Origin of the sequence: Companilactobacillus nodensis DSM 19682 = JCM 14932 = NBRC 107160 (assembly GCF_000615905.1) — a bacterium.
GTDB classification, from domain to species: domain Bacteria; phylum Bacillota; class Bacilli; order Lactobacillales; family Lactobacillaceae; genus Companilactobacillus; species Companilactobacillus nodensis.
The window spans coordinates 1-57671 of the sequence record NZ_BAMN01000003.1; the positions used below are offsets into that span (position 1 = coordinate 1).

Below are 57671 nucleotides of genomic sequence, written 5' to 3' on the forward strand. Positions count from 1 at the left end.
TTAGATACATTATCAAGCTTTTGATCACCGGTTCTTAACTACATGAAATGACGTACTTCTAAAACTGGGTCAGCTCATTTGAAGTAACATTTACCGGTTCTTAACTACATGAAATGACGTACTTCTAAAACCTTGGCTGATGTCTTGCTGTACTGTCGTGGGTTCTTAACTACATGAAATGACGTACTTCTAAAACTCAAGAGTAGACATTTGTGCTTTAATTGTTGGTTCTTAACTACATGAAATGACGTACTTCTAAAACCACCTACTTAACGTTAACTTTAAGTGTTAATAGTCAAATCGAACATGATCCTCATCAATCGAATAAATTCGGGTGTTCAAGCCGGACTTTTTCAATGTCATTGGATATGATTCGAAACTTACTATAGCTAACTTGATGGATTTTAAGTAATCATTCAATTCATTAAGTTGTTCCAAACTACATAGGCGTTCTAACCCATGAAACAGTAATAATCTCTTATCACTGAATTCTACATAAAATCTAACTACTGACTGAAGTTTATCATAATAATTCTGCCAGTTACTACTATCTATCTTAAAATCTTTGGATTTTAATAATTTTATTAATTCGGGTAATAAATCATATTCAAAAGTCTCATCATAACTACTTATTGAATCAAATATAAGTTCATTTAATTCGTGATTAAGTTTTTCGATTCGGTCGTGATTAATAATTTGGTTATCCGAGACGATTTTTTGAAGAACTAATTTCAAATTACCAGTTGAGTTAAGTTCAAAACTGGTTAAGTCTCCAATCATGACGATTTGTTTTAGGGATGTTTTTAAATTATCTTTTTCATCGACATAAAAATGAATGAACTGATCGATGTCATCTACAAAGGTTTCATGTTTCTTTAACTGATTCAACATAAACAAGAATGATGCGTACTCTTCCTTGCACTGAACATTCAAAAAAGTGATTCCGTAGTCAATATCAAATGGATCATAAGGGTATATAGTAATTGATTCTGGACTCATATCACTACCAACCTTTCGAACCTTCTATCAGGAGTATCTTTCTTTTTCCCAGTCAGGTATCTCATTGCTTCATATTGCTTTTCAGTAATAGGTAGTGCTTGAATTAATCCTTTATTGGGAGCATACAGTTCTACTTTATTAGTTAAGAACTTAGCTGCTGTTGCATCGATTAAGACGCATGTGTAAATGGATTCTTGCATCATTGTGAATCCATCCAAGCGTAACTTTTTCATGAATTGTCGATAGTTTCTTCTATCTTGCGAAGTCAATGTTGGTAAGTCAAACATGATCATTAGTCTCATAACTCTACACCTCATCCTTAAATTCCACCTTAGCTATAGATTGTTTTTTGGCATCTAAAAACTTGAAGCAGTTTTGAACGTGTTGGGTAATAGCATTTTTGAGAATGTAATTCTTATCATTATAAGTTATTTCTTTTTCTAAAACGGCGAGTATATCTAGCTTTGTATCTTCGTCAAAAACATCTTCTTGATGCTCAATGACGATTTGATCGACAAATTGTCTGAATGGTTCCATCAAGTCACTAGAAAGATTGAAGTCGTTCTGATTACTATGATGATGAATTCCAATTTGAGTTAAATATCCTTGTGCAATAACCTCCTGATTGACAGTTGATAATAAGATTGTGTAACCGTAATTGAGCATCTTATTGATATCATCTTTAGGGTTACCACGGGAAAAGTTACTTCCGAATAGAGCAGGAAAGTATTTCATAGCAATTATAGCTTCGCGATTGGTTCGATCATTATCTTTTATATTATTGAATTCATCAGTTACTTCAGTGGTATCGAGCTTCTGTTGTTTCAAAATATAAATTTGATTTTCAATTTTGTTGGTAACAATATTAGTCCAAAGAAGTTCCTTCTTTGGTATTGGCCAAGAAAATTGTTTATCAATGTTTTGATTACGATTGCTGTTTGAATAATAGCCATTTAATTCAGAGCAAGGATTATGGTCACTGTCGCAGAAAATAATTTTAATATTTGCTTCAGTTAACTTAGATATTAAGTAACCAGTTATGACCACTTGTGTTGTTGCGACTAGGATACAACTGATCTGATGAAAAGGAATCTCCGTGATCTCAGTTGTTTTCTGTACCAATAAATGATTAGACTTGTAAGACAATTTGCACTTCGAAGTTACATATACCGTTTCCCATCCCATAATTATTCTCCTTTATATTGATATTTTTATAGGGATAACTTATAATGAACTTGTTCAAACTACATGAAATGACGTACTGAGTTAAAATCAACATTTATGTTAAATAGTCTCAATTGACTGGCTCCCGCGTGGGGGCTATTTTTTTTGCCTTTTTTAGGCTAATCTATGTGAATTCTTGATTCGTATAGACCGGTTGGTGATTGGTAGATGAAGTCTGAATTGGAAAATTCAAACTCTCTGTGTTTTCTTCCATATTCTTTGTTTTTAATATTTCCGAACTCAAGACGAGCATTTGAGGAATCTGCATGTAAGAGATTTAATATTTCTATTAAGACATTAAATTGTTCTGAACTATCTATATTTAATAGATAATTTTCGTTTTCTGTGAATCGTTTTGCTTCATTTGAATAAAGGGGATAATATAATTTCATTTTAGAAATAATATTTTTGTATATTGTACTTAGATAATTAGGGGAGTAGTTATCAATAATAAACTTATAATTGTCGGTTGAAGATTTTTTAAGAATAGACAATAGTGCTGTTTCTTCATATGATAGAATAAGCTGTTTTGCATTTATTAGTTCTGTTGCAGAAGGTAATGAAACGTAGCCACGTGCAGAACTTTCAACAATCTGTCCAATAGGTACCTTATCTATTAAAATTTCAATATCTTTTTTATGTTTAGTATTATCATAGATCCAGTTAAGCTTATTAATTCGTCCAGCATCAATTTCATGTGCAATACGTACAGGAATGTTAACTAGTTTCTTTTTACCATCCAAATTTACTAATGTTGAATACGAAGGTTTGTCACTTGTATATCCACCATAAATTGTAGGATCAATTCCTTTTTTAAGCGGTATTAGTTTAGCTTTTGGATCATGTTTACGAATAAGCTCATTATACAAAGCTCCGTCATAAATATGAGTCTGTTTAGTAATGTTATATTGCTTGAACTTAAACGTCTTACTGATATTATCCTTAATCTTTTGATCCCAAATAATTTCACCATTTTGCTTATTCACTTGGGTCTTACCGTTGAACATTGAGCCAATAATAAATCCATTACGTGAATAAACGGGAACCTTACCATCTTTCTTTCTAGCTTCTTTTTTAAGATCTTCAAAGAACTTGGAATAAGCATCAAAAGCTAGTCGCATATTATCACGTGGGTATTTCTTCAACTGGTACGTTCCAACAATTGTTGAAATATATGCATCTTGAGCGTGGTGGAAGTCATTAACATTTCTATTTTTTACGAATTCAGGATGTTCGTAGTGATATGTTGTCTTGTCAAGATGACTGAAAGCATCACGGAATCCCATGCCTAATCCTGCACGTGTTTCGATAATCCGCGTATCCGGATAGATACTATCGAGAATATTGGCGACGTTCTTAACCATCTGTGAGGTTTGAACTAACTGACGATTGATGAAGCCTTTTTGTTGTTGTTCAGTAACTTGTGTTCTAGTTAGATTTGCGAACTTCTTAGGTCCCATCATTCCAGCTTTTTTTAGTTGTTGCCAACGTTGAATGTTGTTGGCAATGACATCGTTTGGTAGGAGTAAGTCATCGAGTTTTCTTTGGTTTTCACTTGCTTTGACCAAAGCCTTATTTTCAAGTGAATCGTCCTTGATATATGACTGTGGCAAGATGTGATCAACTTGATAATCTGTCGTGAATAGACGGTTGATATCAATCTCGGCTTCACTGTATAAGCTTTTACCCATTTGTAGGAAGTACAACATAGTCGCTCATTTGATAGAGCGTCTTTTTTGTCTTTCAGTTGAGCTTTAAGATATAGAGTATTCTTCAACTTGGGTGCTAGGTTACGAACCATATCACCAATATTTTTATATTTTTTATCTAATTGATTGTATCTTGATTTGGTAATACCACTATCTTGATCTTCACGAGTGAACTCAATAAAGATGTGTTCAGGAGCGTGTTTCATGAACTTAGATAGTTCCTGAACGATAACGATAGCTTGCCAGATACCACGTTTTAGAGCTGGTGAACCTGGTAGCTCGTTGACAAGATCTAGTGGCTTCTTGTCGGCTGCATCACCAACGTTATAGTCTTTGATTTGTTTTTCGAAGTTATACTTATCTTCTCTAATTATTTCCATGAAGTTACTCTTGGTCTGCCACATCAAGTCGAGAATTGAGTGGTTACTTGGCATGTGTTCACCATTGACTTTTGTTTCAACCAATAATTGTGTGAGTAGTTTATTTGAGAAGCGCCCCCAACCTTGATAACGAATTGCTGCTAGTTGTTTGATTTGATCATCGGTATAAAGTTTTGAGTTTTTCAATTTTAATTTAAGAATCTGTCGATCTTCGAAGACTGTTTGCCATTCGATAACTTCTTCTAGTTGCTTGAGGTTCTTTGAATCGTCAACGAAGTCGTTACCAAATATTTTTGCTAGCTTACGATATGATGAAAGACTAGATAGGAACTTGGTTTTATCAGCTAGTCCGTGAATCTCAGGTGCTGAATAATAACTCTCTTTTCTCAACCAATCTGTCAGACGTTTTGTTGAAATAGTAGTATGCTTCTTGAATAGTTCGTTGTAGATACGTTGTTTAACATCAACGTTTAGACGTGAACCCTTATCTGATTCTTCACCAGTACTCTTGATGCGGACATTGTTCAATTCACTGAGCACTTCGTATCTTTGATAAATTAAGCTGTACTTGGGAAGTACTGGCTCACCAATCAAGTAAGTATCAGTAGCAGTCATGCGACGGATGAAGTTGTTTGATGATTTTTCACGGTCAACCTTTTCATCAAAGTTCCAGGGACGAATTGGGCCATTAGCTTTTCTTTCCATCCAGGCGAAGTCACTTTTATCTTCACTTTGAAGTGGTCCAACGTAGTATGGAATTCTGAAGTTAATCAGTGATAGGATTTTGTCCTTATTTTCTTTTAGGAATGGATAATATTGTGATTGATTATCGATTATTTTGACTAATTCATTTTCGTTAAGTTGGAATGGAATAACTCCATTATCACTAGTTCTTTGTTTGAGGAGATATTGGTGATTCTCCATTTTTTCTAATGCACTTTGAGAATATGGGTCTTCTTTTGTAGATAGATATTTTTTGAGATCTTTATAAAAATCGTCAAGATTGTATTTACCATCATCAAGATACTTATCGTAGGCAAGGCGAGCTTTTTTAACTGCTTTACGGTCAGAATCGTTTCTCCATAAGTCTTTTAATTTCATCAGATCTTCGTGATGATTTTCGTATTTGGTTACTTGAGCAAAGCTTAAGTAAGTTTCACCATTGAGGATTTCATTGAGAACGATCGTACTATAGATTGGATTAGCCATTTCAACGATGGCGTATTGTTCATCAGTTAGTTTTTCCTGAGCATCACTTAGGTCAGCTTCAATCGTATTTGAAGAAAAACTAATAGTGATTTTTTCAGCAGAATCGATATTAAATAATTTTGTTAGGTCAGCTTTGTTACCAACTAATAAAGTAAATATTTGCTTGTATAGTTGTTTCATATCCTTTTCAGGCTTTAGTAAGGTGATGATGCTGCTGACTTTGCTGCTGGGACTCCAATCTTTTTCTAGTAGTATTTCACTGATTTTTTTGAAGTCGGCATCGTCAGGTAATTTTAATCCGAACAGGTCTAATGAGTTATTCAAGTTTGAGAGAGTATTTTCGAGTCCTTCATTCATCTTCGAAACATCGAAATTTTGATGTTCATAAGTGAAGTTACCGCGATATTTTAGGATATTATGGATGGCTAAATAAACTAATCTAATATCAGCTTTTTGTGTATCCTCAATTAGATGTTTTCTTAAATGAAAGATAGTTGGATATTTGTCAAAGTAGGTTTTGTCATTGAATTCTTTATCGATGAATAAGTTGTATTCATCGCGAGTTCTTGCTGTGTCTTTCTTTGACACCCAGGAGTGTTTCATTCGGTTCAAAAATCCAGGATCAGCTTGGAATAATTCGTCCGCAAATATTTCATCTAGCCAATTCAAACGATTGCGACGCCTGCGATAACGTCTTCTAGCAGAACGATTAAGTCGTCTATCAGCCGCTGTTTCAGCTGTATTAAATAAACGTACTCCCCAAAGGTTTTTCTTTTTTGCATGCAATAAATTGTAATTATCATCTGTAACTGCCCAGCCAACGGAGCCGGTACCAATGTCTAACCCAATGTTAAATTTGGTCGTTTTTCTATTCATAACTTGTTCCCTCCTAGTTTGTAACAAGTACTAAAACACTTTAATTCTATCAAAAATGAAAATGTTTTACGTATTTTTTATAAAAATAATGTTTTTTTTACCTAAAGTTTGACATATCCCCAATATCCATCAATAATCAAAGGTAACAAATAAGAAAGTAGGGATGAACATGGCATCACATGAAGCTTTACTTATTATTGATTACACGAACGATTTTGTAGCAGACAAGGGAGCGTTGACTTGCGGCAAACCGGGACAAGATATTGAACCTAATATCATTAAGCTAGCCGAGAACATGCGCAAGAATGATGATTGGGTCTGGCTACCAACTGACCTGCACATTCCATTTGATCAGTACCACCCAGAGTCCAAACTTTTTCCAGCTCACAACATTCAAGATACCTGGGGTAGAGAACTATACGGAGAGCTCAAGCCTTGGTATGAGAAGCACCGTGGTGAGGACAACATCAAGCAATTTCCGAAGACTCGTTACAGCGCCTTCGCTGGAACTGACTTAGACATTCGACTTCGTGAACGTGATGTTGATACATTGCATCTAGCAGGTGTCTGCACTGATATTTGTGTTTTGCATACAGCCATCGATGCCTACAATTTGAACTACAAATTAGTAATTCACAGCTCATGCGTAGCTTCGTTCAACCAAACAGGTCATGACTGGGCAATGGAACACTTTGAAAAGGTATTAGGAGCTAAAATCGTAAAATAGCGCGAAAAAATAGACTTCCATTTGGAAGTCTATTTTTTTACGTTCTTAACTTGTTTCTTGACCAAATAATGATCGACGTGACTACCTAAGAATAGAGGAACCTTTTCTTCAGTAACATCACTGAATTCTAAGCCATACCACAATGCTGGTGGCAGAGTCAGATTCTGCAATAGGATACGTCCGCCAATTAGGTATCTGTCCCAACTGTTCATGTGTTCCTGAGCACCGAGGTCTTGGAATTGTTCATTTAGAATAACGAATTTGAATGACCCGACTCGACGGTCCGGCATCATAGAATAGTCCGGTGTTTGCGAGTCAATTACGTGGTCATTCATCAAACCGTTGACGATTTGACGAATATAGATATTGACGTGTTGTGACTTCTTGAATCCGAGGTTCAACTGAACATCGACAACATTTCTCGTATTCATCATATCGACGTTATAGTTACACTCGTAAGGCTTATCAGTCTGATTAACCGTTATGAACCAATAGACTTTGGCACGCTTAGGTTCTTGATCAAGAATCGAATAAATTATAGAGCGTTTGATCGAATAATCCGATTCGATCCGGTTCAAGAAGACCAGGTTAGTTGCATATAGCGGTACGCGTTCGTCTTTACTCAACTTTTCCAATTGAGGGATGTAATCGAGTAATGAAACGGATTGGCTTTCGTCCAAATACATATCACGGCGTTTGTTTCCGAAGTACCAGACGACCATGACCATCAAGATGAGAGTCGTGATGATGACGGTAATATAGCCGCCGTGAACGAATTTGACGAGACTTGAAATAAAGAAGAGTGTCTCAAGTGTGAAGAAGAAACTGACAAATATTGCTGCAGCGACGGGATGCTTTTTCATAACGATGAATTGGTGTAAGAGGATCGTTGTCATCAACATGGTCAAGGTAATAGCGAGTCCGTAGGCGGCTTCCATATGTTCGGAAGTCCGGAAGCTCCAGACGATGCCGAGTGTTACCAAGCACAATAACCAGTTGACGGAACCGATGTAGAGCTGACTCTTACTGTCACCCGGGAATTTAACCCGTAATCTAGGTAAAATCTTGAGTCCAATGGCTTCTTCAACCAGTGTATATGAACCAGTGATCAAGGCTTGAGAAGCGATGATGGCTGCCATTGTTGCAATGAGAATGGCAAATATCTTGGTTTGTCCTGGCAGCATTTCATAGAACGGATTGACTGTATTGAGATTCATGTATTGCTTGTCTAAGTAATGTGACATCACCCAGGCACCTTGTCCCAAGTAATTGAGCATCAGCATGGAGTAAACAAATGGCCAAGTGGCGTAGATATTGTACTTACCAACTTGTCCCATATCAGAATACAAGGCTTCGGCACCGGTTGTTGCCAAAAAGACACTTCCCAGTATGAAAATACCGACATGATTGACAGGACTAGTCAGGATCTTAACAGCATAAATTGGTGATAGGGCGCGTAAAACAGTCCAGTCGTTAGTAATATTGAGCAGTCCTGTAATACCGATGAAACTAAACCAAATGAGCATAATGGGACCGAATGACTTGCCGATACGGTCGGTTCCAAATTTTTGAATGACAAAAATCGTCAAGAGAATAACGGTGACCATGACTAGAATGACGCTCTGATCATTGGACATGGTGAAGCTACCGATCGACTGTCCCTTGAGACCTTCCATTGCTGAAGTAACGGTAACGGCCGGGGTCAGTGTGCCGTCAGCAAGTAGAGCAGAGCCACCGATCAAAGCAGGATGATCAGCCATTTCTTAGTGCGCACCAGAGCGAATAAGGCGAAGATGCCACCTTCACTATGGTTATCAGCTTTCATGGCGATACAGACATATTTGATCGTCGTTATCAGCATCAAAGTCCAAAAAATCAATGAAATACTACCGATGATATATTCAGGGACCGCTTGTTTCATCTTACCGGCATCATTGATTATCGCGTTCATAACGTAGAGTGGTGAGGTACCGATATCGCCATAAACGATGCCCAAAGTTATCAGCATACCTAATTTTGAAAATGAGGATGTCGTTTTTTTCATTATCTAATCCTCCTGATCTGCAAAGGTGATACTAGTCTGAAAATATAATAATAACAATCAAAGAGCATTATAAATTTTTCCTACGATGACGCAGATGCTCAGGATTATTTTGCCGTTTTTGTTCATCTTTTAAAGATTGGATCTCATTCTCCAATTCACTCAGTACTTCGATCTGCATTTTTTGGATATCAAGTAAGTGTGGCCACTGGACCTCGTTGAGTTGGTCGATTTTTTCGTGTAGAACACTGATTTCTTTTTCAGATTTACTATTAGTACGATAATCATTCTCGGCGTCGAAACGATCACGGTCAGCTTGGCGATTTTGGCTCATCATGATGATTGGTGCCTGAATTGCGGAGATACAGCTTAAGAATAGATTGAGTAATATGAAGGGATACGGATCAAAGTTGATTCCAAATAGATGGACAACATTGATGGCCATCCAGACGATCAAAATAATTACAAAAGTAATAATGAAGCCCCAGCTACCACCGAATCTAGCGACAGCATCGGATAATTTTTGGCCACGAGTGAGCTTTCCATGAATAGTGTCATTAAGATTCCTGATCTCATAGGTTTCCTTGGATAATTCTTTTTGCAGTTCCGAATTCATACGTCGGTCGATCTCTAGATCATGATCGATGATGGTTTGCATGTGCGAGAGGCGAATAATCTGTAGGTCACGTAAGCAGATGAAGCTGGAATCTTTGGCGAAACTATTTTTACTTTTGATCTCCTGTTGGAGAGTCTCATTTAGATCCCTTAAGAATAGTCCTTCGGTAGGGGAAAAGCGTTTTTGGCAAATAATGCAGTTTTGTGTTTTCTTGACGGACATGATTATCACCTCACATTTACCAAAGATATTAATATCTTTCTATTAATAAAACAATTTAAATAGACTGAATTAGTTATGATAATACGAAATGTCAATTTGGCAAAAAAAAAGACCTCAAACGAGGTCTTTTGTAGGTTATAAATTAAATTGTACCCTTCTTGAAGGCTGTCTTGAGTCCGGCAACTTCCATCAAACTTCTGTCTCCTGATAGATGTTTGAGTAGTGAAGCTGTGTGACCCTTGAACTTGTAACCTTTACTCAAGATTTCAGCGATACCATGGTTTTGACCAAGTGAAGCAATTGTACCAAGTGAGTTATAAACGAATGGTTTGAGTTCCTTACCATTCAATGCTGCACCGATATTGTCAGCAACTGAAACACCTTCAGCTGATGCAAGTTGTCCAGTAGTTGGTAATGGACGTTCTGCTCCTTCAGGGATCATGGCTGAGTCGTCACCGATGAAGAATGCTTCAGGGTGATCTTCAAGGTTAAGGAATGATGTTGTCATAACACGGTTTCTTCTAGCTTCAAGTCCAGAATCCTTGATAACATCACTACCACTAACACCAACAGTCCAAAGAATTGTGCTTCCTTCGACCTTTTTCTCTGTGTCGCCATCCATATAGACAACGGCTTTTGGTTCGATCTTAGTGATCTTAGCACCTGTTAGAAGTTTGATACCATTCTTTTCTAGGTATGAAACAGCGTAGCTAGCAAGGCTTTCATCGAACATAGGTAGAATTCTTGTGGCCATTTCTAGACATGTGACTTTGATTTCTGGAACGCCATATTTTGCTTTGAGGATCTTAACTGTATCTACTAATTCACCAAGGATCTCAATACCAGTGAATCCGGCACCACAAACAACGATGCTCAAGTCAGCTGGGTCTTGTGATTCCTTGTAGTTAGCAATATTTTTGTTCATTGTTTTATATATATTTTTGGCTGTGTCTAAGTCTTGGAGGATGAGGGCGTTATCGCTAGCACCTTCTAGGCCAAAGTCTTCTGAGCGGAAGCCAAGAGCTACAACAATATAATCATAAGAAATATCATCGTGATCCTCGAATTCAACAGTCTTATTGTCGAGGTCTAGGTTCTTAACTGTTGCTTGAATGAAGTTGACGCTTGAAGGAAGAACAGAACGAATATCAAAGCTGACAGCATCTGCTCTTGTTGTACCTGCTGCAATCATGTGTAGTCCAGTTTTTTCAACGTGCAATGCATTTTTATCTACTAAATCGATTTGTGTTCCTGCTGGTGTCGTTTTGGCAAGGTCACGAGCGGCCGTTAACCCACCGTATCCAGCGCCTAATACTAAAATATGTGCCATAATAACCTTCTCCTTCATGTAATTGATTGAAAAATTGTTTACGCTACCATTATATATCTTTTTATCAAATAAGTGGTACTGATAAGATTATATAGGGTTTTTACTAATGGAGTGTTTCAAGAAAAATGGTGCTAAAATCGTAATCAAAATAATACTGATAATCACTGAAGAATAATATTCTTCTGATAATAGATGAACACTGAAACCGACCTGTGCGACGATCAGTGCCATTTCACCACGAGAGATCATTCCCGACCCGATAACGTAGGCATCTTTCATGTTAAATCCAGAAATTCGTGCTCCGAATCCTGCACCGATAAGTTTACCAACTATACCGGTAATAGTGAATAGTAGAATTAACCAAAAATCTTTGATCAGACTGTCAAATTGGAGATTTAATCCGATACTAATGAAAAAAATCGGGATAAATACTGAATAGCCAATGATCTCAATATTACGATTGATCTTGGTATTGTAATTCGGTGAGTTGGAGATAGCAATTCCGGCGACAAAGGCACCTAGAACGGAGTCTAACTGTACCCAATCAGCGAAGTAGGCGAATAGGAAGCAGACGACTAGGGCGGTGATGGTCGGAGCATGGGTCGCCTCCAGGTATTCAGCTAGATGCATTATCATTGGTACGATCCAACGATAGGTGACATAGGTCACGATCATAAATAGTATCCAAAGTGCCAAGAGCAGCCAGATTTTTTTCATGGAAAAGTGTCCAGTCAATGTTCCTGACATCACACTTAGGATAGAAATCGCCAAAATATCGTCGCTACCGCGGCACCCAAAATAACTGTCCCAGAAGTACTAGATAAATAATTTAAACTCTTTAATACTTCAACGGAGATAGACACCGACGTCGCAGCGAAAACAACTGAAATAAAAATACTTTCACGTAAATTGATTCCAAAGATCAAAGCGGTTAATAACGTTAAAGCAACCGGAAGAATAACCCCGAAAATAGCTACTGTGATGCTCGGTCCTAAGTGTTTGCGAAGTAACTTCAAGTCACTTTCCAGTCCAGCAATGAACATCAGCATGATGACGCCAATGTCAGCGAACAGTTCCAATTCGTGAGTCGGTTTAACAATGTTTAACAGACCACGACCCAAGAGAACCCCCAATATCAACTGCCCAATCACAGCTGGAAGATTCATCTTATTGAATATGTGACTAACGATCAACGTTAGGAAGAGCATTAGAGCTATCAGGGTTATAAATTCCATAGGTTCTCCTATTCTTTTTTGATACCATGCAGGAAGATCCTGATCATGGTATTCAAGTTAGCAATGTTTCTTTTGCGGTGAGCTTCACTGTACTCGATGTAAGGAACAAGCATCGTCAAGAAGGTTCCTACTTGAACCGGAATTGATAAGTCTGTTCGAAGTTCATCTTTGTGCGCTTGAAAAATGTTAAATAAAACTTTGTAATATCCGCCGTCCCAGTTTTTACTGATTTCTTTTTTTTCTTCATCAGTAAAAACGGTATCTAAATCGTGTCTCAACATGAAGAAGTTGAGTTTAAAATTTTCGACCATGAAAGTCGAAATAGTTGTCAGCATTTCATCGAAAGGTAGATCTTTGTTGCGGTTGTATTCAGAATATAACTTTTCACTAAAACCGCCGACTTCATGCTCGATCGCCTTAACGTATAGAACCTTTTTGTTCTTATAGTAATGATACATGTTAGGCTGAGTGATGTTTAATTCTTGTGCAATTTTTCTAGTAGATGTAGCTTGATATCCTTGAGATAAGAAGTCTTTAGCGGCTACTCGCAAGATTGCATTCTTTGTATTTTCCGCTTGTTTATCGCGTGAATTCATTTTATTATCCGTCCTCATGTTCGTTGATTCTATTATAGCCTATTGTTACGTGCTTTTGCCGCCATTTATCATATGATAAGAAATAATTTCAATAAAAAAATAAAGGCCAAAGTTGAGGCCTTTATTTTTTCTCTCTTATGATATAAATCGGACGCTTCTTAACCTCTAAGAAGATCTTCCCGATGTATTCTCCCAGAATACCAATACTTAGTAATTGAATACCGCCGATCAAGAGGATGATCGAAACCATTGACGCCCAGCCGGTGACACTGCTTAGTGGGTATATCAATTTGCGAATTATAATTCCGATAATAGCTATGACTGAGACTCCTGAGAAGAAGATCCCCATCCAAGTTGCGAACATCAGTGGACGTTCAGTGAAGTCAATAATACCTGTGATGGCATACTTGAGTAACTTCCAGAAGTTCCATGAAGTAGTTCCGGCAACACGTTCACGGTTCTTGTATGGCAAGTACTTAGTTCTGAAGCCGACCCAGCTGAAGATTCCTTTGGAGAAACGGTTGTATTCAGTCATTGATAGAATTGAATCGACCATTTGGCGTGTCATTAAGCGATAATCACGAGCTCCAGGGATGATCTTAGTTTGTGACATTTTATTGATGACGCCATAGAAGCCATTGGAGAAGAAAGAAATAATTGGATTTTCACCTTCACGATCCATACGGGCAGTTCCGACACAGTCGTATTCGTCAGTTTCCAGCAGATCAAACATTTCTTCTAACATTTCTGGTGGGTCTTGTAAGTCGACATCCATAACAGCGGTATAATCGCCAGTTACAGCATTCAGACCAGCATAGAGAGCTGACTCTTTACCGAAGTTTCTTGAAAAAGTAATGTAGTGTACTTCATCAGGGTGAGCAGCTTGTAACTCTTTTAGGACGGGATAGGTTCTATCTTTTGATCCGTCGTCCACAAACCAGTATTCAAGTTTGAATTTGTTACTGTCATTTTTTACCTTAGTCATAGCGTCATAATATAAATTGATCGTTTCTTCTTCGTTATAACAGGGCACAATTACGGATATGGTTTTCATATTCTTATTCACTTTCCTAAGCTTGATTCAAAAAAAGGCACTCAAACAGATGAGTACCCATCATAATTACTATTATATTTCTAGTGATTCAGGTAATGCAAGGTTGCTACTGTTGGAAGTTCTGATAACACTGACACTGATATCACGGTTTGTTGCACTTTCAATGGCGTGAAGGTCTTTACTGAATTGAACTAAGATATTATTTACATCTTGATTCTTATCAAGTGATTTGATCACGTTTTCGATGTTATCAGAAACGTTTTGAAGGAGTGAGATCGTTTGGTCACTGTTCAATTTGTCTTCTTTGATAATTAATTGATAAAGTTGATCGTCAGTACTTCCTACAAAGATAGCATTTTGAGTATTGAGTATCAGGTGAGATGCTCTCGAGCCACCAAGTAATAAGTTCAGCCTTGCTGTTGAAGTCGTGTTCTAGTAGACCATTCTTGTCGAATAATTGATAACTAGTTGGTTTGTTATCTTCAAAGATAATTGTTAGAACGATCGAACCATCCGTGCGATAGAAGTTTTGTTCTGTAAGAACTTTTTCTTTGTTAAAATTTTGAACTGATGATAATTGACCAGCAGCGTTATAGATATTAGCTTTAACCACTTGTTCGTTCTTGTAGTAGTTGATACGGTCGATCTTCTTATCGTCATTAGTGTTGTCATATTCAACGGTCATCAACAAGGTATTGCTTTGATCGTAAATAACGGTGTCATGTGATTTGACGTCAGTTCTAGTTACCCATCCGTCGTTTTCAGGAATCGTAACGGTCTTATCTGTTGGGTTAGGACTAGCTTGAAGTTGGTCGAATAGACTGACAACGTTAGGAATGTGTACTTTAGCAACTTTAGCGTTATGGTCGACCAGTTCGTTCAAGTGATTGTTATAAAAACTTGAAACCAATGTAACTGGTTTTTGAAGTTTGGCCTCTAAGAATTGAATCATATCGAAGACATCACGTTGCTGTGATTCTGTTTCGAATGCATCAGCTGTTACGTAGTAGTCCTTATCTTTGTCCAAGTATACGTCACGTACTAAATAAGCTGAATGGAAGACGTCCTTGATGTATTTTTCAAGGTAGTCAATGTTGCCATTAACTTCTTCCAATTCAGATTCGATTTTTTCACGTTCGTCAGCGAGACTTTGAAGATGTCTCTCAAGACCAGCCTTTGTTTCAATACGGTAGTTGCGGTCGTTTTTGATCTTGTCTTCGATTTGGTTAGCTTTTGACTTCAACATATCAATATTGGAACTGGTATCATTAATATTCTTATTAGCTTCATCTAATTCTGTTTGAAGTGAATCGATCGTAGCCTTGATGTCATCGATCGTAGCTTGGATATCTTCACGTTCTTTATACAACTTGTCGATTGACTTCTTTTGTTCTTCCATGAGGACCATCATTTTTTGAAGGTCTTTTTCTTCCTTGATGGAAGAGGACATGTTAGCTTCAGCTTGTTCGTTCTTAGTCAATTCGTCTTTGGCGTTGCTTAGTTTTGATTGGTTGTCGGAAATTTTGTCGGATAATTCTTGTTGTTGTGATTTGAAGTTATCTAATAATGCAACTTGTTCTTTTTGATCAGCGTGAACACCAGCTAGGCGTTCTGTTTCAGCATCGTCATTTTGTGCCTTAACGTCAGCAAGTTTCTCGTTTGATTCTTTTTGGTCACGTTTTAGGGTGCCCAAATAATTATCAAGTGTTTCTTTCTTAGTTTCATGTGCATCTTTTTCTGAGAAAAGATTCGTCTTTAGATCGTTACGTAATTGAGCGTAATGGTGTGAAAGTTGGTCCATTTGCTCTTCGATATTGACGCGTTTGTCATGAGTAGTTACAGGAAGTTGTTCTTTTTCTTCGTGTTTTTCTTCGACAACTTCATTTTTTTGGTCGGTATTTTGACTATTTTTGTCAACCGCCGACTTTTCTTGAGACGCATGAGAGGAAGCGTTATCAGTACTTTGAGCGCTCTTCTCTGGATCTGCATCTATTTTGCGTAACATATCTAAAAATTTCACGAATGAATTCCCCCAACAATTGACTTATAATAGTTACTAAAGAGTAGCATTTTTTTAAAGTGGTGTAAAGCTGTTGCGAAGCCTATCAAGCTACCGCTTGAGCTAAATGTTAACATCAAAAATAAGGGAGATTTATATATGAAGATAATGGCCATAAATGCGGGAAGTTCAACTTTGAAGTGGAAGTTGTTCGAAATGCCTGAAAAGAAGACAATCGCTTCAGGTATGATCGATCGTTTGGGTTCACCCAAATCGGTCTTCAAGCTTAAATATAACGGTGAAAAATTTGAACGTGAGGAAGCTATTGAATCGAATGAGATCGCCGTATTATCAGTTCTAGATGCTTTAAAAGATAGAGATATCATTCAAAGGTTCGAAGACATCGTAGCATTTGGTCATCGTGTCGTTGCTGGTGGGGAAGAATTTAAGAAGTCTGAAATCGTGACAGAAGAAAACTTAGATAAGATTCTTCAATTGTCGGAATACGCACCTTTGCATAACAAAATCGAAGCTTATTACATCGACGTTTTCAAAAAGTTAGTCCCCAAAGCTATTCAGGTAGCTGTGTTTGATTCATCATTTTTTGCCGACATACCGGAAGTTAACTACTTGTATAGTGTTGACTTAGATAACTACAAGGAATTCAAAGCACGTCGTTATGGTGCCCACGGAACTAGTCATCGTTACATTGCTCAACGACTTAATGAATTGGTTGATGGTGGAATCGAAGATAAAAATGTTATCGTTATGCATTTGGGTAGTGGTGCCTCAATCAGTGCTATTAAACATGGTAAGGCATTCGATATCTCGATGGGATTCACTCCACTATCAGGTATTACAATGAGTACTAGAAGCGGTGACATCGATGTTTCTATCTTGCCATATTTGATGAAAAAACTTGGACTAACTGATATCGACGATATGATCGAAATTTTGAATCACAAGTCAGGATTACTAGGTATCTCTGGTGTCTCAGCTGATATGCGTGATATTGAAGCTGTACAAGATACTAACGATCGTGCCAAGCTAGCTTTGGATATTTTCCGCAATCGTATTGTGAAGTATATCGGTTCATACATTGCTGAAATGGGTGGTGTGGACGTCTTAGCATTCACCGCTGGTGTTGGTGAAAATTCTCCAGAGGTTCGTGAAGATATCTTGGATTCATTCAATTATTTGGGTGTAAAAATAGACACTGAGAACAACAAGTTGCGTGGAAAAGAAGTCCGCATTACAACAGACGATTCCAAGATTGCTGCTTATACAGTGCCTACTGATGAAGAACTAATGATTGCTCAAGATACTTATGGATTCGCAGAATTACTTAATAAATAATTAGAAGTTGAGTAGTACTCCAATGAAGAAGGTAACGACTTCAGTTAGAGTGATCAAAAGTAAATTTTTAATAATAAATGGAAAAGTCTTCTTTTTGATAGGATCATTACAGAAGGCTTTTGTGTTCTTATAAACTATTGGTAAAATCAAGAAAGTCAGAAACATCATCTTGGGCAATAGGCCGATAAGAATCGAGCAAGTTAGGGCCAAATAGCCTAGAACATATAGTGATTTTAGAATAAAAATCGAATTGCTTTTGCCTAGGTAATAGACAAGGGTCTTGCGACCCAGCGTCTTGTCTTCAGCTTCGTCAGCGATATTGTTGGCGAGTAGAAGGTTGGATATTGCGAAGACGGTTAGCAATGATGATAGTAGAATATCACCGTAAAACTTGAAATCTAAAATTGCAGCCGGTGCGTCGAAGACGTTGATGTAGATGGCAATCAGATAGATAATAAAGCCCATTGTGAAACCAGAGAAAAATTCTCCGAGTGGTCCACGATTAATGGGGTGTGGTCCGCCGGCGTATAAGAATCCAACGGCAAAAGAGAATAGTCCCATAAATAATAATGGTAACCCGGTTCGATAAACGATGAAAATTCCGATCAAAGCAGCGATAGCTGTGAAGGTAAAATCGATCCAACCGATCAGATGAATATTTAGATGATGAACGCCGATAACGTTGGTGTTTCTACGAAAACTCTCAGCTCCAGTAGCGTTTTTGTAGTCCCAATAGTTGTCGTTAATATCGACTGCCATGTTAAATAAGAACATGGCGATGAAGAACAAAATTAAATCAAGAGCATTAATCGACTGCCAGTGATAGTATGAGTACAATGTTCCCATTAAGAAGGGAAAAACACTGGCAGTTTTTGCTTTTATTTCAACTAATTCAAAAAATACAGACGGTTTCACAAAATCATTCCTTTGGATTTGATAAACTATATTATAGAATTAGTTTTAGTTACACTACAAGTAATATAGGGTGAGAGGGATTTCATGGCGCATTCAATTTGGAAAGACTATCCGAGTATCGATAGTAAGTTAGATCAGACAACTGCTTTTATTCATAGCAGTGTAAAAATTAGAAATACCGAGATCAGTCAGATGATAATTGATTTGACCTCAGGCGGTAAGATGCTTCGACCAGCATTCTTTCTATTATTTAGTGCGTTCGGACCGGACAAGAAGCAGAACGAAGAGCTAATACCACTAGCTGCTTCCTTGGAATTGCTACACGTTGCGACATTGATTCATGATGATGTTATCGATGATTCACCGCTACGACGTGGCAAACCAACGATTCATACGCATTATGGCAAGCGTAACGCTATCTATGCTGGAGATTATTTATTTACATTGTATTTTGAGATGATCTCAAGGTTTTCCCCGGCTCAAAAGGATATTTTAATTAATTCACTCAGCATGAAAAAAATCTTAATTGGGGAATTGGATCAAATGCTGATCAACTATAACGTGGATGCTACAGCTAAAATGTACATTAGGGAAGTCAGTGGCAAGACGGCTGAATTATTCAGCCTTAGTACCGAGATGGGTGCGATCATAAGTGAAGCGGATGAAAAAATCATTCGTTTGAGTAAGAATATTGGTCATGATATCGGTATGTCATTTCAAATCATCGATGATATTTTGGATTTTGGTGATAGCCAAACGACAGGGAAACCAAACTTTGAAGATCTCAAGAATGGTGTCTATACATTGCCATATATCTTAGGATTGCAGGATAAAAACGAAAAGCTAGTTTCGATTTTGTCGGGGACCAACTTGAGCGATGAAATGATCCAAGAAGCTGCAGATATTGTGTCGAACGAAGGATATCTGGATAAGGCAAAAGATATTGCCAGAACCTATAATCAGCATGCTTTACGTCGAATAAACTTGTTACCAAATGGCAAAAATAAATTAGTTTTGAAAAAAGTAGTCAAGAAGTTGTTAGACAGAATCAAATAACGGCGTTACAAAAATAGCCAACTATCGTTATAACGATAGTTGGCTATTTTACTTTTTCACACGACTTTTTAGTCTGTCATAGTTCTTTTTATAGTTAGTTTTCTTATTGTATCTGATCACTAGATAAGTGGCGACGAAAAACAAGATGCCTAGTGAAAAAATATCTAGAGATGAGTTATCAGAGTATAACATTCTGAACCAGATGACTCCGGCAGCGGCAATAATAAAGACAATGATGTAGTTGATCCACTTAAACATTTTGATCACCCCAATACTTATTTTTGGTGATAGTACAACCTAATCACTTGGTATGCAAAATATAAGAATCAGTTGATGATAAAAAATAACGCCTATCTAGGCGTTATAAGATTAGAGACCTTGGTCCATTTTGTATAGTTCATTAAAATGCTTATTTGTCTGATATAACTCATGTGGTGAACCTTGCATTTCGATCTCTTCAGAATTCATGAAGATAACGTGATCGACGTGATCGATTCCTTGCAAGTGGTGAGTTACCCAGATAATTGTTTTGTCATGTAGAACGCTGAAGAAGGTCGTTAGTAGGTCATTCTCTGTGATAGGGTCCAGTCCGACGGTTGGTTCGTCTAATAGCACGACAGGAGCATCCTGCAGCAAGATACGAGCTAGGGCTAGACGTTCCTGTTCACCACCAGAGAAGTTGGAACCATTTTCGCCAACGAGTGTCTCGTACTTGTCAGGTAAGGATTCAACTAAGTTCTTTAACCCAACTTTTTCCAGAGCGGATTTTACTTCGGAATCACTCTTATTTTCGTTACCAAGACGGACATTATTCATGATGCTGGTGTTGAATAAGAATGGCTTCTGGTTCAAGACTGAGAAAATCTGTTCACGGTGTTCTTGGATCTCTTGCACATTGTGACCATTAACTTTGATGGTACCTTTTTGAGGAGTTAAGTCTCCTAGAATCAATTGAAGAATCGTTGTTTTACCAATACCACTAGGTCCTAGTAATGCGACTTTTTGTCCTTTTTTGATTTCTTGTGAAAAATTCTTGATCAGAATGGGTGAGTCAGCGTCGTATTCGAAGTCGATGTTATTGATCTCAATATCTGAGAAGTCAGCAGGATCGAGTTCGACTTGTTTGGGAAGATTATTCTCGACGGGTTTCAAGGTATTCAAACGCAAGATCGAGTCACGATATTCAGGCCATTCTTCGTATCCTTGACTGACAGGAATAAATGTCTCAGATAGTGGGAATAGGCAGAGGACTACGGCGGAAACAAAGTTAGCTTGTTCTTGACCATCTGTCATTGTCAGGTTAGTGAAGATTATGAAGCAAATAGCGATTCCGGCAAAAATCAATTGTAAGAATAAGTCACGATTTCTACGGAATGACTTAGATTTGTTTTTTGAAGTATTTAGTTCAGAAATATTTTTCGCGGATAGGTTCTTGAAGTCATCCTTACGACCTGAGATGATCCAGTCGTCGGCACCTAAGATGTTGTCAGTAAGGTTTGTATATAAATCCGCTTTGATTTGCTTTTGACGCTCACGTCTGGCGCTTTCGATAGCAACGGATGCGAGGGGAACGATTAAGACTTCGATTGCCAGCAATAGGAATACGAAGAAGCCGAAGGCAGGGTTGTAGATTCCTAATACTAATGAGCCAATGATCGTTAGTAAGTAAGAAATAACTGTTGGGAAGACAGTTCTGAGATACAAATTCTGTAAGTGACTGATGTCTTCTGATAAGAGTCCCATGATATCACCAGTCTTGTGGTGCTCATTTAAGAAGGCTGCGTCACTTTCCAAAGTTGTATAGAGACGGGTTCTCAAGTTAGAAGTTACTCGTAGGACCCAATTGTGACTTTTGAGTCGTTCAATATATTTGAAAGTTGGACGTCCGATACCAAAGGCACGAGTCAGTAAAATAGGCACGTAGATCAGTAAAATATTGACAGGGTGTGTTGCGGCCTTGTCGATCGTATAACCAGATGTAAACATCAAGGCTGAAGCACAAATTGAAGTAACTAGTCCTAATAGTAAGACAGTGATCAAGAGACCTTTGTATTGTTTAATATATGGTTTGACCCACGTATCGTGTTTGAACGTTTTAAAGAAGTTCATTTTGATCACCTCGCATATTAGAAATTAATTGTTTGTATGCACCGTTATGGTTAGATAGCTCGTCAGGTGTACCTTGTTCAGCAATTTGGCCATTATTCATAACGATGACGTAATCCATTTCTTTGATCCAGTGCAATCTGTGGGTTGCGAAGATCACGAGATGATCCTTGAATAACTCTTTCATTGGTTTCTTCAACGCATATTCAGTTTCAATGTCCAAGTGAGCGGTTGGCTCGTCGAATATCAAGATATGACGGTCATTAGCCAAAAAGGCACGTGCCAGCATAATACGTTGCTGTTGACCACCAGAGATACCACGTCCGCCTTCTCCAATTATCGTTTGATAACCGAGTGATAGACTGTCAATGAAGTCTGTTAGACCGGCCTTTTTGGCGGCCGTTTCAATTTGCTCTTCAGTTGATTCTGGAGCGTAAAAGGCAATGTTCTCAGCGATTGTTCCAGCGAACAAGTATGGTGATTGTGGTAAGAAGGTCAATTCGTCTTGCCAAGCACGCTGTTTGAAGTGCTTGAGAGATTTACCATTAACCGTTATAACGCCTTTATCAGGTGTTAAGAAGCCACCTAAAGCACGAATCAGAGTTGTTTTACCAGAACCAGACTTACCGATCACACCAATATTTGTGTAACCAGAGAGTTTGAGTTGGTCTATATCCAAACTGGAATCGGCGTTGCTCTGGTCACGCGTGTAGTTGAAGACTAAGTCTTTGATATTGACTTCTGAGTTTTTGTCCCAAGTGAAATTGTCCAAAGTGTCTTCTTCGTCAGTATCCTTGAATTCCAGAATCTTAAAGATGGCACTCAAGGCATTTTTACCATTGAGTGTAGCGTGATAGTCACTTGAAAAATCACGCAGTGGTAAGAAGTATTCTGGAGCCAGTATTAAGGTAACCAGTGCTGGGAATAACGGGAAACTGTTGTTGATCAGTCCTAGACCTAAGAAGACGGCTAGAATGGCAATACCAAGCGTTGTCAGCCAATCTAAGGCAAAGGTCGATAAGATAGCAATGCGTAGAGTATTCATCGTACGGCGACGGTATTCGTCACTGACAGTATAAATATTTTTGGCGTAACGTTTACTCAATCCCAACATCTTGAGTGTTGGCAGACCACGGAGGGCATCCAAGAAGTGATTGGATAGGATCGTGTATTGGTGATATTGAGCATCGGCCTTAGCTTGAGCTGCCAGGCCTAAGATGATCATGAATAAGATGACCAATGGCACGATAACAGTCAAAGTAATTCCTGAAGCTAAGTTTTGCATGTAAATATAGACCAGCAGAACTGGTGGAATGATCGACATGTTCATTAATTTGGTAAAAATAAGTTTGAAATAGTTCTCAATTAAATCAATTCCGTCTAATGCAGAGGTTACTAAGCTACCAGTACCTTCTGCGGAAATCATTGCAGGTCCCGATGTATATACCTTATCAAGCAAACGGGAACGAACTTCTTCTGAAGTGTTTTCTGCATAATTCTCGACGATCTTGTTGTTTATCCAGTTAAAACAATGACGCAAAATAAAGGCTACTGCGAAGAATGTCATTGGCTGGATAATAGTTTGCAGTGATTTTTGTTCCCACGAATTTACTAGTGCTTCTGCTAAAAACTTACCTTGGAATAATATAGCAAATGCTTGCAAGAGGGTTAGTCCTGCAAGCATTATGAATAGTTTCTTTGTTCCTGGTAAGCTGAATAACCGCTTATCAATCATTTTTAATATTTCACCGTGTTTTCTTTTGGATTTATTCTCTTCGTAAAGAGTGTGTATGACCAAATAAAGTAGATAGCTACAATTGGTACCAATATACCAGCAACGATCGTCATGATCGTCAATGTGTATTGTGAGTTTGCGGCATCTTTGATCAAGATACTGTGTGCAGGGTTTGTAGCAATCATAACACGTGGGAATAATCCGTTAAAGAGTAGGACGATAACCATGCTGAGTGACAAGCCACTACCAGCAAAGCTCCAGCCTTCTCTGTCCTTTAGTACTCCGTAGTAGCCAAGGAGTGAGAAGAGGACGATGAGTAATGTAATTACTAGTGATGAACCAAATCTCTTAGTAAAGAAGTCTGTTTGGAAGAATACCAATACGGCAAAGACCACTTCACCGGCAAATAAGATTGGGTAGAGAATTTGGTTAAGTTTTCTAGCACGTTCACGCAGCGGACCTTCAACTCTTAATCTGATGAAGTTCAATCCATGAACTAGTGATAGAAGTGTACCAGCAACTCCTCCGACAACTGATAGCAAGTTAACGACGTCGAAGAACTTAGGGAAGGCATCACCATTAGCGTTCATAGGGATACCTTGAACCATACTGAGAAGCATTAAGCAAAGTAAGAATGGTGCAAGGAAACTTCCTAAGAAGAAAGTCCACATCCAGATATTCTTACCAGTTTTTGTTTCAGCGTGCTTAACGAATTCGAATGATACACCACGAAGAATCAAGCCGACTAGAACTAGTAGTAAAACGATGTAATAACCTGAGAACAATGAAGCGTACATAAGTGGCAAGGATGCAAACATCGCACCACCAGCTGTAACGAGCCATGTTTCGTTTCCATCCCAGTGAGGTCCGATCGATGTCATAAGAGCTAGACGTTCGTCGAAGTCCTTGGCTAAGAAACGAGTCGACATACCTACACCGAAGTCAAAGCCTTCAAGAAATAGGAATATCGCGAATAACAATCCGATCAATATAAACCATAAATTAGCGAGTGTCATTTTACAAAGGCCTCCTTTGCAAATGGATCAACGTTTTGTTTTGAGTCCTCCATTTCATAATAAGGTCCGTGGTGAAGTGTTTGTCTGCTATACCAGATCATAACGCCACCAAGTAATGTAAAGAGCAAGAAGTAGACTATATTACTGAACAATAACGTACCAACGGTTGATGTTGGTGAAACGGCATCAGCAATAGTGAATAGTCCATAAACGATCCAAGGGAAACGACCGAATTCAGTAATGAACCAACCAGCTGAATTACCAATAAATGGAACCCAAAGAGTAAGTCCAACGATGACCATGAACCATTTCTTGTTTTCGATAGTATCCTTCTTCTTACGTGACCAGATAACGCCGAAGAATGCGACTAACATGATCAATAGATCGATACCAGTCATAACTCTGAAACTCCAGAATAGAGTCTTAGGTGGAACGTAGTAATTCATATCCTTACCGAACTGTTTGTCGTATTTAGCATGGAGTTCTTTGTTGATAGTATCCATACCTTTTACGGCACCAGATGTTTTGTGATATGTAAGAATACTTAAGACAGTTGGAATTTCAACTTCGTGTGAAGTTGTCTTATCTTTGGCGTTGATCAATTCAACGACTGTCCATGGAGCAGGATCCTTGGTATCTTTGTAAATACCTTCAGTAGCGGCGAATTTCATAGGTTGATCCTTGAGCATTTGTTGTGTCTGAAAATCACCTGCACCGGCTGATAAAATAGCGAAAATTAAACTTGTCCAGAGACCAAAACGTAGCGAAGTCTTGAAGAAATGATTCTCATCTTTCTTCTTACGCATAAGTCCCCAGGCACTCATACCTGCAATAACAGTACCTGCAGTTAGAATTGCGGCTAAAATAACGTGTGGAAATACTCTCCACAATTGTGGGTTACTGATCACAGCACCGAAGTCAGTCAATTGAATACGACCAGTAGTGTTGTTGATCTTGAAGCCTGTAGGATGTTGCATGAAACTGTTAGCAGCTAAGATCCAAATGGCTGATAACATAGTACCAATAGCTGTCATCCAAATCATAAATGCGTGAACACCTGGCTTGAATCGATCCCAAGTGAACATCCAGATCCCGATGAAAACAGATTCGATGAAGAATGCCAGTAAAGCTTCAATGGCTAGTGGAGCACCGAATACATCACCCATGAATCGTGAGTATTCAGACCAGTTCATACCAAACTGGAATTCTTGAATAATACCAGTAACAATACCAACGGCAAAACTCAAAAGAAAAATCTTTCCCCAGAACTTTGCCATATCTAGATATACCTTGTCTTTTTTAACCGCGTAAATAGTCTCCATAACAGCAACCAAAACGCCCATTCCTATAGAGAAGGGAACAAAGAAGAAATGGAACACAGTTGTCATAGCAAACTGAAAACGAGCTAAAGAGACAATGCTTAAACCAATATCTAACATGGTGATAGCCTCCTTAAGAACAATATTTATATTCCCTTATTTATACACATTTATCATATGATTACTTAGTGAAATAATCAACAATAAGCCCTTACATTTTTAATAAAAAAAATCCCAAGTCAAGAAAATTGACTTGGGATTTAAATACTCAATTTTTATCTACGACTACGACTTTGTGATGGATCGTAGTTTGAGAATCCATAGGAACCGTTCGAGCCATTATTGTTACTTGGATACTGATTTTGTTGCGGATTCTGTGGCTGATTACCAAATTGATTATTATTCATTTGATTGTTTGGAGCCGGAGTTCCAAACTGGTTATTTTGATTATTATTATTGAATTGATTTCCACCAAATTGTCCGTTGTTGTTTGGAGCTGGATAATTTGTCTGTTGACGTTGTTGTGGGAATTGTTGACTGAGACTTTGGTGATTATTCATATTGTTATGAGGGTTAAACTGTCCAGATGGTAGTTGTCTTTGATTCTGCATTTGATTTTGACCATATGGGTTTTGTGGTTGATTCATACCATTCATTTGATTATTAAATTGGTTGTTGTTTTGACGGTTAAATTGATTGTTAGGTTGAGCCTGTCTAGCACCATATTGATTGTATTGATTATTTTGAGGTGCGGGCTGGAAGTTATTAGGTTGTTGAGGATAGCCTTGTTGATTGTTGAACTGGTTATTAGCGGGCTGTTGATATGGATTAGGTTGATTGAATTGTTGTTGCCCCTGTTGTCCATATTGTGGCTGTCCTTGCATTTGGTTCATGGGTTGTTGTTGGAACTGACCTTGTTGACCAAACTGTTGTTGCGGGTAGCCATTTTGTTGGTCGAAGCCATTGTTTGCATATTCATCGTTATAACCATTGTCTGGTTCTTCTTCTTCTGCAGGTGCAGGATTCATGATTAAGTCGACAATACTGATGATCAAGACGATGGCACCAATGATAATACCGACCCAAGACCAAATAACTAAGAACTTCGTATCTGGTAGGTTGGAATTGAAAAGACCCATTAATCCACCCAAAATCAAAATTACGAAACTTACAGCATCAGGAACGATGCTATAAGTACGATTTGTCAAAATATAAATAGCCGCTGCAATAATGTAGGTGATGGCTAACAAAATCCCTGCCGCTCCACCAATTGCACCAGTACCGACCAAAGCGGCAATGAAGTTTTCAAAGCCAGATTTGATCATCAAAATAATTGATAGAATTAATAATAATGTTCCGGCAGAAATTTTTGTGATTCTTACCATGAGTTAACCCTCCGATTCTTTTAGTGCTTAACTCTTATTTTACATCATCCTTGACGAAATGGTTAATAGGTCCGTACTTATGACCAACATCAATTTCATTCTTGATAGCATGATATGTAAATGTCTTAGCAGTTCTGATCGCATCTTCTAAAGTTGCTCCTTTGGCAACTTCAGCAACGATACATGATGAAAGAGTATCACCAGTACCGTTGATGTGGTCTGTCTTAACGTAAGGTTCTGAGATCCAGAATGAATTGCCATCTTCGAGGAGAATGTAATCTTCAACGTAGTCGATCGAATCATCAGCGTGTTCACCCTTGATCATGATATTCTTTGGACCAAGGTCACGAAGCTTGTGAGCAGCTTCAACGATGTCTTCTTGAGTCTTTAGTTCGATACCTGAAAGTTTTTGTGCTTCGTAGAAATTTGGTGTAATGAGATCGGCTAAGGGGAATAGTTCGTCGATCAAAGTTTGATAAGCGTCAGCTTCTAGTAACATTGCGCCGTGCTTAGTAATAATAACTGGGTCTAATACGAATGTGCCAAATGGTTTATCTTTGATTGCTTCGGCAACTGTATGAATGATTTCGGAATCAGAAAGCATACCTGTTTTGAAAGCTGAAACTTCAAAGTCGTCTTTGATATCTTTGACCTGACTGTTGATGAAGCTTGAAGGCATGTTGATACTATCGTGGATGCCGTATGAATTACCGGCAACTGCAGCAGTTAAAACGGACATACCATAAACACCGCGTGCCATAAAAGTTTTAAGATCAGCTTGTGCTCCGGCGCTACCATCAGAGTCGGAACCAGCAATAGTTAATACTTGAACAAATTCGTTCATAATTTCACCCACCTAGTTTTTTTATAATTTTAACCTTTATCTTAACAGTTAACTAAAAAAAGTGACATTGATTTGAAAATTTTCTTGAGGTTTACGCAACGTCATACTTTATACTTCGAATTGTTGGAGGAGAAATCATGGAATATACGATTAAGCAATTAGCTGATATAGCAGGCGTTAGCACCCGTACATTGCGCTATTATGATCAAATTGATTTGTTAAAACCTAATTATAATAGTAGAAATAATTACAGAATTTATACTGAAAATCGGGTCAATCAGCTGCAAAGGATACTCTTTTACAAGGCCTTGGAGTTTCCTTTGGCAAAGATCCAATCGCTGATGCAAGATGACATTTATTCGGAATTATCAGCTTTGAAAGAGCAACAAGAATTGTTGCAGTTAAAAAAGCAGGATATTGATTCTCTTCTAACGATGATCGATAAAACTATCAGAGATAAACAAGGAGAATTAACTATGAGTGATACAGAAAAATTTGCAGCGTTTAAGAATGCTAAATTAAAACAAAATGAAGATGAATTTGGTACGGAGATCCGTGAAAAGTACGGAGAAGAAACAATTGAAAAATCCAATAAAAAATTCATGAATTTGTCTGAAGAAGATATTAATAAGATGCAGGAGATCGAAAATGATATGTTCAATAACCTAACTTTAGTCAAAGCAGATGATTTGGATTCTGTTGCTGCCGAAACTGTTTATGAAGATCATAAAAAATGGCTCAGTTACAGTTGGCCAAATTATAAAACTGAGGCACATCGAGGATTGGTCGATATGTATTTGGCAGACGATAGATTTGCTAAATACTACAACGATAGAGCTGGGAAGCAAGTTGTACAACTATTACATGATGTGGTATACCATTACACAAAATAGTGTAGGGGATGAACGTCGTGACAGACAAGACGAGTTGGCGTGTTGATGATGAGATTGAGTTAAGAATCGTTAGACCAGATGATGATGAGGCGTTATTCAAACAAGTGGATGCTACTAGAGATCAGTTAGTAGAATATATGCCTTGGGCAGAAGATACTAAGACAGCCGCAAATGAACGTCGATTCTTGAAGTATTGTCAAAAGAGAATTGCTGCCAAAGCATTGTGGCCAGTGACAATTCTGGTCAATGGTGAAGTTGCAGGGATGTTTGACTTCCACGACTTTGATCATCCTAATCGTCACTGCTCGATTGGATATTGGTTGGGTAAAGAATTTCAGCATAACGGTGTTATGACTAGGACAGTTGAAGCAGCTGTGAAGATCGGCTTCAATGAATTGAAGATGCACAAGATAAATATCCTGGCTGAAGTGGAGAATGCTTCCAGTAATGCAGTTGCCGTCAGATGTGGCTTTCATTTGGATGGTACATTACAGGATCATATTTATTCAGATGGAAAGTTTCATAACGCTAATATCTATTCTTTGGTTAATGAGGCAGAAAAATAGTGGATACCTAATTGGTATTCACTATTTTTTTAGTATCTGCTTGGATCAAATGGTTTACCATCAGAAATATCACTATTTAATGGTCGTGAAAGTTGTGCGTATTTTGTAACTGTACCGTCTGGCGATATTGCATCACCATTGTATAGAATAGTTGAGTCAAGACTTTCGAATCCGTCGGTCGTGGAGTGCACAAAGAAGCTCCATCTACAGGATATGCGGCAAAGTCATCTCTAGCTTCCATTCCCCACATATGCTTGAATAGACCGATTGCTTGTGATTCTGTAGTAATAATGTTTTGCGATGAAGTGTCCGTACTTTGTGTAGAATTCTGTTGAGTATTAGAAATATCGTTAGATGTCGCTTGTTGATTTATATTTTGATTTTGTGTGTTATCAGTATCAGTCGTATTTTTCACAACTGATTCATGCTTTTTAATATTGAACTTCCTAGCGGGGCCAGATTTTAAATTATCAGATGTAACGCCGTTACCATTATATGATTTATAGAAGTAAGCTAGTTTATAGTCTTTATTCAAGTAATAATAGGCACCTTGGCCATCAAGAATATCTTTGGAAACTTTTTCAAAAATAGAATTGATGATTTTACTTTGTCCAGGTTTAACAATCACTGTGTTCTTTTTGCTAGAAGTGACTTTGGTACTATCATCATATGGATTCAACATGACAAATTTTGACAAGTTAAATTTGACGTTGGTCTTACTCGTATTCTTGATCGTCATATCGACCAAGTAGTTAGTAGTGTCACTGGCAGTCGATTCATCTTCAGTAGCTTTGAATTTAAAGTTAACTTTGTTTCGATCCATCTTGGATAAGTCCTGATAATAGGATGTTTCACTTCTAGTATGTGAAGTTTTTGCAACACGTTTGGGACTGCACCCACTTACAAGTAGTAGCAATAAAATAGCAGTTATAATACTCCATATTTTCCTTTTCATAATAAACTCCTCCTGAATATTTACATACTTTATTTTACTACTTATACAGCTTTTTATACCTAATATTAATATAAATGAGTAATATAATATCTAATATTGCAAATAAAAAAACGAATACCAAACGGTATCCGCAAAAATCATTTCAATAATTCAGGGTTTTGATCGACTAAGTCTTTGTAGAAGTTAGCTAATGTCAGTGTGTAATATGGGTACAACCATAACATGTACAGCGCCAATAAAAGTGTGCTGATAAAAGTGGATAGAGTACCGAACGGAGCTCCGATCGAAGAAATGATACCACCTAATATCCACCAACCGATAAAGCTCAGTTGAAGTACAAAATAACGCCATTTATTACCGTCCATTAATCTACGACTAATAGTAATGTAGTCAGTCAATGAACGATTTTCGCCTAAACCTTTGTCATTTAAATCTTTGTAGACGAAGTAAGTTTGTGAATAGGAAAACGTCTTGATGATACCAGGTACGACCAATAGTAATGACCAAAAGAACGTGAAAATATTGATTAGAAGATAGGTAACGATTAATTGCCACCAGTTGGGATTTTTGAAGTAGGCGAAGTTACTTGGTAGTGGATCGAAGTCTGCCTCGGGGTCCCTTAGCCAATCTAGGCCTTGGAAATTAGCTGATTGAGTAATCAGTAAGAACAGTATTCCAATGGCAAGACTGGACAAAAGAGTCATGGAAAGACTGCGTAGTAGATAAAACTGATCCATGATAGATGTCGAGATGAGTTGGGAAGTATATTTACCAGTGAATTGTGTAAAGATGAGAACAAACATGGGAAGCATGAATAATAGAGTTGCCTTCTTGCGGTCGCGATGAAGTAGGTCTTTAACAGTACGCTTCAATTCATATCTGGAGCGATAGTTTTTCATAATTGTTTCTCCCTAATTAATTTTTGTATATATTTAGCATATCTTAAATATTACTAATTATCATTGAAAACATTGTATTATTACAAATTTGTTCACTATCTATTTTGTATATTGATATTTATTCAATTAGTTTTCCATTTTTATTAAATTTGTATAGAATATGAAGGATAATAGAATCAACGAATACTGAAAAGGGGTATTAGATATGATTGGATTTATTGGTGCAGGTAGTATCGGTGGAGCTGTGATCACAGGCTTGGTCAAGAATGGTTATGATGAGAATGAGATCATCGTTAAAGGTGGCAAATCAAATCGTACTAAGGACCTACAAGAACATCTAGGCTTCAAAATGGTTCAAAAAATCAAGCAGATGGAAGACGCTGATCCAATTTTTATCGGCGTTGGTGCAAATGCCTTGGACAGTGTGTTGTCAGAATTGAAGTCGATCAGTAAAGACAAGCTGGTTGTTGCCTTCACTGGTAGTGCAACAGTCGCAAAGCTCAGACAAGCATTGCCTGATGCTAAGGTTGCTCACGCCATCCCTAATACACCGGTCAAAGTTGGTGCTGGATTCACGGGTATCACTTATTCTGAAAAATTCACTGCTGACGAGAAGAAAAAAGTTGCTTCTGTCATGGGTTACACCGGTCAATTAGTTGAAGTACCTGAACCACAATTGGGTATCTTGGGAACAGTTGCCGGTTGCAGTCCCGCATTCTTAGACCTATTCATCGAAGCTTTGAGTGATGCAGGTGTCAAGCATGGACTTGATCGTAAATTGGCATATGACGCTGCTATTGGTATGGCACTTGGTACTAGCAAGTTAGCTTTACAATCTGACTTGAACCCATCAGCTTTAAAGGATGAAGTTACATCTCCAGGTGGTTCAACAATCAAAGGTGTTGCTGCTTTGGAAGAATACGGATTCCGTAACGCCGTTATAAAAGCGGTTGATGCTGCTGAAGGTGAATAGTTAATTAAAGTCTGAAGTCACGTAGTATTTTTTCACGATTGGCTAAGGACTTTTTTTCTACGCCGAATTCGCAAACGTAATTTGTGAACAACAAATTTGGTGGTGTCCTGTATAATAATATAGAATTAAAGAAATAATTTTGAGGGGTTTATAGTAAATGCAAAAAAGAAAAGCCTACCGCATTGCTATTCTAGGTATCTTGATGGCGATTATCTTCGTTCAATCACTGGTACCATTTTTAGGTTTCATTCCAACTGGTTTCATCAATATCACAATAATTCATATAACCGTAATTGTGGCAGCGATAGTACTTGGTCCCAAAGACGGAGCTATCGTTGGCCTTGTTTGGGGACTGGGTACGATGGTTCGTGCTTTCACCAGCCCAACATCGATCATTGATACGACTGTCTTTACTAATCCAATTGTCGCCGTGTTACCACGGGTTATTGTCGGATTAGTGGCTGGATATATTTATCTGGCGTTGAAGAATCGTTTCAAGAAGCGCATGGTCTCAATGGGAATCGCTGCCGCCGTTGGTTCATTGACCAATACACTACTGGTCTTGGGGTTAATGCGTGTCATGTATGCGAGTGCCTTGTCACAGGCTTATACGACCCAGACTGACTTACTAAATAAATTATTATTGATTATCATCGGAACTAACGGAATACCGGAAATGATTGCAGCAATAATTATTGCTCCAGCTATTTCGGCAGCCATTTTGAAAGCTAATAAATTTTTAGATTGATTAGGTATAGAACCAAAAAAATAATCGTCACCAGAAATCATTTGATTTCTAATGACGATTTTTTATTTGGCTGTAGCAGCCATGCGTTCTTTATGTGAGATAACAATTTTATCTGCGATTGCACGAGCAACATTTTCATTTTTTAAAATAGGACCATGTGAGTAACTTCCAATAGTATTCTTGTAACGCATACCTTCGTTACCCTCTTCAGGATTGTTTCCGTAGCCTTCGATCATCTTGCCGAATGGCTTCAACATAGTCTTATCATCGAAATAAGTACGTCCAGAATGGTTTTCAAAGGCGCGGACCTTACCCCATTCAGTTTCGTACTCAGTATCACCGATCATACGGCTGTCAGCTTTGAAAATAGTGTGGAATGGTAAAATATCCAATCCCTTGATTGTTTCGCCGCCTGAAGTTTCGTAGTAGGCACCTAAGAATTGGTAACCGCCGCAGATGCAGAGCATAGGTTTATTGGCATTGATATATTTGTCGATCGTATCTTTGTGACGGACCAAGTCTTTGGCAACGACTGATTGTTCGAAATCTTGACCACCGCCCCAGAAGACGAAGTCATAGTCAAAGGTGTTAAAATTATCACCTAAGCTAATATTATCAACTTGAGTGTCATAACCTTGTTCTTTGAGTAGGAAGGCGAGGATCTTAACGTCACCGCTATCTCCGTAAGTATTCATTAAATCTTCGTATAAATAAGCAATTTTGATTGTTTCAGGCATAATTTTCTCCAATGTGATTATAACTATTGTAATATATTTAGTTAATGAGGTGATTAAGTTGACTAAAGAAATTAATAAAAAGATTCTAGCAGATTTTCAGGAAAACTTACATCAAGACGCTTCGAATAATGTCTTGAAGAATGCAGTTGCACAAGTAGGTATCTTCCAAGCTGCTCAGAATATCAATGCTAAGAGTAAATTAAATCCAACTTTTAACGTTGAAGTTCCAACTGGAAAAGTTTCAAATCAGAAACGTTCTGGACGTTGTTGGCTGTTCTCTTCACTAACAAATTTGCGTACAGAGTTCGCTATGAAGTACAACATGAAGGATTTTGAACTATCTCAAAATTATATCTCATTTTGGGACCGTTTGGAAAAAGCTAATTATTTTTATCAAGGAATCATCAAAACGGCAGCTTTACCAATTACTGATCGTAAGGTAAATGCCCTGTTCAGTCATCCAACTGGTGACGGCGGCTTCTGGCAATATGCGACTGACTTGATTAAGAAGTATGGCGTCGTGCCATCATATGCGATGCCAGAAACAGCTGTTTCTAATGATACTTCAGCATTTAATTCAACGATCGGTATTATGTTGCGTAAGAATGGTATCGAGCTTCGTGAACTAGTTAATGCTGGTAAATCTGAGACTGAGATCGACCAACGTATTGAGGAAATGTTGACAGAGGTTTATAAGGTCTGTGTTTATTCATTTGGACAACCACCGGTTAAGTTTGAATTATCACTGCGTGATGATGCTGGTAAGTTGATCGAGGAACCAAGTATTACACCTAAGGAATTCTTCAAACAGTATTTCACAATGAACTTGGACGACTATGTTGATATTATCAATGCACCACAAGCTGCTAAGGAATATGGCAAGTTGTATACGATCGATACTGAAGGTAATATGGTTGGCGGTAGTTTGACGACATTCTTGAATTTGCCAATGGATCGTTTAAAAGAAATGATGATTGCCCAATTAAAGGGAAACGATACCGTTTGGTTTGGTAATGATGTTGGTAAGCAGTCACAACGTACCAAAGGGATGCTGTCAGGTGACTTGTATCAAACTGATCAACTCTTTGGAATTGATACTAAGATGTCTCGTGGCGAAGCTCTAGACTACAAAGAAGCTACTATTTCACACGCGATGACTATGACTGGTGTAAATGTCATCAATGACCAACCAAATCGTTGGAAAGTCGAAAATTCATGGGGTGAAGCCAATGGCAACAAAGGCTACTTCATGATGGACGATGAGTGGTTCAATGATCACGTGTATGACGCCGTTATAAACAAAAAATATTTAACAGCTGATGAGTTGAAAATGTTAAATCAAGAACCAATCGTCTTGCCAGCTTGGGATTCGATCGGATAATAAAAAGAGGATGTGACTTGAGTCGCATCCTCTTTGTTTTTGAAATAAATTTTTAAATTAAAGCCGGTTTACCGTAGAGATAACCTTGCTGAATACTAATGCCAAATTTCTTAGCTAGAATTTGATCAGCCTTATCTTCGACACCTTCTAGTACCATGCTAAACGGTACTTTTTAGCCATGTCGACCCAAAAAGATAAAGATTCGGGAATCTTTTCGGCCTTGCCACTCATACGTAAGTTTTGCATGGCAAATTTGATTTGATCAACGTAGGGTAATATATGTTTTACGTTGTTATAGGTGTTTGATCCAGTACCAACGTCATCCAGTACAACGTCGATATTGTATTGATGAAGCAAGGTACTTATTTCCTGAATTTCGGGTAGGGTTGGAGCTTCAGTCAATTCGATCGTTAATGCTGCCGGATCGATGCGTTTTTTTAACGTGATAATTGCTCCAAGAGTTAGAGGATCGCTGGCTTGCTTTTGATTCAAATTGAATGCCAGGACGATATCGTGCAATGCGGTATTTAATTTTACAGCAATTTGTTCCAGAAGTTTTGCTTGGTCTGCGATTGAAATAGCTGTGAAATCTTCAGGTAGTCTCCATGATCCGCCTTCATCAGTTCTAAGCAAAAGTTCATAACCAAAGATAGAATTATTCTCCTCATTTACTTGTGGTTGAGCAAAAAATCGGTACATAGACGTATCTCCCTTTTTCATCAGATATTTGGTGTTGTTTATTAAAAATAATTGTAGTCTTATTGCCGTTTTTCAGCAATAAAGCATACTGCTGAAAACGCTTGTTGGAGTGCAGTTAGCCATGGCAAATTGCCAATTAAACCGCTCAGGACAAATATACACCCATAGAGGGTTTTTCTTCAAATAAAAAAGCTCGATTGCCCGACTTAAGGACTAGGGGTATGTTTCATTGTTACTTCCACATCAGTTTCGTTACACTGGCCTGAGATTGGCACAGTTATATTTCGAGTTTTGTTTAGTTTGCCTGATTGGTCAGTGACATCCACGGAATACAATCCAGGATAACTTTTCTTTAGATAATATTCATCGCCAGATTTTTTTGCCGCAATATTTTTACCCGCAATTTTGAAGATCGGTTTGTTAAGATCTGTTTCAACTAAGATATTTCTTTTTTTGAGTGCTATTCGGTACCTTAGAAAGACCCCAAAGTATCTGCCAGCGCTGACGACTTGAAAGTTACTGTATGAACTTTCGTGTTCAATAATAGTTTTTATCTGAGCGGTTGCATTATTATCTTTATTAAATAGACGTTTTAGAGGTTCAAGTTTTTTATCAGTAATTGATTTACCATCAGCTGTGATGACACTCTTGGACATCTTGGCAGGGACGCCGCTGGTTAGATTATCAGACAAATTATCTAGTTGCCGTTCCTTACCGTAGTACCAAGAACCCTCGAAGTAGCCAAATATTAGAATCATGATGGCAAGTACAATAGAAAGAATTATTTTACGTTTCTTGTTTTTTATGGGTTTCTTAGGTTCTATGGCTTCCTTAGTCTCAATTTTTATTTCTTTTGTCTTTTTTTCGGAGGAATCTTCTTTATCAGTCATAATTACTTCTCCCTATCAAAGTTAATATTTTGATTAGCTGGGATCAGAAGCCATTTTTATTTTGGCTTCTTATAGGAGTTTGTAATCTTTTTATGAGCGGTTGTCGAATTATTTGTACTGAGATTTGGGGATGAAAAAAAGATGCATTTCTGCATCTTGGGTTGGGTGTATTTTGATTTCGTTCCGCTAGGAAGATACGGTGTCCGTGGGAAACGGTCATAGCCAAAGGGCGGTCTATGACCTCGTCTTGAAGCCGCAGACCACGTCTTCAAGGTCGTCCATGCACTGAGCCAGCCAAAGACGCTGGCTAACTGCATTGACACGGACACCATATCTTCATGGCTCCACTAAATTTACCTAGTCACCATATTATTATTACGGTTGTGATTTAGGCTGTAGCTTAGCTGGAGAGTATCAGTGATGGAACCAGCTGTGAAAGTTTTGTTAGGTCGGCGATTTATCCGGCCTTACAAAACGGACGAACTTTAAGATTTGCAAAGCAAAGCTTAAAGTCGAAGCCCCAGACCGTACTAAGGCTGGGGCTGGTCCCACAGCAGGTGGAGTCACTGATACTCGGAAGCGGAATAGAAAAAACTATTTAAAACTACTTTCCTCACGTTCACGTTTTTGTGGAGCGGTATCTTTTAGAACACTCATCTTAAGCAAAGCGATAGCGGTCAAACCGATTGACGATAGGAGACCCATGTAGAATCCAGTGTCGATCATACGCTTGATGATAACGTTGCTGCCACTAGCGATATAAGCAATGATATAAAAGGCAGCTGGGAAAATCGAGCAAACCAATAAGATAAGATTGTTATATTTTTTGAATAGTTGTGAAATGGCACCGATAAAGGCAAAGATAATTGTGATTAAAATAGCATATTTGCCATACTCAATGTATTTTGATGGTGTACTTGATTTGGTCAGTAGCATACCAATATCAAATAATGTTAAGCCACTCTTGTGTGAAATCGAACCGATTGAGGCCATCATATTGCTGTCGAGATTTAATTTGTTAACAGTTGAGTCAATTGTTAAAACAGGTAACCTAAAAATTGAAAGCATATTTAGAATGAAGGCGATGGCTTCCATAACGAAGAAGTCCTTCGTTGTAACGACTGATTTATCCAATCGCTCTAGGCCTGTAACCTTAGCTAGATAGTCGTTTGATGGTACTTTTTCACCGCTGCTCTTAGTGTAGATCATACCTAGAATAAACAATTCTATAATGATGGCGGCTATGCCGATCAAAGTATTTATAATACAAAATAGGATAGCAATGATAACGTAAATAGCTATCAAGACCGGATTATTTTTAATGAATTTTGACATTTTTTTAATTTTCCCCCTCAAGGATACAATAGTAATAGTATCAAAAAAGAGCACCTCTGTGCTCTTTAGTAGATAAAATTATTTTTAAAATTCCATAAGCATGTCTAGGTGAGGAATATTATCTTCTAGATAAACTTCTGAAATAGGTTTGAAACCAAAGCTTCCATAGAACTTTTGTAAGTAAGCTTGAGCTTGAATTTGGATTGGTTTGCCAGGGAAACGTTGTTTGATTTCATCGATCGTAGCGCTGACTAGTTCCCTTCCGTAACCATTCTTACGGTATTCTTCAACTACTAGTACGCGGCCGAATGTAACGTGATCACCTTTGTCCATGATTCTGGAATAGGCAGCCAGGTATTTGGTGTCATCACTGTTTTTTGAGAGTAAACAAACATGTTCAGCGTTGTAGTCATCATCGTCAACTTCTTGGTATGGACAGTTTTGTTCAACAACGAAGACCTTTACTCTGGCTTTCATAATGTCAATCACTTCTTTGGAGGTCAGTTCATCAGTTTTTTTAATTATAATATTAGTCATAAATTTTTCTCCTATTAGTATATGTAAGATTTGTTTTTTTAGAATGAGAATATAATATATCTTTTTAGTTGCAAATACAACTAAAGCTGAATAACTCATCATTGAATTACACACTAGAATAATATAGGATTAAGAAGTGTGAAACATGTGTTTCACGAGTGGAGGATGTAAATGAAACCGGAAGAATTCTATCAAGCCTTAGCCGCAAAGGGCATTGAACTAAGCGATACACAGAAGAAGCAATTTGAAATTTATTTTCATGAATTAGTTGAGACTAATAAAGTTATGAACTTAACAACGATCATAGAAGAAGATCAAGTTTATTTGAAGCACTTCTATGATTCATTAGTTTTGGATTTTGTGGATGAAAAGCTCTTAACTGAAGAATTGACACTTTGTGATGTCGGTTCAGGTGCCGGCTTCCCATCGATTCCATTAAAGATCGTTAATCCAAAATTAAAAATTACGATTGTTGATTCATTGAACAAACGTATCAAGTTCTTAGATGGATTGGTTAATAAGTTGGGATTAGATGATGTTACTTTGGTTCATGGGCGTGCCGAAGAAGTCGGTAAGAATAAGTTATATCGTGAACAATTCGATATTGTAACGGCTAGAGCCGTTGCAGCATTGAATATTTTGACTGAGCTATGCCTACCGTTATCAAAGGTTGACGGGACTTTCATCGCTATGAAATCTGAAAAAGCTCCTGAAGAACTAGAACATGCGACATATTCGATTCAAGTTCTTGGCGGTAAGGTATCTGACCAAAAATCATTCGAGTTACCAAATAATGAAGGTATTAGAAACTTTATTTTTATCGACAAAGTAAAAAATACACCGGGTAAATATCCAAGAAAACCAGGAACTCCAGCCAAAAAGCCGCTCGTGAAATAATCAAATGACCTTAAATTAACTACTATTAAATGTTAAAATTTAATGTATGCATTTTTTCAAAGAATAGGGGAATAAAATGGCACGAAAAATATCCGTTGCGAACCAAAAGGGTGGTGTAGGTAAAACAACTACGACCATCAACCTTGGTGCGTGCTTAACTGACTTAGGTCAAAGAGTTTTGATAGTAGATATTGATCCACAAGGCAACGCTACAAGTGGTTTGGGTATTAAGAAGGCCAATGTGGAGAAGGATGTTTACGATGTCTTAGTAAACGAATATCCGCTTGCAAAAACAATTATTCATTCTAACCATAAAAATCTTGATATTGTACCGGCAACCATTCAATTAGCCGGTGCTGAAATGGAATTGACGACGATGATGGCTCGTGAAACAAGATTGCGCGCTGGTCTGGAAGAAGTTGACGACAAGTACGATATTATTTTGATTGATTGTCCACCTTCTCTGGGACAATTATCAACCAATGCTTTTACAGCTAGTGATTCGATTATTATCCCAGTTCAAAGTGAGTACTACGCATTGGAAGGATTGAGTCAATTACTGAATACGATCCGTCTAGTCCAAAAACATTTCAATAATAATCTCGCTATCGAAGGTGTCTTACTTACGATGCTTGACGCCAGAACTAACTTGGGCGCACAGGTCGTTGAAGAAGTTAAGTCATACTTCGGTGACAAGGTTTATAAAGCAATCGTTCCACGTAATACGCGACTCGCTGAAGCACCTAGTTATGGTTTGCCGATCGTAGATTTCGATGACAGATCTCGTGGGGCAGAAGCATATTGCGACCTTGCTAAGGAGGTGTTAAAACGTAATGGCATCAAACAAAAATAAAAAAGGCCTAGGTAAGGGTATCGATGCGATTTTCTCTGAATTCGAAGCAATCGATGAGAACTCAGAAACAGTCGTAGACTTATCACTTGATGATATCCGTCCTAATCCTTATCAGCCCAGAAAGACTTTTGATGAACATGCACTGAATGAGTTAGCTAGATCGATCCAACAAAATGGTGTCTTCCAACCGATTATTGTTCGTGAGAGTGTCAATGGTTTTGAGATCATCGCTGGTGAACGTCGTTTCCGTGCAAGTAAGATTGCTAATCAGACAACTATTCCCGCTATCGTTCGTCCTTTGAGCGAATCAGGTATGATGGAAATCGCCGTCTTGGAAAACTTACAGCGTGAAGACTTAACACCTCTTGAAGAAGCCGATGCTTATCAAACTTTGATCACTAAGTTGAATCTGACACAGGAACAAGTTTCACAACGTCTAGGTAAGAGTCGTCCCTATATTGCGAACTACTTGCGACTATTGAACCTACCGGATGCAACGAAGAAGTTAGTTCAAAATGGCGATCTATCAATGGGACAAGCTAGAACCTTATTGAGTCTCAAAGATAAAGAACAGATCGACAAACTCGCTAAACGTGCGGTCAGTGAAGACTTAACAGTTCGTCAATTGGAACAATTAGCAACTGAAACTAAACATGATATTAAGAAAAAGAAGAAAGTTTCAAAATCTAAATCACCTTATATCCGTGCGACTGAAGAAAAATTAGTCGAAAAGTTTGATACTTCGGTAGCTGTTAAAGAAACACGTAGCGGCCATGGTAAGTTGGAAATCGACTTCACCAATACGGAAGAACTCAATCGTATCTTGGATATTTTAGGGATCAACTTGGATTAGAGGACTGTATATGTTTAATTTAGGTGACATCGTTATGATGAAAAAGCCTCATGCGTGTGGGGCAAACAAGTGGGAAGTTATTCGAATGGGAGCAGATATCAAGGTCAAGTGCCTTGGCTGCGGCCATATCGTCATGATTCCTAGAAATGATTTTAAGAAAAAATTTAAAAAAGTAATAACTGAAGCTGCGCAAGTTGATGTGAGCCAAGAAGAATTCTATTTGAAGCAGACACAAAGTGCACGACCTAATATTAATGGAAATGAGGAGAATTTATAATGGCTTTAACTGCCGGAATCGTAGGATTACCTAACGTCGGAAAATCAACACTATTCAATGCCATAACAAAGGCGGGGGCAGAAATGGCGAACTATCCGTTCGCTACTATCGACCCTAATGTAGGTATGGTTGAAGTACCTGACAAGCGTTTGACAAGAATCGATACTTTAATTCCTGCTAAAAAATTAATTCACACAACTTTTGAATTTACAGATATTGCCGGAATCGTTAAGGGTGCCAGCAAGGGTGAAGGACTTGGTAATAAGTTCCTAGAGAATATTCGTCAAGTTGATGCTATCGTTCACGTTGTTCGTGCTTTTGATGATGACAATATTACTAGTGTTACAGGTACAGTTGACCCATTGGATGATATCGAAACAATCAATTTGGAATTGAGTATCTCTGACCTTGATGCTGTGAACAAGCGTTACACAAAGGTTGAGAAGATGGCTAAGAGTGCCAAAGATAAAGATGCTCAAGAGGAATTCGAAGTTCTTAAGAAGATCAAGCCAGTTCTTGAAGAGGGTGGTTCAGTTAGAACTATCGACTTCGATGAAGACGAACAAAAGATCGTTAAGGGATTATTCCTATTAACTTCAAAGCCTGTCTTGTATGTTGCTAACATCGCTGAAGATGATATGGCTGACCCTGAAGGATCAAAATACTACAAGGTCATTGAAGATTATGCTAAGAAAGAAAAACGCCGAAGTTATCGGTGTTTCTGCTAAGACTGAAGAGGAAATCGCTGAACTTGATGATGATGATAGACGCGACTTCCTTGAAGCTGAAGGTGTTAAAGAATCAGGTCTTGATAAGTTGATCAAAGCCAGTTATAAATTATTGGGACTTAGAACATTTTTCACTGCTGGTGGCAAAGAAACACGTGCTTGGACATTCCACGAAGGTATGAAAGCACCACAAGTTGCCGGTATTATTCACTCTGACTTTGAACGTGGATTCATTCGTGCCGAAGTTATGTCATTCGATGCACTTGATGAATTAGGCAGTGAACAAGCTGTCAAAGAAGCTGGTAAGTTACGTGTTGAAGGTAAGGATTACGAAGTACAAGACGGTGACATCATTGAATTCAGATTCAACGTCTAATTTGGGGGAGAATTAATGGCTGACGATTTAAGAGAGAAGAATAAGGAAGCTGTAGAGAAGCAAAAAGTTACTGCAGCTAAGAAGTTGAAGCAAGCGGAGACAACTGAGCAGATTTATGCTGCCAAACCTGATGACTTGCGTTCACAATTAAGCAATAAAAATGAAGAGTATGTATTCAAGCTGAACAAATACTTACTCGATGATGGTTTCAAAGAAGACGAAGCTAAAGAAGCCATTGATAAGATGATGCCTGAGATTGTTGATAACCAAATCAAAGGTGTACCGGCTAATCAATTGTATGGTCCTGTAACTAAGAAGCTGGTGAGATCGTTCACCCAGCCAAAAAAGTTAAGAAAACACCATTCTGGGCATCTTCAGTAGATAATTCACTATTGTTCTTCGCATTGTTTGGTCTGTTATATGGTGTCGTTGCGTTCACAAATAAGAACTCAAGTACAAGCAATCAAACAGGTATCATTACCTTGATCATTCTTTCAGGAATGTGGGGAACATTGCTAACTTGGTTCAATATCCAAATGAAGAAACCTAAGAAAGAACGTCCAGGTTGGGGAATCACAATTGGTTATCTAGCTGTTGGTTTGATGTTGATGTTCGTATTCTTAGGGGCAATGACATTTGTACCAGCAACAATTAATCCATCATTGAATGGAATTGGTTACTTCATCGTAGCTGTAGTTGTTTATGGAATTCGCTTTGGTTTCCGTCGTTACATGGGAATTCATGATCGTGGATTCTTCTAGCAAGCGTCAAAACTTGCACATCTGAATTTTTGCGTTAGTATGGAGTCGTGATCAATTATGAATTACACAAGAAAGAGCTTCAACGCTAGCAACGCCTACTATTTCCTTTGCAATAACTCATATGGTCTGAATAAGACATGGAGGTATTAAGAATGAAAAAGTTAGACAAAAGTGAAAAGAAGAGATTAAGCAAGTTGGCTGAAACAAAGGTCAACAGTAAGGGTGCTGACATCAAGAAGTCATCATTCAAGTCATTTGTCGATCAAATGAACAGTGACAAGTAAAATTTGATATTAATTGCGGGCTGCCTTTAGGCAGTCTTTTTTGTATCTTAGATATTAAAATAAGCGATTGGAATTTCCAATCGCTTATTTTACGTTTTACATTGAAACGCGTTCTTAAAGAACAATCTCCTCCGCTTACTACGGATAACAAATGCACCAACTACGTTGGCACCTTTATTATTCTAGGTAATGCTCGGAGATTACCGTTCTTTAACGCGCTCTTTTTATTTAACTCTAAAAAACATAACAATCGCGTAAAGTCCAAATCCAATGCAGGCTGACTTCAATATCTCAGAGACCCAAAGTATTTTGGCACCACTGAGATTTCCGTTGGTCGACAGCTGCCATTGAACAACGCCGAAAATAATTAGTGAAAAAATAAGGATTATGATAAATCGAATCCGCTTCATTAAGTAGTCCATAGATACTCACTTTCTTTTCCAGTTAGTAATACACTAACATAATATTGTATAATATGACTAGTTGTAAAAATGTGCGCTTGAGAGGTTTAGTAATGAAGATATTAGTAGTAGATGACGATAAAGAAATTGTTGAATTACTCAGCATTTACATAAAGAACGAGGGCTATGAACCAGTGTCGGCTAATTCTGGTCAAGAAGCGCTTGATGCGTTAGCTGCACATAGTGATATTGCTCTAATGATCTTGGATATCATGATGCCAGGGATCGATGGCATCGAAGTGGTTAAACGAGTTCGTAAGGATTCTCAAATTCCAATTATTATTGTGTCCGCTAAGACGACTGACATGGACAAGATTCAAGGTCTAATTACCGGTGCTGATGATTACGTTACGAAGCCATTTAATCCCTTGGAGATCATGGCACGTGTACGTTCGTTGCTCCGCCGCAGTGCACAACAAACATCAAAAAATGTTCCTGACAAACTTGAAGTGGGTCCCATTACTATTTATAAGGATTCTCATGAAGTCGTTACCAGTTCAGGCAATAAGGTTCAATTAACGGCGTTAGAATTCGGTGTCTTGTATCTTCTAGCAAGTCATCCTAATCGCGTCTTCTCAGCTGATGAGATTTTTGAACGAGTTTGGAAACAAGAGAGTGTTGTTTCAGCCAAAACAGTTATGGTGCACGTAAGTCACCTTAGAGATAAGCTCGAAGAAGCAACCGACGGTGAGAAAGTTATCGAAACCGTTTGGGGCGTTGGCTACAAAGTGGAGGTTTGATTTTTTGAATAAGCGGATCAAACTGGATATAAGAGAAAAAGGTGTCCTCCTGTTTGAAGGAATAGGCACCTTTCTTTTATTTCAGATTATAAATATTACTTTAATTATTATTTCAGATCTCTTCTATAATAATGAGACGTTCAAGAGTATTGGACATGTCATCAAAAACATCAATGGTGATTTATCGAGATCGACCTTTTGGGGTATTTGGTTCTTCTTCAGTTTGATAATCCTAATCGAATTGGGAATTTCGATCCATGTAGTGATCAAAACTTATCGTCAATTCGAAGTTTACAAGGTTGAATCGGAATTGATTCAAATTGCGGCGGGAGATCTTAATCACAAGATAAATCTTAAGGTCAATAAGAGATTACAAAGTATTGTCGACAGTGTCAACTTGTTAGTCTCGAACACTAATAAGCATATTTCCGAACAAAAAAAGTCTGAAGACAGTAAAGATGAGCTAATCGCGAACGTTAGTCATGATTTACGAACACCTTTGACGTCAGTAATCGGATATTTGGGTTTGATCGAAGGCCAGAACTTTGAAGATATCGGTCAGATCTTGAAGTATTCTCATATTGCTTATAACAAGTCACTTGAGATGCAAAACTTGGTCAATTCGTTATTCGAATATGCCAATGTGGAACAGGCAACTAGCAAATTGTCGGTTTCTACCTTTGATATGACGCAAATGCTTGATCAATTGTCGGCTGACTTCGAGTTGGAAGCTAATAAGCGTGGTATGGAAATAATCGTCAAATCAAAACCTGAGAAAATCATGATGAGTGGTGATACTGAGAAGCTTGGACGAGTCTTTAATAACTTAATCACCAATGCTTTTAAGTATGGAAAGGGTGCAACGCACTTATGGTTAGAAGCTGAAAAAACACCAGAGGATGTCATAGTCCGTGTAGCTAATAATGGTCAGTCGATTCCACAAGGATCACTGTCGCATTTATTTGATCGTTTCTATCGAGTCGAAGACTCACGTAATAAGGAAACCGGCGGTACCGGACTAGGTCTAGCAATTGCTCAGAGTATGGTCAAATTGCATGGTGGTACAATATCAGTTACATCGGATGATCAGCGCACAGCGTTCATTATTCACTTCCCAATTTCGGGGCAATAGCGAGGAAATCAATGAAAACTTTAATACAAAAAATTCTATTACTAGTGTCTGTAGTGATACTATTACCGATCACGAGTCCCCAAACAGTCCAAGCGGCTGAGGAGCCTGAACTAAATGCCAGTGCGGCGATGGCTTTTGATGAAAAAACGGGACAGATCATTTACTCCAAGGACCCTGATAAAAAAGTGGCGATCGGTTCGATTACCAAGATCATTACACTTTACTTGGTCACTAAGGCAATTCATGAAGGTAATCTTAAGTGGACAGATACATTAACACCAACCGCTGAGCAAGCTGAAATGACCCAAAGAGATGAATTGACCAACGTTCGTTTGGACGCTGACAAGTCGTATACTGTGAAACAACTTTATTCTGCAGCTTGGATTGTTTCTTCTAATTCAGCTGCGATGATGCTGGCTCAAAAAGTCGGTGGTGACCAAAAACAATTCGTTAAGTTGATGCGCCAGACTATCAAAGACTGGGGTATCAATGATGCTGAAATCAATAATGTTTCAGGATTGAATAACGACGACTTGTACGAAGGGATGTATTTGGGAACCAAGACGAGTGAGAACAAATTATCAGTCAACGATATTGCAATTATTGTGAAGCATATTTTAGATGAGTATCCAGAGGTTCTCCAAACAACGTCACAAGCCAAACTGGATTTTCCAGTTGATAATGAGACAAAGACTTATAACTCATTGAACTTGCTGCTAAAAGATCAACGAGATTATCAAGAAGGTTATGAATTCGATGGTCTAAAGACCGGTACAACTAAGCAAGCCGGGGAATCATTCGTCGGGACTTTGCCAATGGATAATACTCGTATCGTTACGATCGTCATGGGTGTCGCAGGTGAAGAGAGTGACAATGACAAGCGATTCCGCAGTGCGCAGAATCTAGCTCATTATGTCAAAGAAAATTTCATTCACCAAAAGATCATGACACCTGGAGACAAGGTAAATAATAAATATAAGCCTGAACAGGATGTTTATATGTGGGTACCAAGTGACTTTGACCTTTCCACTTTAAAGTATGGTGTATCCAAGAATGATTTGGGTTTCAAAGCAACCGCTAATAAGAAAACAGCAAACTTGGTCGTAACTAATTCACCAAGTGGCTATATTCCTTATACTAAAACTAAGAAAAAGATAAAAATCAAAAAAGTTATTGTAAAAGAGAATTTGTGGGATCAAATCGTAAATTTCTTTAGTAATTTATTCAAATAATTAATATGATTGGGAGTGCAAATGATGAGTTTGGAAATAAGTAAAGCAATTGATATTTTGCAGGAACATGACTTGTTAGTGTCTAGTAAAGTCTTGGATGAGAATCTATTCGTGACCCATATCAGCTATAATTCACGTGAAGACCAGACTAACGGTATCTTCTTCTGTAAGGGCAACAACTTCAAAGCTGAATATCTTCAACAAGCAGTTGATGCTGGAGCTCAATTGTATGTTTCTGAAAAAGAATACAACATGGGTATCAGCAGTTTGATTGTCAAAGACGTTCAAAAAGCTTTGTCGATCCTTAGTGCAGCTTTCTATGGTAATCCGGAACGTGATCTATTCATCATTGCTTTCACTGGTACCAAGGGAAAGACGACAACTTCTTATTTCATTCATAATATTTTGGACCAAGTTTATCCTGGTAAAGTGGCGTTATTCTCAACAGTTGACCGTATCGTTGGGCCTAAGCCAGAGGATAAGTTCAAGTCTGACTTAACAACTCCAGAATCAATGGAATTATTCCGTGATATGCGCCGTGCAGTCGATAATGGCATGACAAAATTAGTTATGGAAGTAAGTTCACAGGCATATAAAAAAAATCGTGTCTACGGTTTAAACTTTGATATAGGTGGATTCTTGAATATCACTCCAGATCATATCGGTGAAAATGAACATCCAACCTACGCTGATTACTTGTTCTGCAAGAAGCAATTGTTGATCAACTCGAAAGTCAATATCATCAATGCTCAGACCAATGATTTTGATACAGTTATCGCAGCAGCCCGTGAAACTAGTGCTGATAAAGATATTTATTTGTTTGGTCGTGACACTAAGGATGCAGACTTCAGTATCTCTAGTAAGGAAGCTACGTTGAGCGACAGTATCTTTGATGTTTCTGCTGTAACTGACAAGGGTAAGCAATTGAACGTCGATGGCGAGTACAAACTTGGTGTTGTCGGTGACTTCAATGAGATGAATGCCACAGCCGCTATTATTGCTTCGAGATTAGCTCAAGCTGACAAAAAAGATATTGCTTCAGGATTGCGTACTGCCAGGGTTCCTGGACGTATGGAGCACATTAATACTAAGAGTCACGGGACAATTTTCGTGGATTATGCACATAATTATGCTAGTATGAAAGCTCTACTAGGATTCTTGCGAACAGAGTATCCTAAGTCAAAGCTCAAAGTTGTTGTCGGAAGTCCTGGTAATAAGGGCGTTTCAAGACGTGCCGGATTCGGTAAGGTTCTAACAGAACTTGCTGATAGTGCTATTTTGACAACTGATGATCCAGGTTTTGAAGATCCAGCGGATATTTGTAAACAAATCGACGAAAATATCGATCATTCTAAGGTCGAGGTTAAGACGATTATTGATCGTCAGAGCGCCATTCGTGAAATGATCGAAACGAGTTCAAATGGTGACATTGTTGTTTTGGCCGCCAAAGGTGAGGATCATTATCAAAAAACAAATGGTGTCGATGTTCCATATCCAAGTGATCCAACTGTTGCCAAGGGCATCTTAAAAGATATCGAGGGATAAACTATGAAAAAATTTTTTACTGTAATTGGTGGTATGGGCACTCTTGCCACTGAAAGTTATATTCACTTGTTGAACGAAAGAACTCCAATAACTAAGGATCAAGATTACTTAGACTATATTATTGTCAATCACGCAACTGTACCAGATCGCACAGCTCATATTATCGATAATTCCAAGCCAAGTTTCTTGCCACCACTAGTTGAGGACTTACAACAACAGAGTTTATTGAAGCCAGAATTTATGGTTATTATCTGTAATACTGCTCACTACTACTACAAGGAACTACAGGCAGCGACCGATATTCCATTGATCCATATGCCACATTTAGCTATTTCTACAATGAAAAAGAAATACCCAAATGCTAAAAAAGTTGGTTTAATTGCTACTAAAGGTACGATCGAAGATCACATCTACGAGAATGAAATCAAAGATGCTGGTTTTGAATATAGCTTAGGTGATCAACAGATCCGTGATGATGTTGAAAGCTTGATTTATGATGATATCAAAGAAAAAGGCCAAATGAATGCTAAGAAGTATTATGATATCTTGAAACGTATGCACGAGGAATTCAATTGTGACGTAATCGTACTCGGTTGTACAGAATTATCTTACGCACAAGAAAAAGCTTCAGAGCATCCTTATAATGTCATTGATGCCCAAAGTATCGTTGTTGATACATCGATTGAATTGGAAACAAAGATGCGTAAAGGTGAAAAGATCGATATTTCTAAGATTTATTAACGTTTCTTGTGTATTATTGCATAACTGAGAATTCCCCATATATAATTAAAGGATAGGGAGGTACTGATTATGTTTAAAAAAATCTCACTTGTGACTGTAGTACTGGCAGGGGTATTATTAGCCGGATGCTCAAGTCAATCAGCAAGTTCGACTGACTCCAATACTAAGTCGGAGCAAACAACACAAAAGGGTACCAAGAAGTCTACACCAAAAACAAATTCAGCCGCTAAAAACGATAGTTCAACAACTAAAGATAATAGTGATGACAGTTCTAATAGTGAAAACTCCAATTCTCAAAGTGATGCAAAACAAAGTAGTAGAACTACTACTCCACAACAGGATACTGACACTACTGACAAAACATCGTCAGCAAGTACTGATGATCAACAAAATTCACAAAACACTCAAAGCGTTAACTTAACTACTGCATATCAAGCAGTCGACTATTTGGCAGGTGCTTGAGCACAACTTATGACAAGACAACGACACAATATGTTGCCAATGGTAAGATAACTTGGAATAATGTGACGGGTTATCAAGTTAACGTCTACAACAAGGATTCCGATTCACCAGCGGGAAGTTATATTGTTCAAGCTAATGGGCAATATTCACAGCTCTGGTAAAACGGGATTTGCTTGCCTTTGTAGTTAATATTCGATACTATTCTAGAGGTTGGGACTAAGTCCTGAGCTCTATTTTTTTGTTTAGGGAAGGAACAATATGCGAAGCAGACAAAAAAGAAACGTAATCATAACGCTAGCCTTGACCTTGATGCTGATACTTGGGGGATGTACGCAGACTAAGCATGCTCAAAATACGATCACTACAACGGTTAATACATACAAAGAACCTGTTCAAAGCGTTGTTGGTGATAAGTACAAAGTAGAAGCAATCATCAAGTCGGTTAATGTTGATCCACATAGTTTTTCACCCTCAAATAATAATGCTAAGCAAATCGCTGACTCTAAGTTGATCGTCTCCAATGGCTTGGGCTATGATGACTGGGTCAACAAACTTGTTACAGCTAATAGCCAAGATAAGAATCTGATCGACTTTGCAAGTAATGTTTTGCATAAGAAAAATGGTGATAATGAACATGTCTGGTTCGGCGTTACTAATGTTCAAAAGTTGAGTCAAGCCGTATATAAGAAGATGGCGAAGACAGATCCCCAAAATAAAAATTACTATCAAAAAAATTATCAACAGTATTCTGATAAGTTGAATAAGTTGATCGTTCGTGAAAATAAATTAAAGAAACAACTCAATGGTAAGAAGGCGTATGTAACTGAGCCATTACCATATTACTTATTAAAGGATCTCGGCGTGACGATCGATAATCCCCACTTTGCTAAAGCTGTGGAGGAAGATACGGATCCATCTATCTCCGATATTGAAAATATGCAAAATGGTCTGAAAAATCACAAAGTCGACTTCTTGATCGTCAACAAACAAGTTACCAGTGGAATCATCACGAAGATGACTAATTTGGCTAAAAAAAATAATGTTCCAATACTCTATTTCACGGAAACATTACCAAGCAATGTCGGCTATTATCAGTGGATGAATGGTAATCTAAATCAAATTGAAAAAGTAGTAAATAAGTAAATTTATTTGTAAATGATAATTTTTACTATTTACAAATAAGCAACTTTTGTATATTCTGTAATATATTGATGCAAATGGATGAAAGGTCTGTGAAGGGACAACTAGTGATTGAAGCAAAAAATTTAACTAAGAGATTTGGAAAACAATTGGTATTTAAAGATGTAAATTTCAAAATCGATGATGGTGAGTTTATAAGTTTGGTCGGACCTAATGGTTCAGGTAAAACAACTCTTGTCAAAATAATTATGGGCATGGAAAAAAAGACTGATGGCGAATTGTTGATGGACAAGAGTCAGACAGTCGGCTATGTTCCTCAATTTCGTAATGTGGATATCGATTATCCATTGGATATTGAGAGTTTTGTGCGTCTGAATTTGAAATTTACAATGAACCCGAAGAAGCGTGCCGAGAATAATGAGATCATCAAGCAAATTCTAGAGAAGACACGTCTAACGCATTTGCGTAAGCGTCCGTTAGGATTGGCTTCAGGTGGGGAAAAGCAGAAAGCTTATCTGGCACAGGCACTATTGAATGATCCCCAAATTTTAATTTTGGATGAATCAACTGCTAGTCTTGATGTTGAAGTTAAGATGCAATTGATGGATCTAGTTCAAGAATTAAACCAAAAATATAATTTGACTGTAATATTTATCACTCATGATTATGATTTGACGAAGAAATATACTCATCGAGCTTTGTTCTTTGAGAATAATACTATCAAACCGATCAGTGTCGATGAAATTTCAGAAGCAATGTTTGAGTGAGGTGGGGTAAATTATGTTTGGATATGAATTTATGAGAGAGCCTTTATAGCCAGTACTTTTATCGCTATAACGGCTGGATTAGTCGGCGTTTTTGTTGTTTCAAGGAACATGTCATTTTTATCGCACACACTTTCTGAAATTGGATTTGCTGGTGCTTCATTTGGCATTTTGATTGGAATATCACCATTGGCAGGAATGATCCTCTTTACGATGGTCAGTTCGGTCGCGGTCGGTTCACTTAGTTCGGAGTCGTCACGTCGTGAGGCTTCGATCAGTGCGATTTCTTCGTTATTTATTGGTTTGGGAATTTTATTTTTGTCGTTATCGTCAGAATCCAGTAGCTATGCGACAAATATTTTGTTCGGTAGTATTGTTGGTATTAGTTCCAAGGAAGTTCATCAGTTGATGATTTTGTCACTAGTGGTCATTGTTATTTTTATCGTATTCTACAAGCCATTGGCCTTCGATTCGTTTGATCATATCGGTGCGAGATCTGCTGGATTGCCAACTCGTATGCTCTCGATAGCCTTCCTTGTAACGCTGGCTCTCAGTGTCAGTATTGGCGCCCAAATCGTTGGCTCACTACTAGTGTTTATCTTATTGACACTGCCTGGCGCAACAGCCAAATATCTGGTACACTCAGTTCCTAAGTTAATTATGGTTTCGGTCGGTTTATCGCTAGCTGGTGTATGGTTAGGACTGTATTTGGCCTTTGTTACTAACTGGCCAGTCACATTCTTTATTTCCGCTTTTGAAGTTATCGCCTATTTCTTAGGATTAACTTACAAGAATTGGAAACTAAATCACTAGAGAGTTCACGGGAGAACTATTCGTTATGAATATGAAAGAATTATGGAGTAAATATAAAGATGCCATACCATATTTGATATTCGGTGTCTTAACAACTGTAGTAAACTACGTTGGCTTTTGGTTTTTCACTTACATCGCAGGCTGGAATTACCAATTGGCCAACGCTTTTGCCTACTTATTGTCAGTTATCTTTGCGTATGTGACTAACAAATTATGGGTATTTGATTCACATACAGATACGATGAAGGCCTTTCTGTTGGAAATGGGATCGTTTTTCCTTTTCCGTGGAGGATCTTGGATCATTGACCAAGGAACTATGACGATCGGTGTATCGCTATTGCACATCAATGATATGATCGTCAAACTATTCGCAAATGTTTTTGTGGTGGTTTTGAATTACATCTTCAGTAAATTTATTATTTTTCGTAAAAGAGAAAAAACAGATAGTAAATAAGCATACCTGGCAGCAGCGCCGTGTATGTTTGTTTTTTTATTGTCAAAATTTACTTTGAGTAATACCATTAAGTCCGAATATATGAGGGGGACTTAAAGTGAAAAGAAAAGGGATTTTATTTACAATTATTGTGGCATTGTTGCTTGTTGTGACAGGGTGTTCTAGTCAGAGTAAGCAAAATACTGCCTCAGCACCAACTGTTAAAAAAGCTGCCAAAGTGACAACTACGGCATACGATAATTTGTCAAAAAGTGATCGAGACAAGGTTAAATTTACGTTCAGATATTATCTCGATGATACTTCCGCGGGGGTAGTTAGTGTGGAGATAAATAATCAGACTAAGAAAAAAATTAGCTTTGATCAAAGCAAGTTTATCTTCAAAGGTTCCCACGATGTAAAGGCTAGTAAAAAGGGTAGTGTAACGGTGCTACCTAATAAGAAAATGAATATCAAAGGTTTGTTTGCTAAAGTTGATAACTCATTTTTCGAAGAATCTGGATTATTAGTCTATAAAAATGATAATTACAAGTTAGCTTATGTAGAACAAAACACAAAAATGTTCAGTTCCGATAATTTAACTAATAAAACTTTGATAAGTAACTACAAGGAATTTCTGACTCATCGAGATGCATGGGATAAACAAAAGGCTGATTATAACAAAGGTATCTATGGTAACGATAGTTCCGATAGTAGTTCGGATACGACAGATAGTAATAGTGATAATACAAACGGTAATCAAATTAAGCATGTTATCAATAGTGAAGAAGAAGCAATGGAAGCAGTAGAAAAGAAGTATGGACCAGCAGAAGATTTACCTAAAGCTGCTCACGGAGCTCAATATACATATAGACCTGGATTATGGTATAGGAGTACGGATAAATATGCATATTGGATTAGAATCACTGTTCCAGGAAGCGATAATTACTCATCACCGTATGATTGGATGGTGTATCTTAACGGTAAAATAGTTTCTGGACGCTAAAATAGTTTCTAGCTTACCACAACATTAACCATATACCATACGTCTGGCATTTTGACGACCTATGTTTTGATATATTAATTAAATTATTAAATAATAATATCAAAAGCGTAAGTAGGTGGACGTCATGGGATGGAGTTTTGGTAAGAAACAATCTTATGAACTATTGAGCAGTTCGATACTTATTTCAATTTTTGTATTTATACTATCGTATGTTTTTATCGATACTATTTGGGTAAGCATCGTTATAGCGGCATTAGGATTTGTTGTATTGTCGTTGGGAATATTCCCGTTCTATTTACCCAAAATGATAAGTTACATCAATGTTAATTTGAATGGTGTTGAGTACTATCATCTCAACAATTGGCAGGATCGATTACAATTGATTTTTGATCCTGATGCATTCAAGCTAAGCAAGATCAATTACTCCGATATTGATGACATAAGCGTTATAACGGGCAAAAAAGTTCTAGATCCAGCAATTGGTGCTAGATCTACTAGTGGTGTCTTGATTACTACCAAGGATAATGATGATATTTTTGTTGATATTTCGTGGTATGACACTGTGGATAATCCGGTTTTTGATCGGGCAATGGAATTTGTCCAAGATTGTGCAAATTAAAACAGCGCCTTTTTAATTATCTATGACGTGCTTGTTCCATTAGGACCAATTGGTCCATTTGGATTTCGTTTTGCATATCACCCCAGTACTCTATTGACTGACGTTGACGTTCCATAGTTTGATTTAGGTCATCTAGTAATCCCATTTGCTTATTTGTAGCTGAGATTAATTCTTGACGAGTTTCATCAATTGCGTTTTTAACGTCATCTTTAGCTGTACGGATTTCATTCACTAATGTATTTTGTAGTTCTTTAACTTGTTCACTTTGATCAACTACCTGTAAAGATTCTTTCCAGTTAGATGCTCTCCCAGTCCATAGTGCATTATAAATACGGAATAAGTGACGAATATCACTAGTTTCTTCTAATGGAAAATATTTAATATGTTCGCTAATTCTATCAAGATATGTATTTAACTGATTTTTGGTAACAATATGGGCATTGGACATTTGTTCAACATAAATACTGTAGTTAGCATCGAGACTTTGGTTATATTTAAATTTTTCTTTTAGATTGTCTTTCGTTAAATGATTTATTTCGTTATTAATCTGGTCTTGTTTTTTCAATTTACGATTGAAATCACGAATTCTCTTGTTTTTCCAAGATGCGATTGGTTGTGAAAATGGTAAGTCCCATTTAGCAAAGAGATAAAATAAAATTGATCCAGGGAATACAATAACTGCATTGAAGATTCCCAACATACCTGTAACAATATTAGAAAAATGAAAGGAACTGTGTTACTAATAATTATTAAAGCTAGTGAGATAAAAAAAGTCACCTTTGCTGGACGTGTATCTGATGTGTCAATGTTCTCTTCCGAAGGCAAGTGGTTGGTATTATTATTACTATAAAATTGCATCTCTAATGAATGACGACTGCCATAATAATAATCATCAAAATCTTTTTCAAGCTTATCGATTTTACCGGTATAATCATTTAAGAATGAATTTGTATCTTGCTGATAACGTAATTTGAGATTGTTAATAGCAAGTGTACCAGCGATAACTTCTTTCAAATGGTTAAGTAAATCTGGCATTTTCATAGATTGTAATTCTTCAATTTTGTCAACGTTCCAATCGTAATTAGGTCCGTTCCAAGAATTGTCCTTTTTTAATAATTCAGATTTTTGATACTCTTGTTGAACATCCTTATATGTCCTAGTTTCAGCTTTGTTGTCGCTCATATTTTCCCCCGATTATTTCTTGTTATTTATGTACGTTAGAATAATATAACTTCGGTAGGACATAATATGTCGTTTAAGCAGGAATGAAAAATTTAAGGCAAAAAAATAAGATATTTACTGTAAGCAAATATCTTATTTTGATTGATGTCTATTAATAACTCTCAGTCAGATCTTTTTCATAGAGTCTTTTCCAGTAAATTACTCTTGTAATTCACGAATCGCTAAAGCAAAATCACCAAGTGTTGCGGAGCCATTGTTTTTGACAATCGGCATCGTGATGTACTTGTCCAATTCCGGAACAACAACATAGTCGTTCAATAATTCCTTGAATTGTTCACGAACTTTGACTAGGAATGGTTCACTAACAACTCCACCACCAAAGACGATTTTTTCAGGGCGCAAGATTAAAGTTGCTTGAATAGCAGCTTGAGCAACATAGTAAGCCATGATATCCCAAGTATGATCAGTCATAGGAACATCTTTGCCGGGCTTGCCTAATCGAGCATCAAAGGTTGGTCCAGCCACCAATCCTTCTAGACAATCGCCATGGAATGGACAAATTCCTTTGAAGTCCAAATCGTCAGGATGACGCTTGAGCAAAGTATGTCCCATTTCAGGATGACCCATGCCGCCGACAAACTTGCCATCAGAAATAGCACCAGCACCGACACCGGTACCGATAGTGTAGTAAACTAATGAACCAATTTTTTCGTTAGAAAGGGTCGACATAACGTATTCACCGTAGGCAGATCCGTTAACATCAGTTGTCCAAAACATTGGAACTTTAATTTCTTTCTTGAGTGCGCCAACGAAGTCAGTATCTTGCCAACCCGGTTTAGGAGTTGATGTGATGTAACCATATTTTGGTGAATTCTTACGCAATTCAATCGGACCAAATGAGGCAATACCGAGAGCCTCGATGTCGAATTGTTTAAAATACTCAATTGTTTTTTGTAAAGTTTCCTCCGGTGTTGTTGTAGGGAATTGGACACTATCCTTGATACGATAGTCTTCGTCACCTACAGCACAAACAAATTTTGTTCCACCTGCTTCAATACTTCCAACTAGCAATGTAAATTCCTCCCATATTGAAAATTTCTGCAATCGCTTTCGATGATTTAAGATACCATTATGAAAACTGGTCGTCAATTGCAATTATTTTAGATTGAGTTAAAAAACATAGGATTACTGTATAATGGATTTATCAGAATCAAGGATATAGGTGGATTTGAATGGTAGTTAAAATAGATGATGTAGCAAGGGTTGCGGGAGTTTCCAAAACCACAGTCTCACGCGTGTTGAATAACCGTGGATATTTGAGTGAAAAAACAATTAAAAAAGTTCACGATGCAATGGAATCTTTGAATTACCAACAATGCCGTGGCCAGACAACTTTATAAAAAAGAAACCAAATTGGTTGGTTTGATTTTTCCGACTGTTGATAATCCATTCTTTGGTCAATTGGTAGCAGAATTGGAAAAACGTTTGTTTGATGCTGGGTTCAAAGTTTTGATCGGTAATTCGATGAATGATCCTGAAAAAGAAGAGACGTACTTGAAAGAATTGATCTCTAATCAAGTTGATGGATTGATCGTTGGTGCACAGAATAAAGATATATCTGAATATCACACGAGTAATTTGCCAGTAGTTGCCATTGATCGTGTGATGAATGAGGATATCCCGGTGATTGCCTCAGATAATTATATGGGTGGTAAATTGGCCACAGAACTATTGATCAATAGTGGTGCTAAACACATAATTAGTACCCATGGACCAATTAACCTTAAGACTCCAGCCAATCGTCGTGTTGAAG

Annotated in this window: 52 protein-coding genes and 7 pseudogenes (1 of these 59 running past the window's edge); 29 read left to right on the forward strand and 30 right to left on the reverse strand. The window is 37.8% G+C overall.

Annotated features, from left to right (window positions below):
- Positions 1-288: 288 nt before the first annotated feature.
- The 5 genes and pseudogenes from csn2 to cas9 (JCM14932_RS16915) form a co-directional block, all read right to left on the reverse strand.
- Complete coding sequence (gene csn2 / locus JCM14932_RS02565) at positions 289-999, reverse strand: type II-A CRISPR-associated protein Csn2 (protein ID WP_025023487.1); 711 nt, start codon at positions 997-999, stop codon at positions 289-291.
- Positions 996-1301, reverse strand: a complete 306-nt coding sequence (gene cas2 / locus JCM14932_RS02570) for a CRISPR-associated endonuclease Cas2 (protein WP_025023488.1) — start codon at positions 1299-1301, stop codon at positions 996-998. Before cas2 ends, csn2 begins: the two co-directional genes overlap by 4 nt.
- A 4-nt stretch (positions 1302-1305) precedes the next feature.
- On the reverse strand, positions 1306-2184 hold the full coding sequence (gene cas1 / locus JCM14932_RS14305) for a type II CRISPR-associated endonuclease Cas1 (RefSeq protein WP_034542454.1): 879 nt from the start codon (positions 2182-2184) through the stop codon (positions 1306-1308).
- Between the two features lie 158 nt (positions 2185-2342).
- The gene (cas9, locus tag JCM14932_RS17375; RefSeq protein ID WP_081776087.1) at positions 2343-3932 is read right to left on the reverse strand and encodes a type II CRISPR RNA-guided endonuclease Cas9; all 1590 of its coding nucleotides are present in this window, start codon (positions 3930-3932) and stop codon (positions 2343-2345) included.
- 44 nt (positions 3933-3976) lie between these two features.
- Positions 3977-6397, reverse strand: a pseudogene (gene cas9 / locus JCM14932_RS16915) (type II CRISPR RNA-guided endonuclease Cas9); the annotation flags it as partial.
- 169 nt (positions 6398-6566) lie between these two features.
- Here cas9 (JCM14932_RS16915) and JCM14932_RS02590 point away from each other — a divergent pair.
- Positions 6567-7124, forward strand: coding sequence for a cysteine hydrolase family protein (locus tag JCM14932_RS02590; protein WP_025023491.1), 558 nt, complete (start codon positions 6567-6569; stop codon positions 7122-7124).
- Between the two features lie 29 nt (positions 7125-7153).
- Here the strand turns inward: JCM14932_RS02590 and JCM14932_RS14310 are convergent.
- From JCM14932_RS14310 to JCM14932_RS02630, 8 genes and pseudogenes are all read right to left on the reverse strand, one after another.
- Positions 7154-9171: pseudogene (locus JCM14932_RS14310) on the reverse strand (KUP/HAK/KT family potassium transporter).
- Positions 9172-9235: 64 nt separating this feature from the next.
- Positions 9236-10003: a DUF1003 domain-containing protein gene (locus JCM14932_RS02600; protein ID WP_025023492.1), complete on the reverse strand. Its 768-nt coding sequence runs from the start codon at positions 10001-10003 to the stop codon at positions 9236-9238.
- A gap of 142 nt (positions 10004-10145) precedes the next feature.
- Positions 10146-11333, reverse strand: coding sequence for an NAD(P)/FAD-dependent oxidoreductase (locus tag JCM14932_RS02605; protein ID WP_025023493.1), 1188 nt, complete (start codon positions 11331-11333; stop codon positions 10146-10148).
- An 87-nt stretch (positions 11334-11420) separates the two neighbouring features.
- Positions 11421-12568 (reverse strand): annotated as a pseudogene (locus tag JCM14932_RS17585) (cation:proton antiporter).
- Positions 12569-12576: 8 nt separating this feature from the next.
- Entirely contained in the window at positions 12577-13164 is a 588-nt protein-coding gene (locus JCM14932_RS02615) for a TetR/AcrR family transcriptional regulator (RefSeq protein ID WP_025023494.1), read from the reverse strand.
- A 121-nt stretch (positions 13165-13285) separates the two neighbouring features.
- Positions 13286-14218 (reverse strand): glycosyltransferase family 2 protein, encoded by a 933-nt coding sequence (locus JCM14932_RS02620; protein WP_025023495.1) that lies wholly within the window; start codon positions 14216-14218, stop codon positions 13286-13288.
- A 72-nt stretch (positions 14219-14290) separates the two neighbouring features.
- Positions 14291-14512, reverse strand: coding sequence for a hypothetical protein (locus JCM14932_RS02625; RefSeq protein ID WP_025023496.1), 222 nt, complete (start codon positions 14510-14512; stop codon positions 14291-14293).
- Between the two features lie 37 nt (positions 14513-14549).
- Entirely contained in the window at positions 14550-16238 is a 1689-nt protein-coding gene (locus JCM14932_RS02630; RefSeq protein ID WP_025023497.1) for a coiled-coil domain-containing protein, read from the reverse strand.
- Positions 16239-16376: 138 nt separating this feature from the next.
- Between JCM14932_RS02630 and JCM14932_RS02635 the strand changes: the two genes are divergently transcribed.
- Positions 16377-17573: an acetate/propionate family kinase gene (locus JCM14932_RS02635; RefSeq protein WP_025023498.1), complete on the forward strand. Its 1197-nt coding sequence runs from the start codon at positions 16377-16379 to the stop codon at positions 17571-17573.
- On the opposite strand, the gene JCM14932_RS02640 is transcribed toward JCM14932_RS02635, so the two are convergent.
- Positions 17574-18488, reverse strand: a complete 915-nt coding sequence (locus JCM14932_RS02640; protein ID WP_025023499.1) for a 1,4-dihydroxy-2-naphthoate polyprenyltransferase — start codon at positions 18486-18488, stop codon at positions 17574-17576.
- A gap of 84 nt (positions 18489-18572) precedes the next feature.
- Between JCM14932_RS02640 and JCM14932_RS02645 the strand changes: the two genes are divergently transcribed.
- Entirely contained in the window at positions 18573-19544 is a 972-nt protein-coding gene (locus JCM14932_RS02645) for a polyprenyl synthetase family protein (RefSeq protein WP_025023500.1), read from the forward strand.
- 48 nt (positions 19545-19592) lie between these two features.
- On the opposite strand, the gene JCM14932_RS02650 is transcribed toward JCM14932_RS02645, so the two are convergent.
- From JCM14932_RS02650 to thiD, 7 genes are all read right to left on the reverse strand, one after another.
- The gene (locus JCM14932_RS02650; RefSeq protein ID WP_025023501.1) at positions 19593-19802 is read right to left on the reverse strand and encodes a hypothetical protein; all 210 of its coding nucleotides are present in this window, start codon (positions 19800-19802) and stop codon (positions 19593-19595) included.
- Between the two features lie 111 nt (positions 19803-19913).
- A complete protein-coding gene (cydC, locus tag JCM14932_RS02655; protein WP_025023502.1) occupies positions 19914-21653 on the reverse strand; it encodes a thiol reductant ABC exporter subunit CydC in 1740 nt (579 codons plus the stop codon).
- Positions 21640-23385 (reverse strand): thiol reductant ABC exporter subunit CydD, encoded by a 1746-nt coding sequence (cydD, locus tag JCM14932_RS02660; protein WP_025023503.1) that lies wholly within the window; start codon positions 23383-23385, stop codon positions 21640-21642. Before cydD ends, cydC begins: the two co-directional genes overlap by 14 nt.
- 2 nt (positions 23386-23387) lie before the next feature.
- Entirely contained in the window at positions 23388-24401 is a 1014-nt protein-coding gene (gene cydB, locus JCM14932_RS02665; protein ID WP_025023504.1) for a cytochrome d ubiquinol oxidase subunit II, read from the reverse strand.
- Complete coding sequence (locus tag JCM14932_RS02670; protein WP_025023505.1) at positions 24398-25840, reverse strand: cytochrome ubiquinol oxidase subunit I; 1443 nt, start codon at positions 25838-25840, stop codon at positions 24398-24400. Before JCM14932_RS02670 ends, cydB begins: the two co-directional genes overlap by 4 nt.
- Before the next feature lie 155 nt (positions 25841-25995).
- The gene (locus JCM14932_RS02675) at positions 25996-27105 is read right to left on the reverse strand and encodes a hypothetical protein (RefSeq protein ID WP_025023506.1); all 1110 of its coding nucleotides are present in this window, start codon (positions 27103-27105) and stop codon (positions 25996-25998) included.
- Between the two features lie 34 nt (positions 27106-27139).
- On the reverse strand, positions 27140-27952 hold the full coding sequence (thiD, locus tag JCM14932_RS02680; RefSeq protein WP_025023507.1) for a bifunctional hydroxymethylpyrimidine kinase/phosphomethylpyrimidine kinase: 813 nt from the start codon (positions 27950-27952) through the stop codon (positions 27140-27142).
- A 134-nt stretch (positions 27953-28086) separates the two neighbouring features.
- On the opposite strand from thiD, the gene JCM14932_RS02685 reads away from it, so the two are divergent.
- Positions 28087-28842, forward strand: a complete 756-nt coding sequence (locus JCM14932_RS02685; RefSeq protein ID WP_025023508.1) for a MerR family transcriptional regulator — start codon at positions 28087-28089, stop codon at positions 28840-28842.
- A 17-nt stretch (positions 28843-28859) separates the two neighbouring features.
- Positions 28860-29408, forward strand: coding sequence for a GNAT family N-acetyltransferase (locus JCM14932_RS02690; RefSeq protein WP_025023509.1), 549 nt, complete (start codon positions 28860-28862; stop codon positions 29406-29408).
- Positions 29409-29484: 76 nt separating this feature from the next.
- Here JCM14932_RS02690 and JCM14932_RS02695 read toward each other — a convergent pair whose 3' ends face one another.
- Both JCM14932_RS02695 and JCM14932_RS02700 read right to left on the reverse strand, forming a co-directional pair.
- Complete coding sequence (locus JCM14932_RS02695) at positions 29485-30363, reverse strand: hypothetical protein (protein ID WP_025023510.1); 879 nt, start codon at positions 30361-30363, stop codon at positions 29485-29487.
- Positions 30364-30500: 137 nt separating this feature from the next.
- Entirely contained in the window at positions 30501-31262 is a 762-nt protein-coding gene (locus JCM14932_RS02700; RefSeq protein WP_025023511.1) for a DUF975 family protein, read from the reverse strand.
- 205 nt (positions 31263-31467) lie between these two features.
- Here JCM14932_RS02700 and proC point away from each other — a divergent pair, with 205 nt between their 5' ends.
- Both proC and JCM14932_RS02710 read left to right on the forward strand, forming a co-directional pair.
- The gene (gene proC, locus JCM14932_RS02705; RefSeq protein WP_025023512.1) at positions 31468-32235 is read left to right on the forward strand and encodes a pyrroline-5-carboxylate reductase; all 768 of its coding nucleotides are present in this window, start codon (positions 31468-31470) and stop codon (positions 32233-32235) included.
- A gap of 157 nt (positions 32236-32392) precedes the next feature.
- Positions 32393-32983 carry an ECF transporter S component gene (locus JCM14932_RS02710; RefSeq protein WP_025023513.1) on the forward strand — a complete coding sequence of 197 codons (591 nt, stop codon included), beginning with the start codon at positions 32393-32395 and terminating at the stop codon, positions 32981-32983.
- A 62-nt stretch (positions 32984-33045) separates the two neighbouring features.
- On the opposite strand, the gene JCM14932_RS02715 is transcribed toward JCM14932_RS02710, so the two are convergent.
- A complete protein-coding gene (locus tag JCM14932_RS02715; RefSeq protein ID WP_025023514.1) occupies positions 33046-33720 on the reverse strand; it encodes a type 1 glutamine amidotransferase in 675 nt (224 codons plus the stop codon).
- 58 nt (positions 33721-33778) lie between these two features.
- On the opposite strand from JCM14932_RS02715, the gene JCM14932_RS02720 reads away from it, so the two are divergent.
- On the forward strand, positions 33779-35101 hold the full coding sequence (locus JCM14932_RS02720) for a C1 family peptidase (protein WP_025023515.1): 1323 nt from the start codon (positions 33779-33781) through the stop codon (positions 35099-35101).
- A 147-nt stretch (positions 35102-35248) separates the two neighbouring features.
- On the opposite strand, the gene JCM14932_RS14320 is transcribed toward JCM14932_RS02720, so the two are convergent.
- The 4 genes from JCM14932_RS14320 to JCM14932_RS02740 form a co-directional block, all read right to left on the reverse strand.
- A complete protein-coding gene (locus JCM14932_RS14320; protein ID WP_235700508.1) occupies positions 35249-35800 on the reverse strand; it encodes an EAL domain-containing protein in 552 nt (183 codons plus the stop codon).
- A 206-nt stretch (positions 35801-36006) separates the two neighbouring features.
- Positions 36007-36690 carry a zinc ribbon domain-containing protein gene (locus tag JCM14932_RS02730; RefSeq protein ID WP_025023516.1) on the reverse strand — a complete coding sequence of 228 codons (684 nt, stop codon included), beginning with the start codon at positions 36688-36690 and terminating at the stop codon, positions 36007-36009.
- Between the two features lie 594 nt (positions 36691-37284).
- Positions 37285-38025 carry a hypothetical protein gene (locus JCM14932_RS02735; RefSeq protein WP_025023517.1) on the reverse strand — a complete coding sequence of 247 codons (741 nt, stop codon included), beginning with the start codon at positions 38023-38025 and terminating at the stop codon, positions 37285-37287.
- Positions 38026-38109: 84 nt separating this feature from the next.
- Positions 38110-38562, reverse strand: a complete 453-nt coding sequence (locus JCM14932_RS02740; protein WP_034542458.1) for a GNAT family N-acetyltransferase — start codon at positions 38560-38562, stop codon at positions 38110-38112.
- Between the two features lie 171 nt (positions 38563-38733).
- Here JCM14932_RS02740 and rsmG point away from each other — a divergent pair, with 171 nt between their 5' ends.
- The 20 genes and pseudogenes from rsmG (at position 38734) to JCM14932_RS02845 (ending at position 54676) form a co-directional block, all read left to right on the forward strand.
- Positions 38734-39459, forward strand: a complete 726-nt coding sequence (rsmG, locus tag JCM14932_RS02745; RefSeq protein ID WP_025023519.1) for a 16S rRNA (guanine(527)-N(7))-methyltransferase RsmG — start codon at positions 38734-38736, stop codon at positions 39457-39459.
- A gap of 76 nt (positions 39460-39535) precedes the next feature.
- Positions 39536-40312 (forward strand): ParA family protein, encoded by a 777-nt coding sequence (locus JCM14932_RS02750; protein WP_025023520.1) that lies wholly within the window; start codon positions 39536-39538, stop codon positions 40310-40312.
- Entirely contained in the window at positions 40293-41165 is an 873-nt protein-coding gene (locus JCM14932_RS02755) for a ParB/RepB/Spo0J family partition protein (RefSeq protein WP_025023521.1), read from the forward strand. Before JCM14932_RS02750 ends, JCM14932_RS02755 begins: the two co-directional genes overlap by 20 nt.
- 10 nt (positions 41166-41175) lie before the next feature.
- Positions 41176-41442: a DUF951 domain-containing protein gene (locus JCM14932_RS02760; protein WP_025023522.1), complete on the forward strand. Its 267-nt coding sequence runs from the start codon at positions 41176-41178 to the stop codon at positions 41440-41442.
- Positions 41442-42546, forward strand: a pseudogene (gene ychF, locus JCM14932_RS14325) (redox-regulated ATPase YchF). The gene JCM14932_RS02760 and the pseudogene ychF overlap by 1 nt, the downstream one beginning before the upstream one ends.
- A 15-nt stretch (positions 42547-42561) precedes the next feature.
- A pseudogene (locus JCM14932_RS16235) lies at positions 42562-43307 on the forward strand (DUF1129 family protein).
- A 152-nt stretch (positions 43308-43459) separates the two neighbouring features.
- Positions 43460-43591 carry a hypothetical protein gene (locus tag JCM14932_RS17380; RefSeq protein ID WP_263853634.1) on the forward strand — a complete coding sequence of 44 codons (132 nt, stop codon included), beginning with the start codon at positions 43460-43462 and terminating at the stop codon, positions 43589-43591.
- A 514-nt stretch (positions 43592-44105) separates the two neighbouring features.
- On the forward strand, positions 44106-44792 hold the full coding sequence (locus tag JCM14932_RS02785; RefSeq protein ID WP_025023524.1) for a response regulator transcription factor: 687 nt from the start codon (positions 44106-44108) through the stop codon (positions 44790-44792).
- Positions 44793-44796: 4 nt separating this feature from the next.
- Complete coding sequence (locus JCM14932_RS02790; RefSeq protein ID WP_025023525.1) at positions 44797-45924, forward strand: sensor histidine kinase; 1128 nt, start codon at positions 44797-44799, stop codon at positions 45922-45924.
- 11 nt (positions 45925-45935) lie between these two features.
- Positions 45936-47156 carry a D-alanyl-D-alanine carboxypeptidase family protein gene (locus tag JCM14932_RS02795; RefSeq protein WP_025023526.1) on the forward strand — a complete coding sequence of 407 codons (1221 nt, stop codon included), beginning with the start codon at positions 45936-45938 and terminating at the stop codon, positions 47154-47156.
- 24 nt (positions 47157-47180) lie between these two features.
- A complete protein-coding gene (locus JCM14932_RS02800; RefSeq protein WP_025023527.1) occupies positions 47181-48701 on the forward strand; it encodes a UDP-N-acetylmuramoyl-L-alanyl-D-glutamate--2,6-diaminopimelate ligase in 1521 nt (506 codons plus the stop codon).
- 3 nt (positions 48702-48704) lie between these two features.
- Positions 48705-49442 (forward strand): aspartate/glutamate racemase family protein, encoded by a 738-nt coding sequence (locus tag JCM14932_RS02805; protein WP_025023528.1) that lies wholly within the window; start codon positions 48705-48707, stop codon positions 49440-49442.
- A gap of 69 nt (positions 49443-49511) precedes the next feature.
- Positions 49512-49904, forward strand: a complete 393-nt coding sequence (locus tag JCM14932_RS02810; RefSeq protein ID WP_025023529.1) for a hypothetical protein — start codon at positions 49512-49514, stop codon at positions 49902-49904.
- Complete coding sequence (locus tag JCM14932_RS16465) at positions 49901-50065, forward strand: hypothetical protein (RefSeq protein WP_155832060.1); 165 nt, start codon at positions 49901-49903, stop codon at positions 50063-50065. The genes JCM14932_RS02810 and JCM14932_RS16465 overlap by 4 nt, the downstream gene beginning before the upstream one ends.
- Before the next feature lie 97 nt (positions 50066-50162).
- A complete protein-coding gene (locus JCM14932_RS02820) occupies positions 50163-51047 on the forward strand; it encodes a metal ABC transporter solute-binding protein, Zn/Mn family (protein ID WP_025023530.1) in 885 nt (294 codons plus the stop codon).
- 104 nt (positions 51048-51151) lie between these two features.
- Positions 51152-51811, forward strand: a complete 660-nt coding sequence (locus JCM14932_RS02825) for a metal ABC transporter ATP-binding protein (protein WP_025023531.1) — start codon at positions 51152-51154, stop codon at positions 51809-51811.
- 13 nt (positions 51812-51824) lie between these two features.
- Positions 51825-52621 (forward strand): annotated as a pseudogene (locus JCM14932_RS14340) (metal ABC transporter permease).
- 31 nt (positions 52622-52652) lie between these two features.
- The gene (locus JCM14932_RS02835) at positions 52653-53075 is read left to right on the forward strand and encodes a GtrA family protein (RefSeq protein ID WP_025023532.1); all 423 of its coding nucleotides are present in this window, start codon (positions 52653-52655) and stop codon (positions 53073-53075) included.
- A 97-nt stretch (positions 53076-53172) separates the two neighbouring features.
- The gene (locus JCM14932_RS02840; protein ID WP_025023533.1) at positions 53173-54057 is read left to right on the forward strand and encodes a hypothetical protein; all 885 of its coding nucleotides are present in this window, start codon (positions 53173-53175) and stop codon (positions 54055-54057) included.
- A gap of 124 nt (positions 54058-54181) precedes the next feature.
- Positions 54182-54676, forward strand: a complete 495-nt coding sequence (locus tag JCM14932_RS02845) for a hypothetical protein (protein WP_025023534.1) — start codon at positions 54182-54184, stop codon at positions 54674-54676.
- A gap of 16 nt (positions 54677-54692) precedes the next feature.
- Here JCM14932_RS02845 and JCM14932_RS02850 read toward each other — a convergent pair whose 3' ends face one another.
- The gene (locus tag JCM14932_RS02850; RefSeq protein ID WP_156408957.1) at positions 54693-55376 is read right to left on the reverse strand and encodes a hypothetical protein; all 684 of its coding nucleotides are present in this window, start codon (positions 55374-55376) and stop codon (positions 54693-54695) included.
- A gap of 680 nt (positions 55377-56056) precedes the next feature.
- Entirely contained in the window at positions 56057-56929 is an 873-nt protein-coding gene (gene scrK, locus JCM14932_RS02860) for a fructokinase ScrK (protein ID WP_025023537.1), read from the reverse strand.
- Between the two features lie 161 nt (positions 56930-57090).
- Here scrK and JCM14932_RS14345 point away from each other — a divergent pair.
- Positions 57091-57671, forward strand: a pseudogene (locus JCM14932_RS14345) (LacI family DNA-binding transcriptional regulator); it runs 395 nt beyond the window's last position.

Excerpts from the sequence above, each read along its gene's own strand:
- csn2 (WP_025023487.1), bottom strand. The coding sequence starts at position 999 with ATGAGTCCAGAATCAATTACTATATACCCTTATGATCCATTTGATATT.
- cas2 (WP_025023488.1), bottom strand. The coding sequence starts at position 1,301 with ATGAGACTAATGATCATGTTTGACTTACCAACATTGACTTCGCAAGAT.
- cas1 (WP_034542454.1), bottom strand. The coding sequence starts at position 2,184 with ATGGGATGGGAAACGGTATATGTAACTTCGAAGTGCAAATTGTCTTAC.
- cas9 (WP_081776087.1), bottom strand. The coding sequence starts at position 3,932 with ATGTTGTACTTCCTACAAATGGGTAAAAGCTTATACAGTGAAGCCGAG.
- JCM14932_RS02590 (WP_025023491.1), top strand. The coding sequence starts at position 6,567 with ATGGCATCACATGAAGCTTTACTTATTATTGATTACACGAACGATTTT.
- JCM14932_RS02600 (WP_025023492.1), bottom strand. The coding sequence starts at position 10,003 with ATGTCCGTCAAGAAAACACAAAACTGCATTATTTGCCAAAAACGCTTT.
- JCM14932_RS02605 (WP_025023493.1), bottom strand. The coding sequence starts at position 11,333 with ATGGCACATATTTTAGTATTAGGCGCTGGATACGGTGGGTTAACGGCC.
- JCM14932_RS02615 (WP_025023494.1), bottom strand. The coding sequence starts at position 13,164 with ATGAATTCACGCGATAAACAAGCGGAAAATACAAAGAATGCAATCTTG.
- JCM14932_RS02620 (WP_025023495.1), bottom strand. The coding sequence starts at position 14,218 with ATGAAAACCATATCCGTAATTGTGCCCTGTTATAACGAAGAAGAAACG.
- JCM14932_RS02635 (WP_025023498.1), top strand. The coding sequence starts at position 16,377 with ATGAAGATAATGGCCATAAATGCGGGAAGTTCAACTTTGAAGTGGAAG.
- JCM14932_RS02645 (WP_025023500.1), top strand. The coding sequence starts at position 18,573 with ATGGCGCATTCAATTTGGAAAGACTATCCGAGTATCGATAGTAAGTTA.
- JCM14932_RS02650 (WP_025023501.1), bottom strand. The coding sequence starts at position 19,802 with ATGTTTAAGTGGATCAACTACATCATTGTCTTTATTATTGCCGCTGCC.
- cydC (WP_025023502.1), bottom strand. The coding sequence starts at position 21,653 with ATGAACTTCTTTAAAACGTTCAAACACGATACGTGGGTCAAACCATAT.
- cydD (WP_025023503.1), bottom strand. The coding sequence starts at position 23,385 with ATGATTGATAAGCGGTTATTCAGCTTACCAGGAACAAAGAAACTATTC.
- cydB (WP_025023504.1), bottom strand. The coding sequence starts at position 24,401 with ATGACACTCGCTAATTTATGGTTTATATTGATCGGATTGTTATTCGCG.
- JCM14932_RS02670 (WP_025023505.1), bottom strand. The coding sequence starts at position 25,840 with ATGTTAGATATTGGTTTAAGCATTGTCTCTTTAGCTCGTTTTCAGTTT.
- JCM14932_RS02675 (WP_025023506.1), bottom strand. The coding sequence starts at position 27,105 with ATGGTAAGAATCACAAAAATTTCTGCCGGAACATTATTATTAATTCTA.
- JCM14932_RS02685 (WP_025023508.1), top strand. The coding sequence starts at position 28,087 with ATGGAATATACGATTAAGCAATTAGCTGATATAGCAGGCGTTAGCACC.
- JCM14932_RS02695 (WP_025023510.1), bottom strand. The coding sequence starts at position 30,363 with ATGAAAAGGAAAATATGGAGTATTATAACTGCTATTTTATTGCTACTA.
- JCM14932_RS02700 (WP_025023511.1), bottom strand. The coding sequence starts at position 31,262 with ATGAAAAACTATCGCTCCAGATATGAATTGAAGCGTACTGTTAAAGAC.
- proC (WP_025023512.1), top strand. The coding sequence starts at position 31,468 with ATGATTGGATTTATTGGTGCAGGTAGTATCGGTGGAGCTGTGATCACA.
- JCM14932_RS02710 (WP_025023513.1), top strand. The coding sequence starts at position 32,393 with ATGCAAAAAAGAAAAGCCTACCGCATTGCTATTCTAGGTATCTTGATG.
- JCM14932_RS02715 (WP_025023514.1), bottom strand. The coding sequence starts at position 33,720 with ATGCCTGAAACAATCAAAATTGCTTATTTATACGAAGATTTAATGAAT.
- JCM14932_RS14320 (WP_235700508.1), bottom strand. The coding sequence starts at position 35,800 with ATGTACCGATTTTTTGCTCAACCACAAGTAAATGAGGAGAATAATTCT.
- JCM14932_RS02730 (WP_025023516.1), bottom strand. The coding sequence starts at position 36,690 with ATGACTGATAAAGAAGATTCCTCCGAAAAAAAGACAAAAGAAATAAAA.
- JCM14932_RS02735 (WP_025023517.1), bottom strand. The coding sequence starts at position 38,025 with ATGTCAAAATTCATTAAAAATAATCCGGTCTTGATAGCTATTTACGTT.
- JCM14932_RS02740 (WP_034542458.1), bottom strand. The coding sequence starts at position 38,562 with ATGACTAATATTATAATTAAAAAAACTGATGAACTGACCTCCAAAGAA.
- rsmG (WP_025023519.1), top strand. The coding sequence starts at position 38,734 with ATGAAACCGGAAGAATTCTATCAAGCCTTAGCCGCAAAGGGCATTGAA.
- JCM14932_RS02750 (WP_025023520.1), top strand. The coding sequence starts at position 39,536 with ATGGCACGAAAAATATCCGTTGCGAACCAAAAGGGTGGTGTAGGTAAA.
- JCM14932_RS02755 (WP_025023521.1), top strand. The coding sequence starts at position 40,293 with ATGGCATCAAACAAAAATAAAAAAGGCCTAGGTAAGGGTATCGATGCG.
- JCM14932_RS02760 (WP_025023522.1), top strand. The coding sequence starts at position 41,176 with ATGTTTAATTTAGGTGACATCGTTATGATGAAAAAGCCTCATGCGTGT.
- JCM14932_RS17380 (WP_263853634.1), top strand. The coding sequence starts at position 43,460 with ATGAAAAAGTTAGACAAAAGTGAAAAGAAGAGATTAAGCAAGTTGGCT.
- JCM14932_RS02785 (WP_025023524.1), top strand. The coding sequence starts at position 44,106 with ATGAAGATATTAGTAGTAGATGACGATAAAGAAATTGTTGAATTACTC.
- JCM14932_RS02795 (WP_025023526.1), top strand. The coding sequence starts at position 45,936 with ATGAAAACTTTAATACAAAAAATTCTATTACTAGTGTCTGTAGTGATA.
- JCM14932_RS02800 (WP_025023527.1), top strand. The coding sequence starts at position 47,181 with ATGAGTTTGGAAATAAGTAAAGCAATTGATATTTTGCAGGAACATGAC.
- JCM14932_RS02805 (WP_025023528.1), top strand. The coding sequence starts at position 48,705 with ATGAAAAAATTTTTTACTGTAATTGGTGGTATGGGCACTCTTGCCACT.
- JCM14932_RS02810 (WP_025023529.1), top strand. The coding sequence starts at position 49,512 with ATGTTTAAAAAAATCTCACTTGTGACTGTAGTACTGGCAGGGGTATTA.
- JCM14932_RS02820 (WP_025023530.1), top strand. The coding sequence starts at position 50,163 with ATGCGAAGCAGACAAAAAAGAAACGTAATCATAACGCTAGCCTTGACC.
- JCM14932_RS02835 (WP_025023532.1), top strand. The coding sequence starts at position 52,653 with ATGAAAGAATTATGGAGTAAATATAAAGATGCCATACCATATTTGATA.
- JCM14932_RS02845 (WP_025023534.1), top strand. The coding sequence starts at position 54,182 with ATGGGATGGAGTTTTGGTAAGAAACAATCTTATGAACTATTGAGCAGT.
- JCM14932_RS02850 (WP_156408957.1), bottom strand. The coding sequence starts at position 55,376 with ATGTTGGGAATCTTCAATGCAGTTATTGTATTCCCTGGATCAATTTTA.